Here is a 57,513-nt window from a genome sequence, read left to right on the forward strand (position 1 = left end):
GGCCACCCGGGAGGTCAGCACGGTCTCGACCGGCCCCCCGGTGACCACTACCCGATAGCCGCTCGCGGTAAGCCTGCGCACGATCTCCACCCACCGCTCCGGCGGGCAGGCCCGGGCCGGCACGGACGCTCCGGGGTGCACCACCACGTACGGGCCGTCGGGTGGCGCGGCGGGGGGCGCCTCGACGCGCAGCGTCGGCTCGTCGCCGACGGGCAGGCCGAAGCCGGCGGCGGCGGCGAGGGAGAGGGCCCGCTCCGGTTCCGGCACGCCGACCGGCACCTTGTGCCGTACGTCCAGCAGGGAGCCGGGGTAGTCGTCGCTGATCGCGCTGATCCGGCCCACCCCGGCCATCCGCAGCAGCAGCGCGAGGGGGAGGGCCGACTGGTGGAAGGAGGTGAAGACGACCGCCTCGTCGGCGCCGACGGCGGTGAGCCGGGCGGTCAGCGCGCGGATGTCGTCGGGGTCGACGGGGGCAGGGTCGCCGTCGATCCAGGGCAGCGGCCATTCGACGATCTCGTCCACGCCGGGGAGCAGGTCGGCGGCGGCCCGGCCCCGGGGACCGCAGAGCAGCACCACCCGCCGCGCCCCGGCGGCGACGGCCCGGATCGCCGGGCCGGTGACCAGCACGTCGCCGGCGGAGTCGCTGCGTACCACGAGGACGGTGCCGGCGCGGCGCGGCGCGGTGGGCCGGACGGCGGCCTGCCGGCGCAGGATCTCGTCGACGGCCGCGGGCAGGTCGTGGGCGACGTGCGGGGCGGCGGCGACCTCCTCGGGCCGGGTGACCGGGGTGGGCACCAGGACGCCGGTCGCGCCGGCGGCGAGCGCGGCGGCCATGTCCCGCCCGATGTCGCCGACCATGACGCAGCGCCCGGGGGAGGTGCCGAGCGCGGCGGCGGCCGCGTGGACCATCCCCGGCGCGGGCTTGCGGCAGCCGCAGCCGTCGCCGTCGTCGTGCGGGCAGATCTGCCAGTCGTCGAACGGGCCGAGGAGCTCCTCGATCCGGGCGTGCACCGCCCGCATCTGGTCGGTGGTGAAGAGCGCCTTCGCCAGGCCGGACTGGTTGGTGACCACGCCCAGACGCAGGCCGGCGGCGCGCAGCCGGTCCAGCGCCTCGCGCGCGCCGGGCAGCGGGCGCACCTTCTCCGGGTCGCCGTTGTACGGCACGTCCTCGATCAGCGTGCCGTCCCGGTCGAGGAGCACCGCGTCGAAGAGGCCGTGCGTGATCGCCGCGCCCCCGTTCATGGCAGACCAGTTGCCCGGGGCAGGAGAAGTAAACATCAACTCTGCGCTCCGGCGGGATCACCGTCCGCACCGGAGGGTCGGTGTCGCCACCAGCCGCGTACCCAGTGGGCGACGGCGACCGGCGGGATGAGCGCGCTGGTCAGCAGCATGGTGGACACCTCGTCGCGGGTGCGCGGCCCGGGCGCGATCCGCACCGCGGCGAACTCGGCGGTGCCCGCCGCCCAGCCCAGCGCGCCGGCGGCGGCGACCGCGCCGAGCATCCGGCGCGGCGCGCCGTCGCGGGGCAGCACGGCCCGCAGCGCGGCGGCGGTCACCGCCAGCGCCGCAGCGGCGGCGGTCGCGACGTGCCGGGGCCGCCGGCCGGGCGGCAACCCCAGCTCGGCGCGCCAGTCCGGGCCGTAGAGCCGGCGCAGCAGCGCGTCGTCGGCGTTGCCGCGCTGCACCCGCAGGCTCACCCAGCGGTCCTCGGGGCGGACCGGGTGGGTGACGACGCGTCGGCCCCGGACCAGCTCCCACCCGGCGCGCCGGACCCGGTGGGCCAGCTCGGCGTCCTCCCGGTAGGCGCGGGGGAAGCGTTCGTCGAAGCCGTCGACCGCCGCCAGCGCGGCCCGCCGGTACGCCATGTCCGCTGTGATCCACTCGCCCTCGGCCAGGCCGGCGGTGCTCCGCTCCCAGTCGGTGGGGCGCCGGTCGCCCGGCAGCGGCACCGCCACCACCCCCTGCACCCCGCCGACCCGGTCGCCGACCGCCAGGTCGGCGAGCAGCCGCCGGGCCCAGTCCGGTGCCGGCACCACGTCGTCGTCGAGGAAGACCACCCAGGGCCGGCGGGCCACCCGCCAGCCGACGTTGCGCGCCGCCGCCGGGCCCGCGCCGCGACCGGTCACCACCTTGGCGTACGCGGACAGCACCCCCGGCACCGCCAGCTCGCCCGCGGCGTCGCGCCGGTCGTCGACCAGCAGGATCTCCACGTCGGGCAGCTCGGCGAGCTGCGGGGCGAGGGCGTCGAGCAACGTGCCGAGGCTGGGCCGGCCGAGGGTCGGCACCACGATGCTGATCACCGGCTACCGCCGAGCGCGCCGCGGCGCACCGCGAACGGGCCGAGGGCCAGCAGCTCCACCGGGGCGGAGCCGAACAGCTCCATCGCCTCGCGCGGGGTGTCCACCATGGGCCGGCCGGCGGTGTTCAGCGACGTGCTCACCACCACCGGCAGCCCGGTGAGTCGTTCGAACTCGGCCAGCAGCTCGGCGACGAGGGGTTCGGTGTCGGTGTGCACGGTCTGCACCCGGGCGGTGCCGTCGACGTGGGTGACCGCCGGGATGCGATCGCGCCACTCCGGCTTCACCCGGTGCACGAAGAGCATGTACCGGCTGGGGAAGACCCCGTCGAAGATGTCGGCGAAGCGTTCGGCGCGGACCATCGGCGCGATCGGGCGGAACTGCTCCCGCCCCTTGACGTCGTTCATCCGGGCGGTGGTCGCCGGGTCGCCGGGGTGGGCCAGCAGCGAGCGGTGGCCGAGGGCGCGCGGGCCGTACTCGCTGCGCCCCTGGTACCAGGCGACGATGCCGTTGTCGGCGAGCACCCGGGCCGCCTCGGCGGCGATCGAGTCCGGCCGGAAGTAGGGCAGCGCCGCCCGGCGCAGCTCCGCCTCCAGTTCCTCGTCCGACCAGCCGCGGCCGAGGTCCGCCCCGCTCATCGGCGTCGCCCGGTCGCCGAGGGAGCCGGCGACGTGCAGGGCGGCGCCCAGCGCGGTGCCGGAGTCGCCGGCCGCCGGCTGCACCCAGACGTCCCGGTACGGCCCCTCGGCCGCCAGCCGGGCGTTCGCGACGCAGTTCAGCGCCACCCCGCCGGCCATCGCCAGGGTCGAGGCGCCGCCCGAGGCGTCGTACAGCCAGCGGGCCAGGTCGAGGATGACCTCCTCCAGCCGGGCCTGCACGCTGGCGGCCAGGTCGGCGTGGTCCTCGGTCAGCTCGCCGCCCGGCTCGGCGGCCTTGGCCAGGCTCGCCCAGTCGATCCGGTCGACGTGGAAGCCGCCGGCGTCGGTGACCCGGACCAGCTCGCGCAGCAGCCCGAGGTGCTTCGGCCGGCCGTACGAGGCCAGCGCCATCACCTTGTACTCGTCGCTGGAGTGCAGGAAGCCGAGGTGGCGGGTGAGGTCCTCGTAGAGCAGGCCGAGCGAGTGCGGCAGCTTCTGCGAGTACAGCGGGCTCAGGTCGCCGTCGCGGTAGACGCCGGCCAGGTGGCTGGCCACCTCGCCGCGGCCGTCGAGCACCAGGACGGCGGTGTCGTCGCCGGCCGGCGGGGCGGCCAGCCCGGCCGAGGCGGCGTGCGCCACGTGGTGCGGGACGAAGCGGACCTTCTCCGGGTCGAGGCCGGGCAGGGCGGCGGCGAGGAACTGCGGGGCCCGTCGGGCGTAGTCGACGCGCAGCCAGTCCCACGGGTCGGCCAGGCCGAGGTCGGCGGCGTCGCGGCACAGGCCGGGGTCGAAGGAGTAGGCCACCGCGTCGAGGCTGTCGACGTCGACGCCGGCGCTGGACAGGCACCAGGCGGCGGAGAGTTCGGGCAGTTCCCAGGCGGAGAACGGGACCGGTCGCTTGCCGTGCTTGCGCCGGCTGAACCGTTCCTCTTCGGCGGCGGCCACCACCTGTCCGTCGACCACCAGGGCGGCGGCCGGATCATGGAAGATCGCATTGATACCGAGGACGCGCATGCCAAGGTCCGTACCCTCGCCTTCTCCTCCTAACCTGTAGATCATCGACTTCTCCCGCCGGCCACGAATCTCCAGGTTGGAGATTCGTGGCCGCCGCGAGTCCCACCGGAAGGGTCAGACGCCGCCGCGCAGCATCCCCGGCCCGAACACCTCGTACGCGATCCGCTCCACCGGTACGCCCCGGCGCAGCAGCCCGGTCCGGACCTCGTTCATGAACGGCAGTGGCCCGCAGAGGTGCACGTGCGCGTCGGGGGAGAGCGGGATCAGCTCGGGGTCGATCCGGCCGCTGGCCACCTCGGCGGTCAGCGCCGCCCGGTCGTCGCCGTCGGTGGTCTCCTCGTACCAGAGCTTGAGCCGCAGGTTGGGCAGCCGGGCGTGCAGCCGGGGCAGTTCGTCGCGGTGGGCGTGCGCGGCCCCGTCCCGGTCGGCGTGCACCAGCACCACCGGCCGCTCGGGCGCGGTGGCCGCCAGGTGCTCCAGCGCGGACATCGCCGGGGTCAGCCCGATGCCGGCGCTGACCAGCAGCAGCGGCCCGTCGCCGGCCACCGCGCTGACCTCGCCGAAGGGCGGGCTGAGCCGGAGCGTGTCGCCGGGCGCGGTCCGCTCGTGCAGGACGGTGGAGACCAGGCCGTCCGGCGCCCCGCCGACGCCGCGTACCCGCTTGACCGTGATCCGCCAGTGGTCGGCGCCGGGACGGCCGGAGAGGCTGTACTGCCGGATCTGCTGGCCGAGCCCGCCGTCGAGGTCGACGGCGACCGAGACGTACTGCCCGGGGACGAAGCCGGGGACCGGGCCGCCGTCGGCCGGCACGAGGGTCAGCGAGATGACGTCGGTGGCCTCCGGCACCACCCCGGTGACCCGCCAGTCGCGCCAGACCGCGCCGCCCCCGGCCACGCCGGCCGTCGTGTAGAGGCGGGCCTCCCGGGCGATGAGTTCGCAGGCCATCAGCCAGTACACCTCGTCCCAGGCCGCGGCGACCTCCGGCGTGACGGCCGCGCCCAGCACCTCGCCGATGGCGGCCATCAGGTGCCGGCCGACGACCGTGTACTGGTCGGGGGTGATACCCAGCGAGGCGTGCTTGTGCGCGATCCGGTCCAGGATCGCGTCCCACGCCGGCCCACCGGTGCCGGTGAGGTGCTCGGCGTACGCGACGACGGAGGCGGCCAGCGCGGCCTTCTGCTGGCCCGTCGCCTGGTTGCCCCGGTTGAACAGGTTGAGCAGCTCCGGGTGGGCGGCGAACATCCGCGGATAGAACCGGCCGGTGATCTCCTCCCCGTGTGCCCGTACGACGGGCAGGGTCGCGATCACCACGGCCTTGGACGATTCCGAGAGCACGGTGCTCCTCCTTCTGCGTTGCCTACGCGAGCACTTAAACAGGAATCCGAGATACCTCTTCAGGGCCGAAAGTCCCGGGTCCGGTGTTGCCGGCGTCACGGTCTCCCGGCCCCTGTCCGGGCCGGGACGCGCTGGCTAGGGTCGGTCCGTGAAGCTCAACCGGTCCACCGACATGGCGCTGCGGATCGCCATGCTGACCGCGCCGGCGTCGACCCGGACCACCGTCGACGAACTGGCCGAGCGGCTGGACCTGCCCCGCAGCCACGTCGCCAAGGTGGTGCAGCGGCTGCAACGGCTCGGTGTGCTGGTCACCATCCGCGGGCGCTCCGGCGGCGTGGCCTTCGCCGAGGGCGCGGAGGAGCTGACCGTCGGCCAGGTCGTGCGGGCCTTCGAGGGCGAGGGCGAGGTCGTCGCCTGCGAGGAGTCCGGCTGCGCGCTGCGGGGCGACTGCCGGCTCCGCGTCCAACTGCGCCGCGCCCAGGCCGCCTTCCTCGCCGTCCTCGATGACGTCCGCCTCGGCGACCTCGCCGGCAGCCCCGCCGCTCCCGTCCTGCTCGCGCTCACCGCGCGCCCGCGTACTCCCTGAAGAGCTCCGTTGGTCACCGCCCCGCGCCGCCCCGCTGCCGGCCCGTAGTTGCCGGCTCGCCTGGGCTGCCCCGGCGGGGCGGGCGTGGGGCGGCGGTGCGGTGGCGGACGGGCGGTAGCCTGCCGGACGAGCGACCCACGTCGAGCGGAGCGCCGATGTCCAACTCCCGGGTGTCCCACCCGTTGTTCGCCCGGTTGTTCGCCCGGGCGAGCGTGGCCCTGGACCGGGCCGGCGCGGCCGAGCACCGGCGTCGACTGGTCGCCGGCCTGCGCGGGCGGGTGGTCGAGGTGGGCGCCGGCAACGGCCGGATGTTCGCGCACTACCCGCCCGAGGTGGACGCCGTGCTCGCGGTGGAGCCCGAGCCCTGGCTGCGCGCCGCCGCTCGCGGCGCCGCCGAGCACGCGCCGGTGCCGGTGACGGTCACCGACGGGCTGGCCGAGGCGCTGCCGGTCGCCGACGCCAGCGCCGACGCCGTGGTGATGTCGCTGGTGCTCTGCTCGGTCCCCGACCAGGCCGTCGCGCTGCGGGAGGCGTACCGGGTGCTGCGTCCCGGCGGGTGGTTGCGCTTCTACGAGCACGTCGCCGCGGGCACCCCCGGGCTGCGCCGGACGCAGCGGGTGGTCGACGCGACCTGCTGGCCGCTGCTCTGCGGCGGCTGCCACACCGGACGGGACACGGTGTCGGCGATCGTCGCGGCGGGCTTCAGCGTGGTCCGGCTGGACCGGTTCCGCTTCCCGCCCGGGCGGTTGCCGGCACCGGCGTCGCCGCACGTGCTCGGCGCCGCGATCCGGCCCTGAGGCGTCGTCGGGCGGCCCGTACCCGGGAACACCCCGGCGGGGACCGGCGTTGCTGCCGGGAGACCGACGACGCGCGCCCCGTTCGCGATGGCTCCAGCGGGGCTGCGCGGTTGTGTCGGGGCGTGCGGCTAGGCTCGCTGCGGCGCGCCGCGCGTGGAGATCGAGTCAGGGTGGATCAAGACGGTGAGCGGCACCACACCGCCGAGACCTGGGAGTACGACCAGTTGACCGCACAGCCTGAGACCCTCTACGGGGCCGACGACCTCACCCACCTCGAGGGCCTGGACGCCGTCCGCAAGCGTCCCGGCATGTACATCGGCTCCACCGACAGCCGTGGCGTGGGTCACCTCGTCAACGAGATCCTCGACAACTCGACCGACGAGGGTGTCGCGGGTCACGCCAGGAAGGTCGAGGTGACGCTGCACGCCGACGGTTCGGTGCAGGTCGACGACGACGGCCGCGGCATCCCCACCGACGTGCACGCCAAGTCCGGCATCTCCGGGGTCGAGCTGGTGCTCACCCGGCTGCACGCCGGTGGCAAGTTCGGCGGCTCCGGCTACAAGACCTCCGGCGGCCTGCACGGCGTCGGCGCCTCGGCGGTCAACGCGCTCTCCCGCCGCTTCGACGTCACCGTCCGGCGCGGCGGCAAGGTGCACGCCATGTCGTTCCGGCACGGCGTGCCGGGGATCTTCGACGGCGACGGCCCGGACGCCCCGTTCACCGCCGGTCCCGGCCTCCAGATCGTCGGGGCGATGAAGCGCGGCCAGCGCACCGGCACCTCGATCCGCTACTGGCACGACGCCCGCTACTTCGAGACCGGCGCGACGCTCGACGTCGACGCCGTCCGGATGAAGCTGCGCAACACCGCCTTCCTGGTGCCCGGGGTCGACTACCGGCTGCGCGACGAGACCGGTGAGCAGCCCGCCGAGGAGCGCTTCCACTTCCCCAACGGCCTCACCGACATGGTCGAGTTCCTGGCCCCGGCCGGCGACCGGCCGGTCTCCGGCACCCTGCTGGTCACCGGCGAGGGCACCTACCGGGAGAACGCCGCCGACGCCAACGGCGTGATGCAGTCCAACGTGCAGCGCCGCGCCGAGGTCGAGGTGGCCCTCCGCTGGGGCACCGGCTACGAGCGCACCGTGGAGTGCTTCACCAACACCATCCGCAACGCCCACGGCGGCACCCACCGCAAGGGCTTCGAGCGGGCGCTGGCGCGCACCCTCGCCGACGCCGTACGCAACACCCGGGGCCTGCTCAAGGCCAAGGAGGAGCCGCCCACCCTGGACGACGTCCTGGAGGGGATGACGGCCGTGGTGCACGTGCGCATCCCGGAGCCACAGTTCACCTCACAGACCAAGGACGAGCTCTCCACCGCCGGCATCACCAAGGTGATGCAGTCCCTGATCGAGCAGCACGTCAAGGCGTGGCTGGAGGACCGGCGCACCAAGGCCGAGGCGCGTACGGTGCTCCAGAAGATCGTCGACGCGGCGCGGGTCCGGCTCACCCAGAAGCAGCAGAAGGACGCGGCCCGGCGCAAGACCGCCCTGGAGGGCGCGTCGATGCCGGCCAAGCTGGTCGACTGCCGCGCGGCCGGCATCGACCGCAGCGAGCTGTTCATCGTCGAGGGGGACAGCGCCCTGGGCACCGGCCGGCTCGCCCGGTCGGCGGAGTATCAGGCGCTGCTGCCGATCCGCGGCAAGATCCTCAACGTCCAGAAGGCGAACCTCCAGCAGGTGCTGGACAACGCCGAGTGCGCCGCGATCGTGCAGGTGCTCGGCGCCGGCTCGGGGCGTACCTTCGACCTGTCGGCCCTGCGGTACGGCCGGGTCCTGATCATGGCGGACGCCGACGTGGACGGCGCGCACATCCGTACCCTGCTCATCACGCTCTTCGCCCGCTACATGCGGCCGCTGATCGAGGCCGGTCGGCTCTTCGCCGCGATGCCGCCCCTGCACAAGATCACCACCAAGGGGCGCAACCCGCAGACCGTCTACACCTACACCCAGGCCGAGATGGAGGCGACGGTCCGCAAGCTGGAGAAGGCCGGCAAGCAGATCGTCACCCCGATCCCGCGCTTCAAGGGCCTCGGCGAGATGGACGCCGACGAGCTGTGGGAGACCACGATGAACCCCGCCACCCGGGCGGTCCGCCGGATCACCCTCGACGACGTCGACGCCGCCGAGCGGATCCTCGAACTGCTGATGGGGGAGAAGGTCGAGCCGCGCCGCAACTGGCTGATCGACTCCTCCGACCGGGTCGACCGGGAAGCGATCGACGCATGAGCACCGGGTCCGTTCGAGGGGAGAGCTGACGATGGCACGCCGCAAGGAAGACCGCGCCAAGGTGGACCTGTCCGCCTTCGACCAGGCCGGCGCGCGGGTCTTCGACAACCCGCTGGTCACCGAGGTCTCCGACTCCTACCTGGAGTACGCCTTCTCGGTCATCCACTCCCGCGCCCTGCCCGACGCGCGCGACGGGCTCAAGCCGGTGCACCGGCGCATCCTCTGGTCCATGCACGAGGCCGGCCACCGGCCGGACCGGGGGCACGTCAAGTCCGCCCGGGTCGTCGGCGACGTGATGGGCAAGTACCACCCGCACGGCGACACCGCGATCTACGACGCGATGGTCCGGCTGGCCCAGGACTTCTCGCTGAACGCGCCGCTGATCGACGGGCACGGCAACTTCGGCTCCCCGGACGACGGCCCCGCCGCCGCGCGCTACACCGAGGCCCGGCTCTCCCGCGAGGCGATGCTGCTCGTCGGCGAGCTGGGCGAGGACACCGTCGACGTCGAGCCCAACTACGACGGCTCGCTGACCCAGCCCACCGTGCTGCCGGCCGCCTTCCCCAACCTGCTGGTCAACGGCGCGTCCGGGATCGCGGTCGGGATGGCGACCAACATGATCCCGCACAACCTCGGCGAGGTGGTCTCCGCCGCCCGCTGGCTGATCAACCACCCGGACGCCGACCTCGACAAGCTGATGGAGTTCGTTCCCGGCCCCGACCTGCCCACCGGCGGTCTGCTGCTCGGCCTGGACGAGGTGCGTCGGGCGTACGAGAGCGGACGCGGCGTGGTGCGGATGCGCGGCAAGGTGGAGATTGGCCCCCTCGAGGGCAGCCGGGGCCGGCAGGCGATCACCGTCGTCGAGCTGCCGTACGGCGTCGGCGCCGAGAAGGTCATCGCGGCGATCACCAACGAGGTCACCAAGACCAAGCGGCTGACCGGCATCGCCGACGTCAAGGACCTCACCGACCGGGAGAGCGGCACCCGCCTGGTCATCGAGTGCAAGGTCGGCGTCAACCCGCAGGCGCTGCTGGCCGACCTCTACCGGCTCACCCCGCTGGAGCAGTCGTTCGGCGTCAACAACCTGGTGCTGGTCGACGGCCAGCCGCGCACGCTCGGGCTGAAGGCGCTGCTGGAGGTCTTCCTGGCCCACCGCTACGAGGTCGTCACCCGGCGCAGCGCGTACCGCAGGCGCAAGCGCGAGGAGCGGCTGCACCTGGTCGACGGCCTGCTGATCGCCCTGCTCGACATCGACAAGGTGGTCAGGCTGATCCGGGCCAGCGACGATGCCCAGGCGGCCAAGGACGGCCTGATGCAGAAGTTCAAGCTCTCCGAGATCCAGGCCACCTACATTTTGGACACTCCGCTGCGCCGGTTGACCAAGTACGACCGGATCGAGCTGGAGGCCGAGCAGGAGAAGCTGCGCGGGGAGATCGCCGAGCTGTCCAAGATCCTCGACGACGACAAGGTGCTGAAGAAGGTCGTCTCCGACGAGCTGTCGGCGGTGGTGAAGCAGTTCGGCGCGCCGCGGCGTACCACCCTGGTCGACGGCGACCTCAAGGAGGTGCTGGCGGCGTCGGTGCCGGCCGGCCCGCTGGAGGTGGCCGACGACCCCTGCCAGGTGATCCTCTCCGCGACCGGGCTGGTGGCCCGCACCGCGGCCGAGTCGGAGGAGGCCGCCGAGGGGCGCCGGCGCAACGGCCGGGTCAAGCACGACACGGTACGCGCCGTCGTGCACACCACCGCCCGGGGCCGGGTGCTCCTGGTGACCAGCGCCGGCCGGGCGTTCAAGATCGACGTGCTGCCGCTGCCGGTGCTGCCGGAGCAGGCCGGCACGGTCTCGCTGCGCGGCGGCATGTCGGCCGCCGAGCTGGTGCCGCTGGAGGCCGGCGAGACGGTGGTCGGGCTGGCCCCGCTCGGGGCGGCTGCGCAGGGGTCGCCGGGCCTGGCGCTCGGCACCCGGCAGGGCGTGGTCAAGGTCTGCGCGCCGGAGTGGCCGGTCCGCTCGGACGAGTTCGAGGTGATCGGCCTGCGCGAGGGGGACGAGGTGGTCGGGGCGACCTGGCTCACCGACGGCCAGGAGGCGCTGACCTTCATCACCTCGGAGGCGTCGCTGCTGCGTTTCGCCGCCACGCTGGTCCGCCCGCAGGGGCTCAAGGGTGGCGGCATGGCCGGGGTCAACGTGCCCGACGGGGCGCGGGTGGTCTGGTTCGGGGCGGTCCGCACGGACGACCCCGGGCACGGGGAGCCGATGGTGGTGACCTCCACCGGCGCGACGGTCAAGGTGACGCCGTTCGGGGCGTACCCGGCGAAGGGGAGGGCGACCGGCGGCGTGCGCGCCCAGCGTTTCCTCAAGGGCGAGACGGACCTGGTGGTCGCCTGGGTCGGCGCCCGGCCGGTCGGCGCGACCGCCACCGGCGACCCGGTGGAGCTGCCCCCCGCCGACCCGCGCCGCGACGGCAGCGGCTTCGCCGTCATGCTCGGCCCGACGGTCCTCGGCCACCTGATCGAACGCTGACCCGCACGCGCAAGGGGCCCGGAGGCTGACGCCTCCGGGCCCCTTCCGCATCCCCCGCATCCCCCGCGCCGCCGTTGTCCCCGCGTCGATCATGAAGTTGTCGCCCTGCCCACCGGCGTGTCGCGACAACAACTTCATGATCACCGAGCCGAGAGGGGGGCGGTGGTGCCGGGACCGGGTGGGGTGGGGTGGGGTGGGGTGGGTCAGGCTACGCCGGTGGGGCGGAACTGGACGCTGACGCGGGGGCCGACCGGACGGGCGGTCTTGGGGATGGCGTGCTCCCAGGTGCGCTGGCAGGAGCCGCCCATCACCACCAGGTCGCCGTGCCCGAGCGGGAAGCGCAGGCTGGCGCCGCCGCCGCGCGGGCGCAGCAGCAGCGGCCGGGGCGAGCCGAACGAGACGATGGCGACCATGGTGTCGATGTGCGCCGACCGGCCCTGGGTGTCGCCGTGCCAGGCGACGCTGTCCCGGCCGTCGCGGTAGAGGCACATGCCGGCGGTGACGAAGGGCTCGCCCAGCTCGGCGGCGTAGTGCCGGGTCAGCGCCTCGCGGGCCTCGGTCAGCACCGGGTGCGGCAGCGGGCGGCCGCCCGCGTACCAGCAGAGCAGGCGGGGGACGTCGACCTCGGCGTCGTACATGGTGCGGCGCTCGGCGCGCCAGGGCACCTCGGTCAGCAGGGTGTCGAGCACCGCGTCGGAGCCGCGCACCCAGCCGGGGAGGTGGTCGACCCAGGCGCCCCGGGTGAGCACGTGCCGGCGCAGCGCGCCCGGCAGCGGCCCGAGCGACGGACCGGCGTCGGCGAGGTCGAGCATCGACGGCTGGTAGGCGGCCTGCGTCATGCCGCCACCATATCAGCGGTTTAGTACAGGCGTACGATCGCCGCGCTGGACCAGGTCGAGCAGCGCGTCGGCGACCCGGGCCCGGCCGCGCCCGTCGACGGTGGCCCAGGCCCGTGCGGCGAGCGCGGCCCGCCGCCGGGGGGAGCCGAGCAGGCCGGTCAGGGTCCGCGCGGCCGCCGCCCGGGCCGCCCGCCCGGCCACCCCGGCCCCGGCCAGCTCCGGCAGCTCGCCCAGGCCGGCGACCAGCCCGTGGTCCACCACCCGGCGGTACGACTCGCGCTGGTTGTCCACCACGCAGACCAGCGCCGACGGCGCCCCGAGGCAGCACAGTTCCCAGGTGGACGTGCCGGCGGCGCTGACCACCAGGTCCGCCGCCCCGATCAGGGCGGGCAGCTCGTCGGTGGGCGGGACCGGACGCAGCGACTGGCCCCGGCCGGGGGTCAGCGCCTCCAGTTCCGCCTCGACGTCGGGGCGGCCCACCACCACGGTCAGCTCCATCGGGTGCCCGGTGGCGAGCAGCACCCGGGTCAGCACCGGGGCGGCGCCGAGCGCGTCGGTTCCGCCGAAGAAGGCGAGCACCCGGGGCCGGTCCACCGGCGCGGCCTGGCTCGGGGCGGCCGGCCGGGCGCCGATCACCGAGTCGCGCAGCAGCGCGTACCGGGTGCCGGCCAGCAGCCGCCCGGCGGGCGCGTCGGTCCGGGCGCCGAAGTTCTGGTCCAGGTAGAGGTCGGCGTCCTGCCCCCGGGTGTCGCCGTCGACCACCGCCAGGGTGACCACGCCCGCCGCGCGCAGCGCCCCGGCGCCGGCCGGGTCCAGCTCGTACGAGTCGAGCACCATCGCGTCCAGCCGGTGCCGGTGGGCCGCCTCGACCAGCCCGGCCGGGGTGTCCGGGCCCCGGTGCGCCGGGATGCCCCGGGCCGCCAGCTGCGCCTGCGCCCAGCCGATCCGCTCGACGGTGCCGAACAGCTCCACCCGGGCCCCCCGGGCCAGGAACTCCTCGCCGAGGGCCAGGCAGCGGACCAGGTGCCCGACGCCGCGCCGGGGCCCGGCGTCGCAGCGCAGCCCGATCCGTGGCGGGTTCAGGACTCCTCCAGGCGCTTCTGGCGTACGTCGGCGTTGAGGGCGCGCAGGGCGGGCTGGCCGTCCAGCCAGTCGGCGAGCTTGGCCAGCGGCACGCTGACGTCGCCGAAGTGGTCGGTGACCGCGCGCACCAGCGCCCAGTCCTGCTCGGTGTCGAGGGTGAGCCGCAGCGCCGACCGGTCCGGGGTGAGGGTCACCCCGAGCACCCGGAACAGCTCCGGGTGGGTGTACGCGTACGAGGTGACGTGCACCCGGTGGTGGTCGGTGGCGAGCCGGTCCAGGGTGCGCAGCGCGTCCGCCCGGATGATCTCGACGTCCAGCCCGCGCGGCAGCGTACGGGCGATCGAGGTGCTGGCGTAGTCGAGCCCGGGCACCGCCCGGTACACCGACGCCACCAGCGCGATGATCTCCGGGTCGAGCAGCGGGCAGTCGGCGGTGAACCGCATGACCGCGTCACCGGGGTGGGCGGCCAGGGCGCCGACGAAGCGACCCAGCACGTCGTCGACCGGGCCCCGGTGGCACGGCACGCCCAGCCGGTCGCACTCGGCCGCCACCGCGTCGTCGACGGCGTCGGTGCTGGTCGCCACGACCAGGTCGGCGAGTACGCCGCTGTCCCGGGCGGCCCGGACCACCCGGCCGAGCACGCTGCGCCCGGCCAGCGGGCGCAGCACCTTGCCGGGCAGCCGGGACGAGCCCATCCGCGCCTGCACGATCCCCACGATCCGGGGCACCGACCCGACCTCCCCGCTCACTGCTGCTCCTCCCGCGGCCCGCGCTGGTTCAGCGCCTCCCGGGCGCGGCGCTTGGCCGCACGGGCGCCCCGCTTCGCCAGCCGGGCCGGCGTGATCGCCAGCCGACCCACCCGGTAGCTCAGCGAACCGCTGAGCAGGTTGATGGTGGCGTCGGCCCGGCGCAACGCCCGCTCCCGCGAGGTCAGCAGCTCCTCGGTCCACTTGAGCAGCGCGCCCAGCCGGGTCAGCTCCTCCCGCTGGCGCAGCCACGCCTCGCGCAGCTGCTGGTAGCTGCGCGGCCCGGCCGGCGGGTCGGTCGGCTCGACCGCGCGCAGCTCGGTGGCGAGGCGGACCCGCCCGTCGGCGTCGAGGCCGCGCAGCGCGGCGGAGACCGCCGCCTCCGCCTCGATCGCCGCGTCGACGGTGCGCCGGTCCAGCTCCCGGCCGGCGAGGCCGCCGAGCACCACGGTCAGGCCGGCCACGTCCAGGGTGGACGGCCAGGGGTGGGCGTACCCGCCGGTGAGCAGCGCGGCGGCGAACCGCCACAGGCTCCGGGCGAGCACCACGTCCACGTCCATCGGCGCGGCGGCCCGCCAGCTCGGGTCGAGCACCGCGTGCTCGTCGCCGGCCACCACCACGTTGTCCGTGCTGGCGAGGGCCACCGCGCCGCCCAGTCGACCGTGGGAGTCGGCCCCGGCGGCGAGCCAGGTCGTGTACCCGCGCAGCAGCCGGCGCAGGGTGTCCAGGTCGCGGCGCAGGCAGGCGTCGAGCAGCAGGGTGCGCAGCAGCCGCCCCTCGGGGACCGGCCCGTCCAGCGCGCCCGCGTCCCGGTAGGCCGCCTCGCGGGTGGCGAACGGCGCCGGCTCCGGCCGGCTGACCCGGCCGCCCACCCGCCACCGCCAGCCGTCCGGTCCGTCGACCACCTCGACCACGCCGATCCCCGGCGGCCCGGTCTGCACCAGCGCCACGGGCAGCGCGGCCGGCGACGGGTCGGCCGGGTCGGTGTTCGGGTCGGCGGGTCGGTGGGCGAGCAGCAGCCAGCCCGGCGCCAGCGCCGAGCCGAGGCCCGCGTGCAGCGCGTCGACGGCCAGCCGGGCCGGGTCCTGGAGCACGGTGGCCGCGCCGTCCGCGCAGGCACCGTGCAGCACCGCGTCGAACAGCCCCGACGTGGTCCGCCGGTCCAGCTCGTCGGCGGCCACCAGCGCGGTCGGCGCGGTCGGATCGGGGTACGCCGCGAAGCAGGCCGCCGGCCGCAGTCCCGCCCCGGCGAGCCGGTCGCGCAGCTGCTCCGGGTTGGCCGGCCGGTTGGTGTCGAGCACCCCGCCGATGGTCCAGGCGGAGTCGGCGCGGTCGGCGTACCAGGGGGCGGTGGCCACCAGCCGGTGCACGCCGAGCGGGTTGTCCAGCCGCAGCAGCAGCGTCCCGCCCGGGCGCAGCGCCCGCGCCAGCCGGTCCAGCACGCCGTCCCAGCCCAGCCGGGGGCCCTCCACCGACTCCACGGCGTCCAGCCCGGCGGCGGCCACCACCACGTCGAAGGTCTCGCCGGCGGGCAGGCCGGAGGGGCCGCCCACCACCACGCGGGCGCCCCGCTCGGCCAGCGCCACCCCGTCCGGGTGGCTGCGCAGCAGGCAGGTCACCTCCGCGTGCGCCAGCCGGGTCAGCAGCGCCGGGTCGTGCGGCCCGGCCAGCAGCACCCGCGCCCCCGCCGGTACGACGCGGGCCGTCAGCGCGGCCAGCGGCCCGCCGTCGGGCAGCCGCTCCTCCGGCAGGTCGGACCAGGCCAGCATCTCCCCGCCGGGCAGCGCGATCCGGGCCGCCGTCTCAGTCGTCACTCTTCTCCTCCTGGAGGTTCGCCCACCCGAGCAGCTCGCGCAGCTCGGCCGGCGTACAGCGGTGGTCGGTGCCCAGTTCGGCGCGGGCGATCTCGACGGCGGTCGGCAGGTCGACGGACTCGCCGTGCAGCTCCGGCCACTGCCGGCGGATCCGGGCGGTGCCGCCGAAGGTCGGGTCCTCGGCGGCGAGGATCATCGGGTCGCCGTAGACGGCGGGTTCGCAGCCGGCGGCGATGCCGTAGAAGATCGCGCTGGTCAGCCGGTTGGAGGCGACCCGCTTGTGCCGGCGCAGCTCGGTGAGCTGCTTGTCGAGGAAGAGCGGGTCGGTGTCCTTCCACCAGTGGCCGCGGTAGCCGTGGCAGATGACCCGGAAGCCGGCGTTCTCGTAGAGCCGGCGCACCCGGCGCATGCCGTACTCGTGCCAGTAGAGGCAGACCGTGACCGGGCCGGGTTCGGTGGCCCGGATCCGGGCGATCAACTCCTTGTGGTCGCCCTTGACGTGCTGGCCCTCCCAGCCGTGGAACGGGTACCAGATGGTGCCCGCCCGCTCCGCCTCCGGCGGGTCCTGCGGGCGCAGCGACAGCAGGTAGGTGAACGGCGCGCCGACGGTGACCACGTTGCGCCGCCCCACCGACCAGGCCCGCCGCCGGGTCTGCTCGGACCAGAGCAGGCTGGGGGTGAACTCGGCGTACGGGTGGCCGGGAGCCAGCCCGTCGCCGATGTTCCAGCCGTGCTGGACGTACCCGTTGATCCGGGGCGGGTGCCCGTCGCCCAGCCCGCAGTAGCGGGCCAGCACGTGCGCGTGGCCGTAGAAATGGTTCGCGTGGTGCATCGGTTCCCCCGTCAGGCGGCGGCGGGACGTGCCGTGACGCCCCGCAGCGCCGCGCCCAGCGCGTCGATCACGCGATCCTGGTCGGCGTCGGTCAGGCTCGGGAAGAGCGGCAACGACAGCTGCTGCTCATAGAACGACTCGGCCACCGGGCAGGATCCGCGCCGGTAGCCGAGGTCGGCGAAGGCCGGGTGCCAGTGCGCGGGCAGGTAGTTGACCTGGACGCCGATCCCGGCGGCCCGCATCCGGTCGTACACCTCACGACGGCGGCCGTCGAGCACCCGGATCGGGTAGAGGTGCCAGGCCGGGGCGGCCCACGAGCGGCGGCCGGGCCGCAGCACGCCGTCCAGGTCGGCCAGCGCCTCGTCGTACCGGGCGACCAGCCGGTCCCGGGCGGCGAGGAAGTCGCCGAGCCGGCGCAGCTGGCTGCGGCCGAGCGCGCAGAGCACGTCGGGCAGCCGGTAGTTCAGGCCGAACTCGTGCACCTCCTGGTGCCAGCCGCCCTCGTCCGGCCAGCGCAGCGCGTCCCGCTCGCGGACCAGCCCGATGTTGCGGAACCGGCGGGCCCGGGTCAGCAGCTCCGCGTCGAGCGCGGCGACCGCGCCGCCCTCGGCCGTGGTCAGGTTCTTGGTGGGGAAGAACGAGAAGGTGGTCAGGTCGGCCAGCGAGCCGACCGGCCGGCCCCGGTAGGTGGCGCCGATGGAGTGCGCCGCGTCGGCCAGCAGCAGCGCGTCGCTGCCGGCGAGGGCGCCGCGCAGGGCGTCGTAGTCGGCCGGGTGGCCGGCGTAGTCGACGGCGGAGACCACCCGGGTACGCGAGGTCGTCGCGGCGGCCGCCGCGGCCGGGTCGAGGGTGAAGGTCTCCTCCTCGACGTCGGCGAAGACCACCTTCGCGCCGAGCGCCACCGCGCTGCTGGCGGTGGCGACGAACGTCATCGGCGGCACCACCACCTCGTCGCCGGGGCCCACCCCGGCCGCCGCGTACCCGACGTGCAGGGCGGCGGTGCCGTTGGAGACCGCCGCGCAGCCGACCCCGCCGGTCCAGCTCGCCAGGTCGGTCTCGAAGGCGTCGACCTGCGGGCCGGTGGTGAGCCAGTCGCTGCGCAGCGCGGCCACCACGGCGGCGACGTCGTCGGCGGTGACCGACTGCCGCCCGTACGGCAGCATCGCCGTCACGCGCCGAGGCCGAGCATGTCGCGCAGCTGCTCGACGCTCAGCCACTCGTCGTTGGTGTCCGACTGGTACGCGAACCCGTCCGGCACCGGCTCGCAGCCGACCGGCGGCTGGTAGCCCCAGGTGGCGATGGTGGGCTGGACGATGAACCGGTCCTTGGCGCGCAGCGTCCGCCGGCTGTCGTCCGGGGCGATCATCTCCTCGTGCAGCTTCTCGCCCGGCCGGATGCCGATCTCGTGGGTGGTGGCGTCCGGGGCGACCGCCTCGACCAGGTCGAGGATGCGCATGCTGGGGATGCGCGGCACGAACAGCTCGCCGCCCTGCATCTGGTCGAAGCTGTCCATGACGAACTGGACGGCCTGGTCGAGGGTGATCCAGAACCGGGTCATCCGCTTGTCGGTGATGGGCAGGCTCTTGCCCTCGGCGGCCAGCCGGCGGAACAGCGGCACCACCGACCCGCGGCTGCCCACCACGTTGCCGTAGCGGACCACGGCGAAGCGGGTGGGGTGCTGGGCGGCGTAGTGGTTGGCGGAGACGAAGAGCTTGTCGCCGACCAGCTTGGTGGCGCCGTACAGGTTGATCGGGCTGGACGCCTTGTCGGTGGAGAGCGCGATGACCTTCTTGACGCCGGCCTCGATCGCGGCGTCCACCACGTGCTGGGAGCCGGTGATGTTGGTGGCGATGAACTCCGACGGGTTGTACTCGGCGGTGTCCACCTGCTTCAACGCCGCCGCGTGCACCACGTGCTCGACGCCGTGCATGGCCCGGGTGAGCCGGTGCCGGTCCCGGATGTCGCCGATAAACCAGCGCAGCCGCGGGTCGTCGCCGAGTTGCTGGCGCAGCTCGTACTGCTTCAGCTCGTCGCGGGAGAAGACCACCACCCGGGCCGGGTCGGCCTCGGCCAGGATGTGCCGGAGGAAGGTCCTACCGAAGGAACCGGTGCCGCCGGTGACCAGGATGGAGGATCCCGTCAGCTCGCTCAATGTGGTGCTCCCATGATCGCAGGTTGTGCGTCGGCGGCCGGGGGCCACGCGACCGGACGGACGCTAGCCACGGCGGGTTAACACCCCGACGCGCCCGGGTGAACCGCCCGCGCTGGTCCCGTGAATGCCGGACACCCGGCAGGCGAACACTTGCGTCGCCCCCGCCGAGCGGCTGACCGGCGGGAACTGTGCTGGCTACAGTGGCCCCGCGTACGCGACGGCCGGCCCCCGGCCCGGTCGCCCTCCGGCCCCGCGCCGCCCGCCACGACCCCTCCGCCCGACCCGCCCGCCGCGCCCCGCCGCGCGGCCGGCGCGCTCACCAGCGACCAGGAGACGAGATGACGTCCGACGTACGGGACCGGGTCGCCGACCCGGCCGACCCGGTCGAGGCGCCGGCGGCGCCGGCCCGGCGGCGCTGGCTGGTGCCGGCGCTGCTGGTCCTGGGCTGGCTCGCCGGGGTGGCCTGGCGGATGTGGCTGGCCCGGCACGTCGCCCTGCCGATCGCGCACACCGACGAGGACAGCTACCTCAACACCGCCCGGGCGCTGGCCGGCGGGCCGGGCGGCTTCAGCAGCGAGAACGGCCCGCTGCGCCGGGTCGGCTACCCGATGCTGATCTCCCCGGCGTTCCTCGGCGAGCGGGACTTCACCGACAGCTACCGCCTGGTGCAGCTGATCAACGCGGCGGTCAACGCCACCGTGCTGCCGCTGGCGTACCTGCTGGCGCGTCGGCTGCTCGCGCTGCGCCGGTCGTACGCGCTGGTCGCCGCCGCGGTGGCCGCCACCCTGCCGGCCACCGCCTTCTACGCCGAGGTGGCGATGATCGACGCGGTGCTGGCGCCGCTGGTGCTGGCCTGGTTGCTGGCCGTGCACCGGTGGGTCGCCCGGCCGGGAGTGCTGGCCGCCGCGACGGTGGGCACGCTGGTCGGCGCGTTCCACCTGCTGCACTCCCGGGGCCTGGTGATCGTGGCGGTGCACGCCGGTCTGGTCCTGCTGCTGCTGGTCCGCCGCCGGGTCACCCTCGGCCAGGCGCTGGCCGCGGTGCTGCCCGTGCTGGCCCTGGCCCTGGTGAACGCCGTCGGCATCCGGTTGCTCGGCGACCGGGTCTACCTGTTGGGCAACCCGCCCGGCGGCGGCACCGTCCGGGCCGTCGCCTCCGGGCAGGGGCTGCTGCGGCTGGGGGCGGCCGTCGCCACGCAGCTCTGGTACCTGGTGGTGATCACCTTCGGGATGGCCGGGATCGCCTGGGCCGCCGCGGTGCGCGAGCTGCGCCGGCGCGGGGGCGACCCGGCCGTCCGCTGGACGCTCGGCGTCGCCCTGGTGACGAGCGTCGGCGTGGCCGGCGGCGCGTCGGTGATCCTGGCCGGCATCACCACCAAGCCGCTGGACGCCATCTACGGGCGGTACGTGCAGATGCTGGCCCCGTTCTGGCTGCTGGTTGGGGTGGCGGTGCTGCTCACCGTGGCGTACCGGGTGCTGCTGGCCCGGGCGGCCGTCGCGGTCGCGTTGCTGGTGGGGGGTGCGGCGCTGATCGCCGCCCGGCTCGCCTACGTGGCGAGTCGGGGGCACGAGCTGCGCTACGGCGGCTTCGGTGCCCCCGACCTGATGGCGCTGACCGGCGGCTGGCGCGAGTTCCGCCCGTTCACCGGGGCGGCGGTGGGCGCGGTGGCCTGCCTGCTGCTGGTCGCCGCGGTCCGGGTGCCGAGGCTGCGGGTGCCGGTGCTCGCCGTGCTGGTCGTGGTGAACCTCGGCACCATGCAGGTGATCACCGACCGGCTGGTCCGGCCGATGGTGGCGGCCACCGCGCCGACCCCGCGCGTCGCCGACCTCGGGGTACGGCCCGGCGAGCGGGTCTACGCCTCCGTCGGGGTGCACTACATCCTGCGGTTCAACCTGAGCCACCAGGTGACCTGGAGCGACGTGCGGTGGTTCAGCGACCGGCCGCCGGCCGCCGCCGACGTGGTCTTCGCCCGCTGGGCGCCCGGCGCTGCGGACGACTGGGACGGCACCCGCTACGGCTTCGTCCGCCTCGGCGGCAATCCGGGCCAGCACTGGGCGGCCTGGCGGCGCGGCTGACGATTCTTTACCGACCTCGATGAACGGGAAGTGGCCGGCCGGTTAATGCGCGGCGGACAATTGTCGACATCAGTGCCGTCGACGGTTCTCCCGATGCAGCGAAACGGGGACGACGGTGATTTCCCGCCCGTCGTGCACCTGCTGTTCCGCGCTGCCCTCGACGAACCGGAAGCGGCGGTTCATCTGGCGGACCACCGTGTTGTCGGCCAGCACCTCCCCGTCGAGCCGGTCGAGCCGCAACTCGTCGAAGGCGTGGTCCACCGCCGCCCGCATCACCGCCAGCCAGGCCGGCAGCGTCTCGCCCCGCTCGGCCAGCCCCTCGGCGTCCAGGTAGAAGCCCCAGGAACCGGTACGCGGACCGGCCAGGCGCAGGTCGAAGAAGGTGACCACGCCGCAGGGCACGCCGTCGTGGACGTACACCAGCACCCGGCGGGTGGGGTCGGTGCGCACCCGCGACCACCACGCGGCGTGCTCCTCGGCGGTGATCTCGTGACTGTTCTTGCTGACCTGCCGGTTGGTTTCCTGATTACGCCAGGACAACATCAGGTTAACGTCGTCCTCGGTCGCCTCACGCAGCACGCCGACCTCTTTCCGTTCGATTCCTGCGGGCCTCGGGAACCCTACCCGGGAAATGGTGAGGTCAATTCCCGGGCTGTACACTCCGCCGCATGAACGAATTGAGTCGCGCGCAGATCCGCGACCTCATGGCGCAGGTGCTCGCCAACCAGGGCAAGGTGCTCCCGGACGACGACGACGCCGACCTGCGGGAGATCGGCTTCCGGTCGCTGGACTTCTCCGAGCTGGCCCTGCGGGTCGAGGACGAGACGGGGGAGGAGCTCAACTTCGACGCCCCCGGCCTGCGCCGGATCGCCACCGTCGGCGACGTCCTCGACTTCCTCGGCACGCTCCAGCGGCAGTGACCGTCACGACCTCCACCCCGGCCGGCCTGGACAACCGGGTCGTCGTCGGGGGCACCGCGCGCACCTGGCGGGCGCTGCCCGCGCCGGCGCTGCCGTCGCCCGCCGCCGTCCTCGCCGCCGGCTCCGCCGACGCGCTGGCCGCCGCCCGGCAGCACGCCGAGCACGGCACCGAGCTGCTGCTCAGCACCGCGCACCGGGTCGACCCGGCGATGCGGGACGAGCTGCGCGAGGCCGGCTTCGCGCTGGCCACCCTGGACGCCGCCGGCCCGGTGACCGTCCCGCCGACAACCGCCCGCCCGGCCGAGCCCGGCCGGCTCTGGCTGCTCACCTCCGGCTCCACCGGGCGGCCCAAGCGGGTCGGGCACACCCTGGACTCGCTGACCACCGTCCGGGGCGCCCAGCCGGAGCGGACCTGGCTCTGCCCGTACGCCCCCGGTACGTACGCCTGGTGGCAGGTGGTGACGCTGTCGCTCACCCAGCCCGGGCAGCACCTCGTGGTGGTCGACCCGGACGAGCTGGACGAGTGGCCGGCCGTCGCCGCCGCGCACGGCGTGGACGCCGCCTCCGGCACCCCGACCTTCTGGCGGCGCACCCTGCACCGCGACGGCGCGGCGCTGGCGCGGGTGCCGCTGCGCCAGCTCACCCTCGGCGGGGAGCCGGTCGACCAGGCCGTCCTGGACCAGCTCCGCGCGGTGTTCCCGACCGCCCGGATCTCCTGGATCTACGCCTCCTCCGAGGTCGGCGCGTCGATCGTGGTGCACGACGGCCGCGCCGGGTTCCCGGTCGACTGGCTGGACCGGGAGGTGCCCGGCCGGCCCCGGCTCTCGGTCGACGGCGAGGAACTGGTGGTCAGCTCGCCGTACCACGGGGTCGGGCTCGACGGGCCGGTGCGCACCGGCGACCGGGTGCAGGTGGTCGACGACCGGGTGCTGATCACCGGCCGGCTCGACTCCGACGAGATCAACGTCGGCGGCAGCAAGGTCTCCGCCGGGCTGGTCCGGAACGTGCTCACCGCCCACCCCCGGGTGGCCTGGGCCCGGGTCACCGGTCGGCGGGCGCCGGTGCTCGGCCGGATGGTCGTCGCCGAGGTGGTGCCGACGCCGTCCGGCGACCCGCTGGACGAGGCCATGCTGGTGCGCTGGTGCGCCGACCGGCTCCCCGACTACGCGGTGCCGCGCCGCATCCGCATGTTCACCGAGATCCCCGTCAAGGAGACGTTGAAGAGCGATGTCTGACTCCCCGCTCGTCCCGCCCAGCACCGTGGTCCTCGTCTCCGGCGGTTCCCGGGGGCTGGGCCTGGCCATCGTCACCGACCTGCTCGACGCCGGCGTACGGGTGGCGGCCTTCGCCCGTACCGTCACGCCGGAGCTGGAGAAGTTGGCCGCCGAGCATCCCGACCGGGTGCACGTCGGCGCGGTCGACGTCACCGACCCGGCCGCCACCCTGGCCTTCGTGCGGGAGGTGGAGGAGCGGCTCGGCCCGATCGACGGCGTCGTCAACAACGCCGCCGTCGGGCAGGACTCGCTGCACGTGCACACCTCCACCGGCGACATCGCCCGGATCATCGAGACCAACCTGACCGCGCCGTTGCAGCTCACCCGCCTGGTGATCCGGCGGATGCTGGGCAAGGGGCTGCGCGGACGGATCGTCAACATCACCTCGATCTGCGCGCAGCGCGGCTTCCCGGGACTGGTGGCGTACTCGGCCACCAAGGGCGGCATGGACGCCGCCACCCGCTCGCTGGCCCGCGAGTTGGGCGGCCGGATGCTGGTCAACTCGGTGGCGCCCGGCTTCTTCGCCTCGGAGATGTCCGCCGTGCTGGGCAGCACCCAGCTCGACCAGATCGTCCGGCGCACCCCCACCGGCCACCTCACCGAGCCGGAGGAGGTCGTGCCGGTGGTGCGGATGCTGCTGCGCGAGCAGACCAACATCAACGGCCAGGTGATCGTGGTGGACGGTGCGGCCTCCGTCTGACGCCGCCCTGTCCCGGCCGGGGCCCGCCGCCCGCGCGCCCCGGCCGGTGCCGGCCCTGCTCGGCGCCGCCGAACGGCACCTGCGGGTGGGCCGGCCGGCCGACCTGGGGTACGCCGTCACCCGCAGCCACCTCGACGACGGACGCTGCGTGGGCTGGTACGGCCCACCGACCCCGGGCTGGCGGGTCGCGGTGGACGCCGAACGGGCCGACGCGGACGTCCCGCCCGCCCTGGCGCACCGGTTCGGGCGGGCCGACTTCTGGGCCCGCTGGACCCGGGCGGAGAGCCTCTGCAAGCTGGCCGACGTGCCGGTGGCCGCCTGGTGGCGGCGGCACGGGCTGGCCGTACCCCCGGAGAGCCGGGCGGTGTGGCGGACCCTGCGCCTGGACGACGTGGTGGTGACGGTCGCCTTCGCGCCCTGACCAGCCGCCTCTCGCCCAGCCGTCCCGCGCTTCGCGGTGCGGGCCGCGCAGCGGGAGCCCGGGACGCGCGACGCCGCCTCCGAGACGACCGCGGCCCGGTCGGTTGAGTCGTTGACGACATCAGCTCGAAAGGCGACCGGACACCCTGCCGGCCGGCGGACGGCGACACCGGCCCCGGAAGCCCGGAGCCGGTGTCGGTCAGCGACGGCTCAGACGAGGTCCCAGCTCAGCGGGGTGCCGCGCGGGACGTCGACGGCGAAGGTGCGGCCCAGCACCTTCTCGATCTCCACCGGCGGCAACCCGCCCGCGGGCCGGATCGACCGCACGTTGTCGGCGGTCACCGGGTCGCCGGCGCGCACGTCCGCGACCACGTAGAGCGAACGGCGGAACCGCAGCCCCTCCCGCTCGGCGGGGGTGGGGCCGATCGCGGTGCCGCCCAGCGCCGCGTACGCCCGCCCCGACTCGACCACCAGCGCGGCCAGCTCGTCCGGGTTGAGGGAGAAGTCGGAGTCCACCCCGCCGTCGGCGCGGTCCAGCGTCACGTGCTTCTCGATGAAACACGCGCCCAGCGCCACGGAGGCGACCGGCACGCCGATGCCGGGGGTGTGGTCGGAGAGCCCCACCGGCACGCCGAACGCGTCGGCGAGCACCGGGATACGGCGCAGGTTGCTGTCCGCCGGCGGCGCCGGGTAGGAGGCGGTGCAGGCCAGCAGCACGATGCCGCCGGCCCCGCCCTCGCGGGCGGTCCGCACCGCGGCGTCGATCTCGGCCACCGTCGCCATCCCGGTCGAGATGACCAGCGGCTTGCCGGTGCCGGCGACCAGCCGGATCAGCGGCAGGTCGACCAGCTCCGACGAGGCGATCTTGTACGCCGGCGCGTCCAGCTCCTCCAGCAGCTCCACCGCCGTGGCGTCGAACGGCGAGGAGAAGACGGTCAGCCCCCGCTCGCGGGCCCGGGCGAAGATCGGCGCGTGCCACTCGTACGGCGTGTGCGCCCGCTCGTAGAGCCGGTACAGGTTCTGCCCGCCCCACAGCTCGTGCCCACCGGAGATCCGGAAGGCCGGGGTGTCGACGTCGATGGTGATCGTGTCCGGCCGGTACGTCTGGAGCTTCAGCGCGTGCGCCCCGCTGGCCGCGACGGCGTCCACGATGGCCAGCGCCCGGTCCAGGTCACCGTTGTGGTTGCCGGACATCTCGGCGACCACGAAGGGCCGCTCCCCGGCGCCGACCACGTGCGGCCCGATCTTCACTGTCGTCATGCCCGACCTCTGTCCGCTGTGCGTCCGCGCAGGCGCGCGGTCCCTGCCTCGTCGTCCGGGGACGACCTGGAAAACTCCGCCGCCGGGTGCCGCCCCAACCGGGTCCGGGCATCACGGCGGCACGACGTGTCGACCCTCGCCGTCACGGCGTGCCGTGACGGGCCAGCGCGTCGCTCGCCTCGGCCGGGTCGGCGGCGACCCGGTCCGCAGCCGCCGACGCGACGGCGGCGCCGGCCGGGGGAGCGGCGGGCCGGCGCAGCCGACCGGCCAGCCGGTGGGCCTGGCGCAGCGCCGCGTACGCGAGGTAGTTGTCCCGGCCCACCAGCCGGTGCTTGAGCCCGGCCACCCCGGCGGGGCGGGGGTAGCCGCCCGCCGGCAGGTGGCGACGATACTGGGCGGCCACCCGGTGGAAGAACTTTCGGCGCAGGTGCGGGTGCAGCCGGTCGTCGTTGCCGACCACCACCAGCATGTGGTTGACCATCAGCCCGAACAGCTCGGCCCGCAGCCGCTCGTCCGGGTACCGCCGCCCGACCCAGTCCAGCAGCCGGTCGTACTGGTCGAAGGCGTCGAAGTGCCGGCCGCTGCGGGTGGAGGTGATCGCGCCCTGCCGGCCCTGCCGGTAGAGGTAGCAGACCCGGTCCAGCACCGAGATCTTCTCCGCGCCGATCAGCAGCGGGTGGCTGAACGGGATGTCCTCGTACCAGCCGGGGTGGAAGCGCAGCTCCAGCTCGTCCATGAAGGCGCGGCGGACCACCTTGTTCCAGGCGGTGTGCTGCACCCGCAGCAGCTGCGGCCGGTCGGCCAGCCGGACCACGTCGGGCACCCCGCGCAGCAGGGGACTGCTGGCGTCCAGCTCGCGCCGCCCGCCCTCGTGCACCCGCACGTGGTCCAGCAGCAGCACGTCGGGGCGGTGCGCGCGCAGCCGGTCCAGCACCGCGGGGATGGTGCCCGGCGGCAGCCAGTCGTCACTGTCGACGAACCAGACGTAGTCGCCGGTCGCCACCGCCAGGCCGGCGTTGCGGGCCGGGCCCAGCCCGACGTTGCTGCTCAGGTGCACGGTGCGGACCTCGGACCGGCCGGCGGCGTACGAACGCAGCATGTCCCCGCACCGGTCCGGGGAGGCGTCGTCGACGGCGACCAGCTCGACCGTGCCCCGCTCGTCGGCCGGGACGTCCGCCCGGATCGACTCGAGGCACTGGTACAGGTACGCCTCCACCCCGTGGACCGGCACGACGATGCTCAGCAGAGGGGTGGCGCGCGTCGGCTCGTTGACCACGCCGCCACCCTGGTGCACCCGGGTGGACGGCCTCGGAACCTGACGTATCCGGTGGAGATGGAGTTACTGAACAGCCGCCGAGCGGCGGGTTAACGACTCAGGATCCGCCGTACCGGCGCGCCGACCGCGCGCCTGACCCGGGCCCGCAGCCGCTGCTCCTCCAGCGTGCGCACCTGGCCGTCCAGCGCGGTGTTGCGGTCCCGCAGCCACTGGATCCGCTCCAGCAGGGCCTCCGGGGAGGTCGCGGCGGCCGGCCGGACGGCCGGCGGGAAGCTGGTGGCGCGGACCCGCTCGTCGAAGCGGGCGGTGGCGTCCCCGTCGTCGAACGCGTTGCCGAGCCGGTGCGCGGCCAGGAACGCCGCCATCCGCTCGTAGCGGTTCCGGTGGCCGGCGTGCATGGCGGTGTAGTCCGCCTCGGCGTAGAGCTGCGCGGCGTCGATGTCGGCGGGCACCTCCTTCATCGTCCGGTGCGGGATGTCGAAGTACCGGGCCAGCTCCAGCGTGCGCGAGTCGTGCGCGAAGAGGTAGCCGGGGGTCCCGGCGACCAGCGCGGTGATGGTGCCGTGGATGCGGGTGCCGAAGGCGAAGTCGAACCCGGAGAGGTAGTCCATCCAGGTCCACGGGTCCAGGAACATCCGCACCTTGTCCTCGACGAACAGCGGGTGGGAGGTGTGCACCGGGATCTGGCTGGTCTTTCCCCGGTCCTCCGGAGCGTCGCCGTAGAGCAGCGTGCCGAGGGTGGTGAGGTCCTGCGGCAGGTAGCGCAGGTTCGGGTAGCGCCGGTGGTGCGCGGCGATGATCTTCGCCATCGACCTGACGTACGGGGAGACGGTCAGCGCCACCCGGGCGTCCGGCTCCAGCGTCGGCCTGGTCTTCTCCACCGTCAGCCGGTCGCCGTGCAGGAACATCGACGGGCAGCCGATCACGTCGACCGCCGAGAAGCCCAGGGTGCGCAGGTAGCTCTCGGTGATCTCGCCGCGTACGCCGATGCTGGGCGAGCGGTTGAGCACGGCCCGGACGAACCGGCTGACCACGGCGTCGATCGGGCGCAGGTACTCCCGGTCGCCGGTGACGTCGGTCTGCACCCCGACCCCGAGCACGACCACCGGGATCTTCAGCCGCTCGACCAACCGGGTCATCAGCTCGATGCGGTGCGCGTAGCTGCGCCGGAAGGCGTTGGCCAGCGGGATGACGTAGACGTCGTACTTCTCGTTGATCTCGTCGGCCTCGCGTGGGTTGACCTTGAACTCGGTCGGCGTGATCGCGGCGGTCGTCGTGCTGAGCAGCTTGTGGGCGGCGTGGCTGAAGACGAGGTTGCCGTTGTTGGCCCCGATCCAGTCGCCCTCGAAGGCCTCCTCGGCGGAGCGGACGTCGAACGGGCCCTTCTTCGCCCGCATCAGGATCCGCTCGTGCATCGCCGCTCCATCTCGTGGTCCACACGTGCCGGGGCGGCCCGGTGGGAGGACGCCGGCCGGCCCGCCGCCGGGCACGACGTCGGCGGGGGTCCGGGGAATATTAGGGCAATCTGCAGCCCGCGTACATCTCCCGGTGGGTCGGCGTCCCCCGGCCCGGTCGTGGCGGCCCCACCAGCCGGTAGGGTGCCCGGACGGCGGCACGACCGGTGCCGCCGTCCGGTGCCGGGCCGCGGTCGCGGCGGCGAGCGGCCGGGGGAGGAGAGGTACGTGCGGGTGAGCGTGGCGACGGCGGAGTGCCCGGCATGACGAGCGCGGTGGGCGCACCGACGGCCACGGCGAGCCGGCTGCCCTCGCTGACCGGGCTGCGCTGGGTGGCCGCGATGCTGGTCTTCGGCTACCACGCGGGCACCATGCGGATCGTCGGTGAACCGGACTACCAGGCGGTCGTCGGCGGGGTGTTCACCCTGGGCCTGTCCGGGGTGCAGTTCTTCTTCATCCTCAGCGGGTTCGTGCTGGTCTGGTCGGCCCGCGACGGGGAGCGGCGGCGCGACTTCTGGCGGCGGCGGCTCGCCAAGATCTACCCGAACCACGTGCTGACCTGGGTGGCGGCCCTGCTGGTGATGTGGTGGTTCGCGGACACCATCGTGCCCCGCGCCGCGCTGGAGAGCCTCCTGCTCGTGCAGGCCTGGGACCCGACGCCCGGCTACTTCTACAGCATCAACACGGTGAGCTGGTCGCTCTCCTGCGAGCTGTTCTTCTACCTCTGCCTGCCGCTGGTGCTGCCGGCGCTGCGCCGGGCCCGGGCCGGCCTGCTCTGGGCGGTGGTGGCGGCGGTGCCGCTGCTGATCGTGGCCCTCTGGCCCGGGCAGGCGCTGGTGCCGGAGGAGAGCACCTGGTGGTTCACCCAGATCTTCCCGGTGGTCCGCTCGCTGGAGTTCTGGCTGGGCGTGGCGGCCGCCGAGCTGCTGCGGCGGGGCCGCTGGCGGGGGCCCGGCCTGCCGCTGGCCAGCCTCATCTTCGTGGTCACCTGGGTGGTGGCGGGGCAGTGGATCCGCGCCGAGCTCTGGGCGGCGATCCTGTCCGTGGCGTACATCCTGGTCATCACCGCCGCGGCGGACGCCGACGTGCGCGGTCGGCCCTCGCCCTGGCGGCACCGCCGGCTGGTCTGGCTCGGTGAGGTCTCCTTCGCCTTCTACCTGGTGCACGTGCTGGTGATGGTCACCGTGCTGCGGGCCACCGGCCACCTCGGCGTCGGGCTGCCCGGCTGGTGGGGACCGCTGGCGGTGCTCGGCTTCCTGGCCGTGAACCTGGTGCTGGCCGCCCTGCTGCACCGCTGGGTCGAGACGCCGATGATGCGCCGCCTGGCACCCCGTCGCCGGCCCCGTCCCGCCCCGTCCACCCTGGACGCGGCGGCGGCGCCGACGCCGCGCCCCACGCCGGCGCCGCGGGCGGCCGCCGACGGCGCGCCGGCTGGCCGACCCATCGAGTACGCGGGCCCGCGCGACCCCCACTGACCCCCCGTCCACCCCGGCCGGTACCCGGTCCGGTCCGCTGCCCGTGCGCCTCGCGCGGTTTGCGGCGTGTCGCGGTGACGTTCGCCGGGGAGGGCGCGACACGCCGCAAACGGGCGGGCGACTGTCGCGACGCACGTTGGTGAGCGCCGCGCCGACACGCCCGGCGACGCTGCGATCACCCGGCATCGGCGGTAGCGTGGTGCCGTGCTCCCGGTCGCGCTCACCAGTCCTCTGTGGTGGGTGGCGCGCTGGAGTTCCCGGCTGCTGACCGGCCTCGCCCTGGCGGTCGCGCTCTCCCTCGGCGGTCCGGCCGTGCCGGACGCCGGCGCGCTCACCGCCGCTCCCAGCCCGGCGGGCGCACCGATCCTCGTCGATCTGGCGGTGCCCGACGGGTTCGCGGTCCGCGCGGCCGCCGTCCCCGCCGTGGCGCTCGCCGCCGGCGACGCCCAGAGCGAGGGCCGCGCATTCGTCGCCCCGCCCGCCGCCCCGCTCGCTCCGGTCACCTCGATCGACCCGGTCGGCCGGCCGGCCCATCCGGTCACCTCGCCGCCGCTGCCCCTGACCGGGCTGGCCGCCGCCGCGACCGGTCCCCGCGCCCCGCCGCTCGGCTGACCGCCACGCGGGGCCACCCGCGACCGCGCCCTCGAGAACCTCACCACCGCACCCGCCCCCGGCACGCGGCGCCGCCCCGGCCTCGCCCCGTCGCCCCCCGGGCCGGTGTGGGACTCCTCTTTCCGCATCCCGCTTCCGGGAGGTGCCCACCGTGAACACCGTCCTCTACCAGTTCCTCGTCGAGGTCCCGACCGCCGCCGCCATCTGGTCGGCCCTGCTCGTGCTCGCCCTGACCGTGCTCACCGTGCTGGTCGCCCGCCCCGAGCGGGACCCGGCCCCCGACGAGCCGGTCGTCGACCCGGCCGCCGACCCCGCGACCGAGCTGGCGGACCTGCGCCGGTACGCCGAGGAGGTCGCCGTCGCGGCGGCCGGCGCCGCCCAGACCGCGCGCCGGTGGCGGGATGCCTGGCTGGCCGCCCAGGAGGAGGTGGACCGGGCCTGGACGGCGTACGACGAGGCGGAGACCGCCGCCCGCCGGTTCACCGGCGCCGCCGCGCTGCCCGCCCCGCGTACCCCGCGCACGCCGGCCGAGTACGCGGGCCGGGAGCGCTGGCTGCACCAGGCGGCGGTGGCGGCCCACTGGCGCGGTGAGCTGCCGGTGGAGCGGCTGCGGGACGTCTTCGCGCACCGGGACGGTTGGGACCCCCGGCGGCACCCCGTCGAGCAGGAGGTGCTGCTGGCCCGGGCGGTACGCGACGGCCGGCGGGACGCGTACCGGGCGGCGGCCGGGCGGGAGCGGTCGGCGTGGCGGGACGCCGAACTGGCCGCCGAGGCGGCCCGCGCGCTCGCCGTCGAGGCGTACGCGGCGGCGGAGCGGCTGCGTCCCGCGCGGCTGCCCGCCCAGCGGACGGCGACGGCGACGGCCCGGACCGCGCTCGCGGCGCGGTGGCGGCCGGCCCGGGTGGGCTGAGGACGCGACCAAATTGTTACCCGTATTTCCGTGAGTCGCGTCACGGCGATCGGGAAACCGGTCATCCGGTCACAGGCGGTGACATCGATCGCGACGATCGGCAGTGTTTGCCGCCGCGCTGTCCGGTTGTCGCCCGACGGTCCCGGAACAACCGCCTGTCCCATTGAGTGACGTCAGTGTCGAACTGTACGGCAAATTTGTCGCCCTGATCATGTTTAAGCAGCTGGCGGCGCTTGGCCGACACGTGACCGACCAGTAATGTCGCCCGGGTCCGGTGCGGTTTCCGATCGCAAGAGGCGACGCCGCGCCGACCCGCTCAATCGTGATTCCACGAACCGGGGACCCATGCACGTCCGGGGTGAATCCGCGGGCCACGGCCCGTGGTAGGGCGCTCTTCCCGCCCGAATCCGTCAGCTAACCCGGTAGGCGGTGTCGGAAGGAGTTCCAACTTTTGCTGCTCCCTCGCATTCCTCGGCTTGCTCTCCACCTCGGTACCGGGGTGTTCGTGCCGGTCCGCCGCGCCCTCGCGCGCTGATCCCGGCCCCACCTCGCCGCCCGGTCACCGACCGGGCGCACCCCCGCCGAGCGGCCTCGCACACCGGTTCTGACGCCGCGCGTGACGTCCCGTCACGCGCCGGTCCGGCACGCCGCTCCCGCCCTCGTACCGTGGAGGAAAACACGTGAAGCACCCCCTGAAGCGGCAGCTGCGACGCCTGGCCACCAAGCGGTCCTACCAGCTGGTCGCCGGCTCGGCCGCCGCGCTCGTGCTCGTCTCCGGCGCCAGCACGCTGCTCGCCGACGAGGCGCCCGCCCGCCAGCAGACCTCGGCCGCCGTCGCCGAGGTGGCGCCCCGGCTGGACGACGTCGCGACCCGCAGCCAGGCCCGCGTCGCCGCCCCGTCCCACAAGCCGTCGCCCTCGGCCAGCCCCTCGCCGTCGGCGAGCGCCACCAAGGCCAAGGCGGACCCGGACCTGACCCGCAAGGCGGCCCCCAAGCCGCCGTCGACCAAGGTCCTCCGTTACGACTACCAGGCGCAGACCACCTTCTACAACTGCGGTCCGGCCGCGGTGCGCAACGCGCTCAGCGCGGCGGGCATCGAGCGGACCCAGGACGAGCTGGCCGGCCCGCTCGGCACCACCGAGATGGGCACCAACTCGGCGCTGGACACGACCCGGGTCCTGAACCAGATCGTCAAGGGCGACCCGTACCGGACTCGGATGTTCCGGGGCACCCCCAGCTCCGCGCAGATCGACCGGCTCCAGGCCGACGTGATCGCGGCGATCACCGACGGCCGGGGCGTCGTGGTGAACGTGGCGGGGAGCGCCACCGACACCGACGGCGGCTGGCACTCCTTCCCGGGCGGCCACTACATCGCGGTGGTCGGCTACAAGAACGACGGCCGGACGGTCCGGATCGCCGACTCGGCGGACCCGAACCTGCCGTCGTACTGGGTCAGCACCATCGACCTGGCGAACTGGATCGCCACCCGCGGCTACTCCGCCTGATCCAATACCGTCGCTCGTCCGGGCACCGGCTCCCCTGGGGGCCGGTGCCCGTCGCCGTTGGCGCGGGTCTCGCGCGCCGCGACCGGGCGGTGGCACACTGCGGCCCATGACCGACGACTCGGGTACCCGCCGGCTGCTGTTGCTGCTGCACGGGATGGGCACCACCGGCGACGTGTGGCTGCCCTGGGCGCCGCTGCTGGAACACCGCTGGCCGGGCCGCTGGCTGGCGCCGGACCTGGCCGGCCACGGCTTCTCGCCGCCGCTGCCGGGGTACTCCTTCGCGGGGTTCGCGGAGCAGGTCGCGGCGGGGCTCGGCCCGGTGCCCGAGGGGGCCCGCCCGAGTGACCGCCTGGTCGTCCTCGGCCACTCCCTCGGCGGGGTGGTCGCGCTGGCGCTGGCCGCCCGCGACGCCGGGCTCCCGGTGGACGCGGTGGTCGGGCTGGGCATCAAGGCGGTCTGGTCGCCGGCCGAGCTGGCCCGGGCGCGCGAGCTGGCGGAGCGCCCGGTGACCTGGTTCGCCACCCGGGACGAGGCGGCCCGCCGCTACCTGAAGGTGGCCGGCCTCGGCGGGCTCTTCGCGCCGGACCATCCGGTGGTCGACGCGGGGCTGCGTGCCGAGGACGGCCGCTGGCGGCTGGCCATGGACCCGGCCGCCTTCGCGGTGGGCGCGCCGGAGCTGCCGGCCCTGCTGGCCGCCACCGACGTCCCGGTGCTGCTGGCCCGGGGCGAGCACGACCCGATGGTCAGCGACGCGCAGCTCGCCGAGCTGGGCGTGCCGGTGGCGACCCTGCCCGGCCTCGGCCACAACGCGCACGTGGAGGACCCGGCGGCGGTGCTGGCCCTGCTCGACCCGTACCTGTGACCGGTTGCGGACGCGGGCGTCGCCGTCGTGGGTCGCATGCGGCTCGGGACCACCTGCCGGACGTTCGAGCTCTCCGTCCATGCCGGACCTCGCCACGGCGCCGCTCAGCTCGGCTGCCACGCCGCCTGCTGTCGTGACGGGTCGGCCGCAGGCGGCACGTTCGATGCTTCTTCGCTGCTTCCGCGCGGGCGGTCGCTCAGTCGGAGATGCCGGTGTGCCCGACGACCTTCTCCACGGTCAGGCGCACCAGCAGCTCGCCCGGCACGGCGTTGCGCGCCCCGTATGCCTCGGCCAGGTCCGGCCCCATGTAGCGCTCGGCGATCCGGATCGCCCACCGCCGCATCTCGGGCAGGTCCTCGGTGATCGTCGCGCGCCCACGCAGCGTCACGAACGCGTACGGCGGTTTCTCGTCGTCGACGCACAGCACGGCCCTGCCGTCGCGGGCGAGGTTGCGGCCCTTCACCGAGGTCTTGCCGGTGTTGAACAGCACGTCGTCGCCGTCGAGTACGAACCACACTGGGACGACGTGCGGCGAGCCGTCGGCCCGGGTCGTCGCGAGCTTGCCGGTGCGGGTGCCGTACGAGACGAACTGCTGCCACTCCCCGTCGATCATCGACTTCGCCATGCGGCCATTATGGTGCCGTCCGGCGTCTCAACCATCGCAGACTGCTGCTGCCTGACGCCTCGCCTACAAGGCGCTTTCGTCAAGAGTCGTAGCGTCCGCTGGCGTCCACCAGGTTCGGGTCGGAGCCGACGCCCGTTCGCACTCATCTGGCTTCGGCCGCCATCGTTGATGTCAACGAGTGATGTCAGCCGCTGTTGTCGGCTCCCTGCCGCTGGTAGAACCGCTGGATGGATCAACTGACCGACCCGGTTGCCGGGCTCGACGAGGTCCCGTGGGAGTCGCTGCACCACGCGTATGGGCCGGCCGTCGACGTACCGGAACAGTTGCGGGCGTTGCGCTCGGCGGAGGTGCCGGTCCGGCGCCGTGCCTTGTCCGAGCTGTTCGGCAACGTCTACCACCAGGGCACGCGGTGGGGGGCAAGTTGTCACGTGGTGCCGTTCCTGGTGGCGCTCGCTGACGACCCGGACACCCCGGACCGGGCAGCGGTGGCCGACCTGCTCCGTTCGGTGGTGCTCGGCGACCGGCGCGACGACGAGCTGCCGTTCGACCCGCGGCGGACCTTCGCCGCCGCCGAGGGGATCACCGACGACCAGGCGGCCCTGGTGGAGCGGCATCTGGAGGCCGAGGACCTGTTCGAGCACGAGGAGGTTGCGGAGCTGGCTGACAACGTGGCGGTCCGCTGGGAGGCCGACGCCTTCCATGCTGGAGCCCGGCACACCGACCGGTACGTCCGCTGGCTCACCGATCCGGACCCGCAGTTGGCCGCGTACGCCGCCGAACTACTCGTCTGGTTCGCACCTGACGAGGCCGCGTTGGCCGGGCTCATCTCGGTCCCTGGTGACGAGGCCCGCGCCGCCACCCGGGCGAGCGCCAACCTGACCCTCGCCCACTGTCCGGTCGGCTCGGAGCGGATCGACGCCCGCCTTCCGCGAGCTGCTGTCCGCGAATACAGCGGTCGTCCGGGTCACGGCGGCGGTGGGACTGGCGTACCGGCTCGGCGACCAGCTACCCGACTTGGCCCTCGACGTCCTCACCGACGCCCGCAGCTCCGACGTCGATGCCGAAGTACCCGGCTGGGACCGGTCGGTGCGCGGGTTCGTGGCCCTCGCGTTGCACCGGCTCGGTCTCGGCTGACTTGTCGCTGCGACACACGGTTCAGGAACGGGTTTGCACTTCCTGCTGGACGCGGCCCCAGCTGCGGAAACGTAATTAGCCCCGCAGGAGCTTGCTTGACCAGTCCCCGCATAGTCGGGATCTTCAACCGTTGTGGTCCGGTCCCCACCCACGTAGGTCGTCGGGCAGGTGTGCGCGCGAACGCGGTGTGCAACGATGATCGGCATGTCGACTCCACGAAAGGGCAATGCCGCGTAGGCGCCCCACACAACTGCGTGCCGACTCCATTTACCGGCGACGGCTTGACGGGTCAACCTCTGTCATCCCCGGGCTCTCGGTCCGGGGCTTGAGAGCCATCGCCTACCTCGAACGCACCCGCCTCTGGAACCAGGCCGTGTCTGATGCACTGCGGACCTGGTCATGGTTCGTGCGCCACCCTTCGCATCGCTTGTGGGACCCCACTGCCGTCTGTGGGGTGATGGAGTGCTGTCCGAACCCGCCCGAGCTGCGCTGGATCCTGGACGTCGCCGTTGCCGTCCTGCCGCCGAAGGACGCCCGAACCGTCCGCAAGCAGATCGCAGCCCTCGATGAGCTGTGGTGACACGCCGCAACGGCATCTCGTCGGCTCGGGCGCCTCCGACCCGTCGTTCATGACCCCGTCGGATGTCAACGCCTGCGCGCCGCAGTATGGCTGCATCTGCCTACCCCTACCTGTCCGCGTCTCCTCGACGTAGGCGAGGGCTGCCTGACCGGCTCGCCGCTACCGCTCGTCGGCCTAGGCAGGGGCGGTCGTGCAGGAACCAGGCGTCGCTGCGTTGGTCTCTGTTGCAGCTAGGGTTCGGCTGTACCGTGCTCCGGACCACCAAGCCGCGCTGACCAGACGGCAAGACCATGGCCCCGGCGCTGGGCGCCGGGGCCATCGAGCCCATTCATCCTGGCGGAGGCTGGTCATCAGCTCCCGGAGTCCGGGAACAGGTACAGGTCGAACCACGTCTCCTGGTTGTCAAGCAGCAACTGCTGGCTGCCGTAGAGGCTGGGGGGGCCAGCATGGGTGCCGGTGAGGGTGTAGAGGCCCGGATCGACGGCGAATTGGAAGCCACCGTCGGGGCCAGTGACAACCTCGATCCCAGCCGGCTCCAGCCGGATCGTCGCCCCCTCCACCGGCAGCCAGGTGGTCGCGTCGAGCGCTTGGCCCTTGAGGTTCGAGATGGCGGACACCGTGAAGGTTCCCTGCGTCATGGGGCTGAGCCGGCCGTGGCGGTCGACCGCCACCGCGTACATCGGATGCTCACCGCCCACGCTGCCGACGTCGATCGTCACATTGGCCGTACCATCCGGCGCCGCTGGGACCTCGCTGTCCAGCTTGGTGTCGTCGACGCTGTACCGGAACCTGGTCACCGTGGTGTCCCCGTTCGCGTCGAACCGAATGGCGATCTGGCCACCTCCGGCGACGCTGTCCCCGTTCGGGAAGCTGATCGCCGGTTGGAGGGGCACCTTCGTCCCGCCTGCCCGCCCGACGGCCGCCGACGCTGGCGACGCCACCAGCGTCGTACCGGCGGCCAGCAGCATCAGCGACGCGGCGGTTGCAGCGAGCGCGCGGCGAGTAGCACCGGTCCGCGCCCCCGAGGTTAGTCCGACAAACATTCCAGCCCCCGCATCATCAGAACGTCACGGCGCGATCAACCTAGCCAGCAAGATGATCTCCGTCAACGTCTTTCGACGCGGTGCGAATGGACCTGTGGGAAGCACTCAAGCGCCTCGGCGATTCCCTCGGCACTTGACCATTGCTGTACTTAGCTGCTGTACGGCAGCAGAAAGGCCAGCTCCCAATACTGGGCAGTGGCCTTTGACCTGCCTGCGCGATACTGGGATCGAACCAGTGACCTCTACCGGCCACCGCTGTCATATCGATGCCTGTTCGCTGTTTCTTCCGCCGAGCCGCCCGAGCCTGTGGAGCACTCGGGCGGCTGCTGACAGTGGCCGCCCTCGGCGGACGCTTGGGCAGGTTCAACTAGCCAGGAAGTACCACTCCATCCCGACACTGATCACCGAAGGTGAGGCGTACCCTCCGCTTCCGTTGCCGTGGTAGCGGTAGAGATCGCCGTTCGAGTGCAGGGCGACCAGGTCGCCCTTGCCGTCGCGGTTGAAGTCTCCGAGTCCGGCGATGTCAATGAAGTTGCCCCAGCCGCAGCCGACCTGCACGCCGCTGCTGAAACCTCCGCTGCCGTTACCGTTGAAGCGATACAGACAGTTGTTGCCGTTATTGATACCGACGAGGTCGGCGTTGCCGTCACCGTTCAGGTCGCCCGCGCCCGTCAGCGCGCCTGCGTACAGGCTCCAGCCGCTGCAGCCTAGTTGCACGCCCGTGCCGAACCCGCCGTTGCCGTTGCCGTACCAGCGGTACAGGCAGTCGTTGTTCCCGTTGACGGCAACGAGGTCGCCGTTGCCGTCGTTGTTCAGGTCGCCGGCACCGGCAAGGCTGTAGGGGCCCCAACCGCATCCGAGTTGCGTCCCTCCGCTGACCGTGCCGTCGCCGTCTCCGTACCAGCGGTACAGGCAGCCGTTGTCGTAGTGGATGGAGACAAGATCACCGACACCGTCCCGGTTCAGGTCGCCCGGAGCGGACAGGTCGTACCTGTAGGGAAACCATCCGAAGCCGACATCGGCCCAACGGTCGACACCGCCGCTACCGTCACCCACCTGGACCATCATGCCGCCGCTGGACAAGATGAACGGAATGTCGCTGACACCGTCGCGGCTGAAGTCGTTTCGCTTGTCATAAATCGTGGCCTGTGCAGGACTTCCCACCAGGGCGACCGCCGCAGCCATGGCGGCTACAACGACGAACCCAATCCATCTACGCAAGGACGTGCTCCTCCCCCGAGAAGGCGTTCCCCCACATCCATGTGGGTGAATCACCAGGCCGGACGCTATCACCGCCGACATCTCCTCGGGGGGCAGCGGATCTCGCCCTCAAGCGTTACATCGCCCGTGAAGCCTTCACCCACCTCGCTCGCCCGGCCCGAGCTGTGGACCTACCGCTACGGCGGATGCCAAGATCCCTCGGTGCTTGCTGCCTTCTCGCTGCCTTCGGGCAACGAGTGACCCTCAGATAAGAGCCAAGGACCCTCGTTTGAGGGGCCTTGAGCTCACCTATTCATGGTGAGGCGATACTGGGACGAACCAGTGACCACTTCGGTGTGAACTTCGGCAAGGCGGTCGGTTCGGGCTTGATGCGAGGTCAGATGGCCTGCTGACGCGTCCGGCTCGGCTGACACGGTTGCTTTACTTCGCTGCTGTACGGCTGGCATCACACGATGCGCTGGACACGGACCTTCGGGCGCTCGTTCTTCAGGTGGCCTTGCTTGTGCTGGCGGACCTGCTCGTCCCAGACCGCCTGGTCGTAGTCCGGGTCGGGTGGGATCCACCTGTGCGAGCCGTCGCTGTAGTGGAACTTCTCGTCCCCGGGCCGCAGGAGGCTCATCGGATCCAGCCGAGAAAGCGTCGGTGTAGCACGCCTGCCGGCACCCAGGACAGATCCGGCGCGGCACGCACCAGTTGGGCACCCATGTAGAGGGCCAGGGACACCGGCGCGCCGTCGAATTCTGCGCGCAGCTCTCGCTGCCGCGTGCGACAGGGCCAGGGCGCGTCGCAGCCGCCGCAGCTCCAGATCGGCAAAACAGGCCCGTGTGCGGTCACCGGCGGCCCCCGAGCACTGTCGCGGTCAGATGCCGCGCCCGCCGGCTGGTCGCCCACTCAACCTGCCAGCATGGGTACGGCGTGAGCCGAGCCCACCACGCCCGGCACCCGGTGCACATGCCGTCCATCCCTGGCAGATGCGTGGTCAGAATCCGCCGCTCCTGGTCGTTGCTCACTGCTCCTCCTGGGTGGGCCAGTGACCACGGTTGATCGGGATGCGGTGTCGGTTGCGGCACGGAAGATCGGCTCCGCATCGGCAGACCCACTTCCACCTCCGCCAGGACCACACCGGGCGGTGCCGCCGGGCCAGGCTCATCGCGACTGCGCTCAGGTACTGGTCGTAGGAGACTCGCCGCGGCGGTGTCCTGTCCCGCATTGCTTTCTCCCTCCGCCGGGCAACGCGACATGGCCGACCCCGAACCACGGGACCGGGTCTGGAACGTTCGGTAACTGCGACGCTACGATCACGGCGACGGCCGTTGGACTCACCAGCAGTACGAGTGAGCAGGCCACATGTCCCGGCCACGAGGGGTTCTGGCGGGGAACGTCAACCACCAGTCGACGTAGGGACATCGGATGGCGGGTCGCGGACGATCAACGCCACAGCGCGGCGAGGTTACCGGCTATCTGCTGAAGCTGATCCGGGAGTCGATCCCGCTCACGCAGGAACAGCTCGCCGTGGAGTTGGGCGTCGACCGTGCGACGGTGCAGAGCTGGGAGTCCGGACGGCGGCCCTTCACGGCCGTGCCGTTCGGTCAGGCGATCGCGACCCGCCAGCGGCTCGGACGGCTCGGAGCAAACACGACGCTGCTCGCCGCCCTCGACGACGCCGCTGAAGCGGACTTCATCCTCACGGCGATCCTGGACAACCAGGTGGAACGCACCGACGTGGCCGAGCAGCCGCTCGGCTGGTCCGTCCTCACCCACCGCCTGACCGACATGATCCTCTGGGCGGTTCTGGGGCAGCCCCCCACCTTCGTCAGATGCCTTTCCAGACCGCAACGCCGGCGAGGCCCGGTGACCGCCGGGCCGATCTTGCCCATCGGCCAGCGACGCGCCTTCTTCGCGCACCTGCACGTGCTCGCCGAGCGTTCCACCGTCGGGCGCCACCCGAACGTCCTGCTACACCGCCAATCCTGCTTCCTCGCCGGCATGGACCCCACCGGGGCGTCCGCGGCCTGGCTCTCCCAGAGCAACGCCCGCTCAGCCCGCCGGACAACCACCTTCCATACCTGGTCACCGCTGTGGCCCGATGCGCGCTCGGTCGTCACTTCGCTGGCGAACCAGGGCGACCCGGAACCACTACGAGACTTCATCGCCCGCGCGCACCCGGACGACGCCTGCGAGCGGGCCGCCCTCAACTACTCGGCCTACTGGGTCGGCGAGATCCCCTGTCGCCAACGAGACGACTCATTTATGGCTGCTGTTCATCCCGACTGGCGAGGCTCCCTGCTTTTCCGTCATCTGGTCGAGCGCCTCGAAGCAGGGCACCCGTTCGTGGACCTCAACATCCACAACGTCTGGTCCCTGCTCACCGCACGTCGCGGCCTCGCCCTTGACGACCCCGGCACCGGGCAGGCGCTCGTCGACCGCAGTACTGCACTCCTGGACTGCGACCGAGTCTCCGCGCAGTCCCGGCAGGAACTAACGTCTATCGTCTACAGCCTCCGAGCAGACGGACTCACCGGCACAGGGACGGGCAGATGAGCGACGACCACGGCGCCGCCGGAGCCATGAGCTTCGTCTTCGAAGCCGGCGTACTCAAACGCGCCGCCCGCACCGGCTGGTGGTTCGCTGGCGTCAAGCACCCCGAGTCCATCGCTGAGCACTCGTTCCGTACGGGGCTCATCGGGATGATGCTCGCCGCCATGGAGGGCGCCGACCCGGCGCGGGTGTCGATGCTGTGCCTCCTGCACGACACTCAGGAAACCCGGATCACCGACATCCCTCACATCGCCAAGCGCTACCTCACCGCCGCACCCAACACCGCCGTCACGGCCGACCAGGTTGCGGCCTGCCCGCCAGCCGTGGCCGACATCATCACCGCGGCCGTCGCCGAGTACGAAGCCGGCGAATCCCTGGAGGCCGTCGTCGCCCGCGACGCCGACAAGCTCGAATGCCTCGTCCAAGCCGTCGAGTACCGCCACCAAGGCGTCGACAACGTCCAGCGCTGGATCGACAGCTCCCGCGCGGCGCTCACGACCACATCCGCTCACCGCCTCGCCGACGCGGCACTCAGCGGACAACCCCTCGCCTGGCTCAATCCACCCCGACAGCCGGAGTAGGCAGGAACCCACTTGTCCTGGAGGCCGGTGCACGCAGACGTTCAGGCGGTGGGGGAGAGGGATGACCCCTCCTGCGCCACCGCGTCGGCGGCGCGGGGCGACGGGGGCTCCCAACCCGGCTCCAGCTCGCGCCGGGCCGCCTCGAGGAACCCCTCGGCGTACGAGTCGGCCGGGAAGTCGCCGAGGTAGCGGCGGCGGGTCTCCCACCGGGCCGGGGCCAGCGGATCGGTGTCCAGCAGCCGGGTCAGCACGTCGTCCACGTTGGACATGTCCCGCCGCAACACGTAACCGGAGCCGGCGAGGGGGAACCGTGCCACGAAGTCGTCGCCGTCCACCCCCATGTCGGTCACCGCGTACGGCTTGCCGGAGTAGAGGAAGTCGGAGATCACCCCGGAGACGTCGGAGACCAGGGCGTCCGCCCGGTTGACGCACTCGACCAGGGACAGCTCCCGGCTCGCCGCGGCCCCCCAGAGGTGTTGCCGGCCGGTGCGGGCGCGGTCGGCAGCCAGCAGCTCGGTCAGCCGGGCCAGTTGCCGGGCCGAGGCCGGGTTCTGCGAGGTGTACGGGTGGGCCCGCAGGATCACCGTCGCCCCCCGGTCCAGCAGCCGTTGCAGCAGCGTCTCGGCCACCGGCAGGGAGCAGTAGTTGGCGTCGGCGTGGTGCCCCGTCCAGGTCGGGGTGTAGAGCACGGTCGGGTGCGCCAGGCCGGTGACCGCCTCGGTGCGTACCTCGATCGCCTCGACCTGCGGGCGGCCGACCACGACGAACTTCTCCGCCGGGATCTCCACCCCGGCGCGGGCGTACCGTTCGACGGCGGCCGGACCGGCCACGAAGATCCGGTCGAAGATCGCCGACACCGGGTTGGCGCTCGGCGCCTTGTCGCTGTCGCCGTGGTGCAGCTGCACGTGGGTGAGCTGGGAGAAGCGGATGCAGTGGCTGTTCTTCGCGCCGTGGTTGACGTAGAACGCCACCCGCAGGCTCGGCACCAGCGCCTCGTCCATCGCCTTGAGCGTCGGGCAGTAGACGACGGGGGCGCTCGTCGCGGCGGCGACGGTCGGCAGGAACTCCGGCTCCCGCAGTAGCACCATGAACGGCCGGCCGAGCCGCTCCAGGTACGGCAGCCACATGGTGACCTGGTACTCGGAGCCGGGGGGAGCGGAGAAGTAGAGCAGGAACTCCGGCTGGTGCGCCCGCAGCGCCCGGGCGACCGGCCCGCCGCCCGCCGCCGGCCGGAACCGCCGGCGGGCCAGGTCGAGCCCGACCGCCGCGCACGCGCCGGCCACCAGCAGGCTGGCGGCCAGCGCGACGACGGCGGGAAGGGCGAGCGCGGCGCACACCGCCACCACCCCCAGCAGGGCCAGCAGCGCGCCGCCGAGTCGCGCGGCGACCAGCGGGGTCCAGGTGCGCACCGGCAGGTTCGCCGCCCGGATCTCCAGGTTGCCGGCGTCGCGCAGCGGCCCGACCAGCAGCACCAGGCCGAGCAGCGCCAGCGCGGTGAGCACCAGCGCCGGGTCGAAGCCGCCGTCGAGCCGGCGGGCGTACCCGACCAGGATCCCGGCGGCGAGCAGCACCGACTCGGCGCTGATGTCGGCGCCCGGCCGGACCCGGCGCTCCGCCGCGGCCGCGACGAGCGCGGCCACCGCCAGCGCCAGACCCCAGCCGGTGGCGCCGGTCAGCGCCACCAGCAGGAACGCGACCACGGCCAGACCGGTGGTTAGGCCCCGCGCGATCAGTTTGCTGACCAGGTCACCACGCATGTCGCCCACTCGCCTCCGGGTCGCGGGTCAGCCGGCGTCGACGCCGCTGGCCAGCCGGTCCTGGTCGGCGGCGGTGGGCTGCGCCGGCACCGGGGCCGGCTCGCCCGGCGCCCGGCGTACGTCGATCACCTGGCCGGTCAGGTCGGAGATCAGCACGTCCAGCGAAGACTGGGCCACCGTCTCGGCGGCGAGCAGGGTGTGCTCGGGCTCCTCGCCGAAGGCCTTGGTGCGCATCGGGGTGGCGGTGCGCTCCGGGTTGATGCAGTTGACCCGTACGCCGAACTCGGCCCACTCGTCGGCCAGCGCCTGGGTCAGGTTGACCAGGGCCGCCTTGGTGGCGGAGTAGAGGGCGTACTGGGCCCGGCCCCGGGTGTAGGAGCTGGACGTGTAGAGCAGCAGCTGACCCTTGGTCTGCTGCAGGTACGGCAGCGACTGCCGGGCGGCGATGACCGGGCCGACGAAGTTGACCTGGAGCACCCGGTCCATCGTCTCCTGGTCCATGTCGGTCAGCGAGCCCTTCTCCAGGATGCCGGCGGTGACCACCACGTGGTCGATCCGGCCGGTCGCCTCGAAGGCGGTCTTCAGCGCGGCCTCGACGTCCTCGGCGCGCTCGACGTGGGTGCCGGTGGAGGAGCGGCTGAACGGGAAGACCTGAGCGCCGTAGCGGCGGGCCAGCTCGGCCAGGTCGTGGCCGATGCCGTAGCTGCCGCCGAAGATGACGATCGTCCGGCCGGTCAGCTCCTCGGTGTAGCTGCGGTGGTCGGTCAGCCGGGGCGCCTGGGCGGCGGCGAGCTGGAAGAGCTTGTCCGCCAGGTGCACGTCGACCGGGTGGGTGACCTTGATGTTCTCGTCCGAGCCGTCGATCACCTTGATCGGCGTGCCGGGCAGGTAGCGCAGCACCACGCCGCAGTCGTCGGTGGCGGCGAAGTCCGGGTCACCCTCGGCCCGCCGGTACGCCTCCCGGATGGTGCCGGAGCGGAACGCCTGCGGGGTCTGGCCACGGCGCAGCGTGGCGCGGACCGGGATGTCGGTGATGCACTCGTTCTCGTCGACCTGGATGATCGTGTCGGCCGAGGGGATCGCCACGTCGACCGCGGAGTAGGTCCAGAGCGCGTTCACGCACTCCCGCACGATGCGGGCGCTCACCAGCGGCCGGACCGCGTCGTGGAAGAGGATGTTGACGTCGCCCTCACCGACCGCGTCCAGGGCGATCCGGGTGGTGTCGTTGCGGGTGTCGCCGCCCTCGATCACCTTGCTGACCTTGCGGAAGCCGGCCTTGTCGACGATCTGCTGGGCGTCGGCGACGTGGCCGGTGGCCATCAGCACGATGATCTCGTCGATCTCCGCCGCGGCCTCGAAGACGGCCAGGGTGTGCTCGATGATCGGCTTACCGGCGATCTTCAGCAGCTGCTTCGGGATGCCCAGGCCGAGCCGGGTCCCGGTGCCACCGGCCAGCACCACCGCCACCGTCCGCGAGGGCCGCCACGGCGCCGGGGTCTCCGGTGTGGCGTCCGGGCCAGTGGTGTGGTCCTGCGTCATTGCCGATCCTCACTTCCAGGAATGCCTGAACGAAAGATTGCGTCCGAGTGGCGACGGGTTGAACCTTAACGCGCGGACCGCGCCGCCCCAACGGGGCGACGCGGTCCGGGATGTTACTTACCGTTCGAGAACGCCTCGTATGCCCGGATGACCTCGTCGGTCGGTCCGTCCATCCGCAGCACGCCCGATTCCAGCCAGATCGTCCGTTCGCAGGTGTCCCGGATCGAGGAGAGCTGGTGGCTCACCAGGAACACCGTGCCGGCCCCCTCCCGCAGCTCGCGGACCCGCTGCTCGCTGCGCTTGCGGAAGCCCTTGTCGCCGGTGGCGAGCGCCTCGTCGATCAGCAGCACGTCGTGCTTCTTGGCGGCCGCGATGGAGAAGCGCAGCCGGGCCGCCATGCCGGAGGAGTACGTCCGCATCGGCAGGCTGGCGAAGTCGCCCCGCTGGTTGATCCCGGAGAACTCGATGATCTCCGGGGTCATCCGGGCCACGTCGTCCGGGTGCATGCCCATGGCCAGGCAGCCGAGCGTGACGTTCCGCTCACCCGACAGGTCGTTGAGCAGGGCGGCGTTCACGCCGAGCAGCGAGGGCTGGCCTTGGGTGTAGACCGCGCCCCGGTTCACCGGCAGCAGGCCGGCGATGGTGCGCAGCAGGGTGGACTTGCCGGAGCCGTTGCTGCCGATCAGCCCGATCGCCTCGCCCCGGTACGCGGTGAAGGAGACCCCCTTGACCGCGTGCACCTCCTGGATGTTCGGCGCGGAGGACCGCTTCACCAGCCGCCGCAGCGCAGCCACCGGCGTGCTGCCCCCACCGGCGCCCTTGTGCACCCGGTAGATCACGTGCGCATCGTCCACCACCACGGTGGGGATCCGCTCCGTAATCCGGGGCAGCGTGACGGTGGCGTCGTTGGACGCCTCGTAGTGGTCAACCACGGCCGTACTCCTGTTCGCCGCGCCAGAAGTAGATGAAGCCCCCGACACCCGCCAGCACCGCCCACGCCGCGCCGACCAGCCAGAGCTGGGCCAGCGACTCGTTGAGCAGTGGCGCCTGCTCGAGCAGGGAGTAGCGAGCCAGCTCGATGTAGACCAGCATCGGGTTGAACTGGACCACCGTCGTCGCCCAGCCGGGCAGCCGCTCGAAGAGGCTGACGCTGTAGAGGACGCCGGAGCCGTACATCCAGGTGCGCAGGATGAAGGGCATGACCTGCTTCAGGTCGCTGGCCTTCGAGCCCATCCGGGCGACCAGCATCACGATGCCGGCGTTGAAGATCGCCTGGAGCAGCAGCGCCGGGACCACCATCAACCACTTGAGGGTGATCGGCTCGCCGGTCGCCAGCACGATCCCGACCAGCACGACCATCGAGGCCAGCAGCTGCTGGAACTGGGTGACCGTGGCGGCCAGCGGCAGGCTGGCCCGGGGGAAGTGCAGCGCCCGGATCAGCCCGAGGTTGCCGCTGATCGACTGGGTGCCGGCCAGCACCGCGCTCTGGGTGAAGTTGAAGATGAACAGCCCGGTGGTCAGGTACGCGATGAAGTTCGGGATCTCGTTCTGGGCGAGCACGATCCCGAAGATCAGGTAGTAGACCAGGGCGTTGGTGAGCGGGGTCAGCACCTGCCAGACCTGACCCAGCTTGGCGTTGCTGTACGAGGCGACGAGCTTGGCGTTGGCGTACGCGGCGATGAAGTGCCGGTAGGACCACAGCCGGCGGCTGTATTCGGCCAGGGAGGGGCGCTCACCGGCGACCCGTAGTCCGTGCCGGGCGGCCAGCTGCGCCTGGGTCAGGCCCGTTTCGGGGTCGACCAGCGCGGTGTCGGCCATGGAAGGGCACTCCGATCTTTCGTGCCAACGGGATGCTCGCGACGATGGAATCTTACGAGGGACTGTTCGCGGAGGCCGCCTCGTCGCTGCGTGGACGGTAGTCCAAAACACGTCGGGACGCAACCGTACCGTCGTTGCGGTACATTGGCCCACGTGACAGCTGCGGAAGGTCCCCGATGACCAGCGAGAAGAGGCGTACGCCGGCCGGCGCCGCGGTGCTCCGGGGCGACATCACGAAGGCCATCCGGCGCGCGCTGATGCAGGAGCTCGCCGCGGTCGGCTACGGCCGGCTCTCCATCGAGGCGGTGGCCCGCCGGGCCGGGGTCAGCAAGACGGCCATCTACCGGCGGTGGAGTTCCAAGCTCGAACTGGTCCTGGAAAACGTGGTCGCCGCCGCCGGCAGCAAGCTGCCCACGCTGGACACCGGCACCCTCCGCGGCGACCTGGCGCTGCTGTTCCAGGTGATGGCGCACGCGCTGAGCCACCCGCTGGCCTCGCAGATCATCCCCGACCTGCTCGCCGAGGCGGCCCGCAACCCGACCATCGACCAGACCCTGCAGCAGGTGCTCCGGGGCAAGCAGCAGGAGATCGGCGGCCAGCTCATCGGCCGGGCGATCGAGCGCGGCGAGCTGCCGGCCGGCACCGACCCGGACGCCGCGGTCGACCTGATCGTGGGGCCGCTCTACTGGCGGCTCGCCATCGCCCGCACCCCGCTCACCGACACCTACCTCGACACTCTCGCCGAGGCGGTCGCGGCCGGCCTCGGCGCCGAACCGGCACTGCCCCGCCAGCGCGAGGCGCCGGTGTCCGGCTGACCCGGGACAACCCCGTGGACCCCGACGCGTCACCGCCACGCCACCTGTTGGACATCACGAAAAGGTGGTTCCGGCTACTCTGCAACCCGGACCGGAGCCGGGCCGCCCCCGTGGCGCCGCCCGCCGCATGCCTGTCGCGCACATCGCCCACACAACGACAAGGACGACCCGTGTCGAACGCCGACCACGTTGCCGTCGAGGAGCGTCCCGCTCCCGCGGACGCGTCCCCGCAGAGCCCGCACGCGACCGGTCGGCGCCGGCTGTCCGCGCTGATCGCGGCGGCGCCCGCCGCCGTCACCGACGCGGGCGTGGTCGGCTTCGCCCTGTGGACCGTGCTCTACCACGCCGCGTTCCTGTTCAGCCTCCGTCCGTCGGTGACCTTCCTGATCTGGGTGGCGTCCGGCGTCCTGCTGGCCGGCTGGGCGGGGGTGCGCGCCTGGCGGCGCAGCGGCGCGGCCACCGCGTCGACGCCGGTGGCGCCGAGCCCGGCCCCCGCCGCTCACCCGCGCCGCTGGGTGCTGCCGGTGGTGGCGGCCGCCGCCGTGGCGGCGATCACCGCCGGCCTGGCCGGCACGCCGGCCGGGGACGGCATCTCCTGGTGGGTGCCGGCCGCCGCCGGGATGGTCGCGGCCGTCGGCGTGATGCTGCTGACCCGGCGGGCCTGGCTGGCCGGGCCCGCGCCGGAGCCGGCGGCGCCCGCGCCGACCGCGCTCCAGTCGGCGTACGCGCTGCTGATCTCGGTCGGGGTGGCGATCTCCTCGCTGTTCATCGCGCGCAACACCCCCGACGACGTCTACTACGTCGGCAAGTCGGTCTGGGTGGCCGAGCGCGACATCGTCCCGCTCAACGACTTCCTCTTCACCGAGAACGTCGCCCCGGCGATGGGCTCGCAGCCGCCGACCCCCTCCATCGAGGTGTTCGCCGGCGCGCTCGGCCGGGTGCTCGGCATCCACGGCGCCTCCGCGACCTGGTACGTGCTGCTGCCGGCGCTGGCCGTGCTGGCCATCCTGGCGCTCTGGCGGCTGGTCCACCGGTGGGCGCCCCGCCGCCCGGTGCTCGCCTTCAGCGTCGCCGTCGCCTACCTCTACCTGGTGGCCGGGGCGGACGCCGCGCTGGGCACCTTCCACCTGCCCCGGCTCTACGAGGGCAAGGGCATGTTCGTCTCGGCGGTCATCCCGCTGATGTGGCTCTACCTGACCGAGTGGTTCGACACCCGCTCGCGCCGGTCGCTGCTGCTGGTCTTCGCGCTGTCGGTGACCGCCGCCGGCCTGACCACCACCTCGGCGATCATCCTGCCGATGCTGGTCGGCGCGGCGGGGCTGGCCATGCTGCTGGTCGGCCGCTGGAAGGACGCCCTGATCGGCGGGGTGGCCGCCGTCGCGTACCCGATCGGGGCGATCGTGGTGTCCCGGCTGGTGCTCGGCGGGATGAACGCGACCGGCGCGGACGACGCCTTCTTCGACGCCGAGTACACCTACCGGCGGACGCTGCTGGTGGGGATCGTCGGCGTGATCAGCGGCCTGGCGCTCTGGTGCGGCCCGCTGCTGGCCCGGCGCCGCACCCCGGCGCTGCTGGCCGCCGGCGCCACCCTGACGATGAGCGTGCTGCTGATCCCCGGCGTGCTGGAGGTGCTGGGCGATCTCAGCGGCATCTCCGTGGTGCTCTGGCGGGTGCCCTGGCTGCTGGCCCTGCCGGCGCTGATCGGCCTGCTCTGCACGGTGGACGTCCCGTCACCCGCGCCGCTGCTGCGCGGCGCGGTCGGGGCCGTGCTCGCGGCGGCGATGGTCGCCTGCTTCGCGATCTGGGCCACTCCGATGTGGTCGCCGGAGAGCTGGGTGGAGACCCACGACCGGCCCACCTGGAAGCTGCCCCAGCAGCGGCAGAAGATCGCGTTCTGGATCTCCGACCAGGACCGGCCGGACGGCCTCCTGCTCGCCCCGTCGGTGATCATGCGGACCTCGCTGATCGTCACCAGCGAGGTCCGGGTGGTCCTGCCGCGCGACTTCTACCTGGTCGAGTACGACCTCAACTCGGACTTCGCCAAGGACCGGCTGCTGCTCGCCAGGTTCGCCGACGGCCGGATCCAGCCCCCGAAGGACCAGGTGGCCACGGCGGTGCGGCGGGTCGGCGTGGGCACCATCTGCGTCTACAACGGCAACCGGTACGCCCGCGACACCGTGGTCGACCTCGGCTTTGAGGAGTTCGCCGCGCGCAAGGGGCCGGGGGCGATGACCTGCTACCGACCGGCCGGCTGAGCGGTCCGACACCCACGCCCCGGCGGCGCGCCGGCCCGGGTCGCGGCGACGATGATCGTTCCCGACACCCGAGCGACGCCGGGGCATCCACTCGCGTTAAGGTCGCAGTCACCCGCAGCCGGGTCGAACCGGACACGGCGCGGGAAATACCACCCACGTCGCGGCGTGACGTCGACGACACGGGCAACGCCCGTCATCGATCTCATAGGAGCGTAACCGTTGTTCGGCACGTTAATGGAACGCATCGGCGTCGCCGCCCGTGGCGCGCTGCTGGTGCTGTCCTATCTGGTCATGCTCGTCGCGGGCGCCCTCGGCTGGGTGCCCGTCTTCGCCGTGGCCGGGCTGGCCGCCGTCGTCGGTGAGTTCGCCCTCTCCCGGTGGTCGCCGCCGTCGGACCTCCTGCTGGAGAAGGTCGGCCTCAACCGGGGCTACCGGCAGCTCAGCCGCGACCTGGCCACGGTGCTGCTGGTCGCCGCGACCGTCCGGCTGACCGCGATCGAGGTGACCTGGCTGCTGATCCTGCCGGCCGTGGTGTGGGTGATCGCCGTCTTCTCCGGCGCGCTCAACACGATGATCGACCGTCGCAACCCGATCTCCGCGCTGGTCCGCAACATCGAGCTGGGCCCGATCCGGTCCGCGCCGCGCCCGCCGCAGTGGGCGTCCGACCTCGCCGGCGTCCCGCTGGCGGTGGCGAACGTGCTGCTGATCCCGGCCGCCGTGGTGGCCGCGGTCCAGGACGACGTCACCCCGGTCCTGGTCGTCGGCGCGGTGGCCGTCATCGCCGCCGCGGCGGTCGGCGCGATCATCGCCCTCACCTGGCTGCGCGGCCGGGGCACCGGCAAGAGCCCGGTGCTGCCGGTGCTCCAGCGCTGGCTGGACAGCTACCGGCCCGAGGTGGCGCTCTACTTCGCCGGCCCCGCCAAGGACGTCTACCAGGCCAACATGTGGCTGGCCCCGACCGAGGCGCTGAACCAGCGCGGCATCGTGCTGATGCGCAGCAAGGAGGCGTTCCTCGAGCTGGCCGACACCCGGCTGCCGGTGGTCTGCGTACCGGCCGGGGTCGACTTCATGAACCTCGAACTGGGCACCGTCCGCGCCGCGCTCTACGCCGCGAACGTCGGCGCGAACATCCACATGCTCCGCGAGCCGGGCATGAAGCACGTCTTCGTCGGGCACGGCGACAGCGACAAGCAGGCCAGCGTCAACCCCTACAGCAAGGTGTACGACGAGGTGTGGGTCGCCGGCCTCGCCGGCCGGGAGCGCTACGCCCGGGCCGACGTCGGCGTGCGTGACGAGGACATCGTCGAGATCGGACGGCCGCAGCTCGCCGGTGTGCACACCTTCGGCGCGCCCGCGCAGGACCGGCCGTTCACCGTCCTCTACGCCCCCACCTGGGAGGGCTGGCTCGACGACGACCCGTACCACACCTCCGTGGTGCTGATGGGCGAGCGGATCGTCAAGGGACTGCTCGCCACCTCGCCCGCGGTCCGGCTGATCTACAAGCCGCACCCGCTGACCGGCTCCCGTTCCAAGGAGGCCAAGGCCGCGCACGAGCGGATCGTGTCGCTGGTCCGGGCGGCCGGCGGCGACGTCGACGCCACCTCGCTGGACGGCCCCGGCCACCGCGTGGTCACCGGCCGCGTCCCGGCGCTGTTCGACTGCTTCAACCAGACCGACCTGCTGATCAGCGACGTGTCCAGCGTGGTCTCCGACTTCGTGCAGAGCCAGCGGCCGTACGTGGTCGCCAACCCGAGCGGGCTGCCCGAGGACGAGTTCCGCCGGGAGTTCCCGACCTCGCGGGCGGCGTACCTGCTCTCGGTCGACTGCGGCGAGCTGGAGAAGATCCTCGCGCTCACCCGCACCGGCGACGACCCGATGACCGAGGCGCGGCGCGAGCTGAAGACCTACCTGCTCGGCCCGGCCGAGGCGAACCCGATGGACCGGTTCCAGGAGGAGATCGGGCGGCTCTGCCGCTGACCCGGCGCACCAGGAGGCCCGGGACGACGACTCGTCCCGGGCCTCCTCGGCTGCCGGCTCAGCGCAGCAGGTCGGCCACCGCCTCGGCGGCGGGCACGTCCGCCGGCAGCTCCGCGACGCCGGTGACCGCCTCCAGCGGCAGCGCGCCGTAGAGGTGCGGGAACCAGGCGCCGCCGCGGGACTGCTCCCAGCGCAGGTCGTCGCCGAGCAGGTCCTCCTCGACCGTGAGCAGGGCCAGCCCGGTGGCGCCGGCGTAGTGCCGCCGGGCGGTCTCCACGATCTGGTCCGCCGCCGACAGGTGCAGGAACCCGTCCTGGCGGTCCAGGGCCGAGGCGGGGACATACCCGTCCACCCCGGCCCGCGCCCACTCGTCGAGGGTCACCAGTTTGTAGATCATGACGGCAGCGTACGGCCCCGGGCCTCCCGCCCGTCGCGCTCTTCTGCCACCATTCGCACGTCATCCGTACGACGAATGGGGGTCACCCGTGCGCATCCTGCTGGTCGAGGACGACCGTCGGGTGGCCGCCGCCCTCTCCTCGGCGCTGACCCGGCGCGGGTACGAGGTCGAGCACGCCGCCACCGTCGCCGCGGCCCTCTCCGCCGCCCCGTGCGACCTGGTGCTGCTGGACCTGACCCTGCCCGACGGGGACGGCACCGAGGTCTGCCGGGAGCTGCGCCGGCGCAGCAGCCAGCTCGGCATCATCGCGGTGACCGCCCGGGGCGAGGAACGCGACCGGGTGCTCGGCCTGCGGCTGGGCGCCGACGACTACGTGGTGAAGCCCTTCTCGATGGTGGAACTCCAGGCCCGGATAGAGGCGGTGCTGCGCCGCGCGTCGCACACCGTGCCGGAGCGGGATCTGATCGAGGCCGGCGCCGTGCGCATCGACGTCGCCGGCCGTACGGTCACCGTCGCCGGGCGGCCGGTGGCGCTGACCCGCAAGGAGTTCGACATCCTGCTCTCGCTGGCCCGCCAGCCCGGCGTGGCGGTGCCCCGGGACCGGATCCTGCTCGACGTCTGGGGCACCACCTGGGCCGACCGGCACACCGTCGAGGTGCACGTGGGCTCGCTGCGCGGCAAGCTCGGCGAGCCCCGGCTGGTGGAGACCGTGCGCGGGGTCGGCTACCGGCTCCGCGGCGAGTGAGGGGCGGCCGGTGCGTCGCCGACTGGTGATCAGCTACCTGCTGCTGATGGTGCTGGTGCTGCTGGCGTTGGAGACCCCGCTGGCGGCCACCCTCGCCTCCCGGGAGACCGACCGGGTCCGCGCCGACCGGCTCGCCGACGCGACCCGGTTCGCCTCGCTGGCCGGGCCGGCGCTGCGCGGCGGCGTGCCCGGACCGCTCAGCGGCGAACTGGCCGCCTACGAGGAGCTGTACGGCATCGGCGCGGCGGTGGTCGACCGGGACGGCCGTACCGTGGTGGTGTCGCCCGACTGGCGCGCCGGCCGGGACGCCGAGACGGCGCGCGACACGGCCCTGGCGGGCCAGCAGTTCAGCGGGCCGGAGGCGGTCTGGCCGTGGGTGGACGGCCCACTGGTGGTGGCGGTGCCGATCAACGACGGCGGCGAGGTGCTCGGCGCGGTGGTGACCGCCACCCCGGCCGGCAAGGTCCGGCGCACGGTGACGGTCTGGTGGCTGCTGCTGGCCGGGATCGGCCTGCTCGCCGTGCTGGCCTGCGTCTCCACCGCGTTCGGGCTGGCCGGCTGGGTGCTGCGACCGGTGACCGAGCTGGACGCGGTGACCCACGAGATCGCCGAGGGCGACGGGGGTGCGCGGGTGCAGCACCGGCTGGGCCCGCCCGAGCTGCGCCGCCTCGCGGCCAGCTTCAACAACATGGCCGACGCGGTCTCCGACGTGATGGACCGGCAGCGCGCGTTCGTCGCCCACGCCAGCCACCAGCTCCGCAACCCGCTGACCGCGCTGCGACTGCGGGTGGAGGAGCTGGGGCCGAGCCTGACCGACCCGGACGGCCGGGCCGAGCACCGGCTGGCGCTGGAGGAGACCGACCGGCTGGCGCTGGTGCTCGACGCCCTGCTCACCCTGGCCCGGGCGGAGCGGGAGGAGAACCAGCGGGTGACCGTGGACGCCGCGGAGGTCGCCGCCTCGCGGGTCGCCGCGTGGGAGCCGCTGGCCCGGCACCGCTCGGTGGCCCTCCGGCTGCGCGCCCGTGGCCCGGCGTACGCCCGGACCGTGCCCACCGCCGTCGACCAGGCGCTGGACGCGCTGATCGACAACGCGGTGAAGTTCAGCGGGGCCGGGGGAGAGGTCACGGTGACCGTCCGCTACGCCGACGGCGGCACCGCCCTGGAGGTACGCGACACCGGGCCGGGCATGACGCCGGGCCAGCTGGACCAGGCCACCGAGCGGTTCTGGCGGGCGCCGGACGCGCAGAACATCGACGGCGCGGGACTCGGGCTGACCATCGTCGCGGTGCTGGTGGACGCCTCCGACGGGCGGCTGACCATGCGGGCGGGGGAGCCGCGCGGCCTCGTCGCGGAGCTGTGGTTCCCGGCCCCCTGGGACGGCTCGACCAGCGGCGCCGAGGGATCGCCCGCCGCCCCCGACGGCCCCGGACCCGACGATCCATCGCCGGGCCCGGTCGACCCGCCACCGGCGTTGGCCGCCATCGGGCCCACCCCGGCGGACGCCCCGGTGCCGAAGCAGGCGGGCCCGGGGCACTCCGCCGCAGACGTGGGCGTCGACGGGGCGCCGGCCGGGACCTGAGCGGTCAGGGTTTGACGGAGCGGTACCAGCCCGCCGCGCCCGGGTGCAGCGGCAGCGGCGCGGTGGCGATCGCCGAGCGGGGGCTCATCCTGCCGGCCGCCGGATGGGCCGCGGCCAGCTCGGCCCGGCGCTCCATCAGCAGCCGGGTCACCTCCCGCACCAGCGGCTCCGGCAGGTCCGCCCGGACGATCAGGTAGTTCGGGTTGGCCACCGTGGTGACCGGGTCGAGGTGGTACACCGAGCGCGGGATGTCCCGCGACACGTACACCTCGCGGTAGCTGCGGCGCAGCGGCTCGGTCCACTCGCCCAGGTCGACGACCCGGGTGGCCGAGTCGGCCGTCAGCTCGCGCACCGCGCGCACCGGCAGCCCGCCGGAGAAGAAGAACGCGTCGATCTCACCGGCCCGCAGCGCGGCCACCGAGTCGTCCAGGTTGAGGTGCTTCTGCTGGACCCGGTCGCCGCCGAGTCGGGCCACCTCCAGCAGCCGGGTCGCGGTGACCTCGGTGCCGGAGCCCGCCGCGCCCACCGACACCCGCCGCCCGCGCAGGTCGGCGACCGTCCGGACCGGGCCGCCGGCGGTGGTCACCAGGTGCAGCAGGTCGTCGTAGACCCGGGCCACCGCGAGCACCGACGGGTGCGAGGCGGGGCCGGTGGGCAGCACGTCGGCCTGGGTGAACCCGAGTTCGGCCGCACCCGCGCCGACCAGCCGCATGTTCTCGGCGGAGGCGGCGGTGACCACCACGCTGGCCCGCACCCCGGGCAGCTCCCGGTTGAGGATGGCGGCCAGCGACTGCCCGAAGGCGTGGTACACGGCCGTCGCGCTGCCGGTGGCGATCCGGATCGGCACCGGCTCGGTCGGGGAATCGCGGCAGGCGCCCAGCCCGCCCGCCGACACGAGCAGCAGCATCAGCAGCGCCGCCGGGGCGGCGGCACGCCGCCGGCCGGGGACAGACCAGCAACGACTCACGCGCAGCACTCTGCGCCGCGCACCGCCCCGGGCGCAAGCCCGCCCGGTCGGCGTACCGGGTCAGCGGGCCGGGGCGAGCGCCGCGCGGTCCATGATCCTGAGCCGGTCCGGGCCGTCGGCGACGCTGACCACGAAGCAGCCGGCGCCCGGCCGGAGCAGGGCCGGCACGTCCAGCAGGGCGGCGCTACGGACCAGCACGGCGGCCAGCTCCCGGTCGGTCAGCCGGATCCCCAGGATGTGCCGGCGCACGTGCCGGCCGCCGGCCAGCAGCGCCGACCGCCAGGCCGCCGCGGCCAGCCGGGACCGCCAGGCGGCCCGGGCCGTCGACGCGCCGGGGACCGGCCCGCTCAGCAGCTCACGGCGACCCCGTCGCCAGCCCGACTCACGCAGCTCCGTGTACGCCGCCCGGTGTTCCCGGGGCACGTGCAGCCGGTGCAGCTCGTAGCGGCGGCGCAGGCCACCGCTGACCACCTCGTGCTCCACCGGCACGGCCAGGCGGTTGAGCAGTTGCCGCATCCGCAGCGCGGCGTCCTCCCGGTTGAACTCCACCGGCCGGTACGGCTCGACCGGGCCGCGCTCGGCGGCCGGTGGGGGTGTGCAGCGGACCAGGCAGGCCACCTCGAACGCGTCGCCCAGGGTGAGCCAGTCCATCGGCGGCGGGGGCGGCGGAACGCGGGGCCGGTCGAGCAAAGTGGGTTGCGGGGCCATCGGACCGCTCCTTGTCGGCGTCGGGGGTCCCCATACCGTCACCCGCGCGCCGGCCGGGTTCCACCGATCCGGCCCAGCCTTGAGGAAATCTTGCGGCTCGTCAGAGCTCGGTGACCACCACGTCGAGCTGCCGGGGGCGCCCGGGCGGCGTCGGCTGCTCCTCGACCGTGTACTTGAGGTCACGCAGCGCGGTGACCAGCCCGGCGGCGGAGCGCGGCCGGGCCCCGGCCACCAGCAGGTCGCGGACCAGCCGGCCCTTGGTGGCCTTGTTGAAGTGGCTGACCACGCTGCGGGTCGGCCCGGCCGGCGTGTCTCGCTCGTGCACCACCCGCACCGTCACCGTGCGCCCGGCCTGCTCGCCGCGCGGCGCCCAGGTCGCGGCGTACGCGCCGGAGCGCAGGTCCAGCACCGGCCCGTCGCCGGCCGCCGCCGCCATCGCCGGGGCCAACGCCCGACGCCAGTACGCCGACAGCGCCCCCACCCCCGGCAGCTTCGCCCCGATCGGGCAGCGGTACGGCGGGATCCGGTCGGTGAGGCGTACGGCGCCCCAGAGGCCGGAGCTGATCAGCACGGTCCGGCGCGCCGCCCGCTGTGCCGGGGCCGGCAGCGAGGCCAGGTCGAGCGCCTCGTAGAGCACCCCGGTGTAGACCTGCCCCGCCGGTGCGGTCGCCGCCCGGTCCAGCCGCGCGTTGCGGGCCAGCTCGCCCCGCTGTCCGGCGCTGAGTCCGAGGGCGCCCAGCGCTGCCGCCTCGTCGTCGCCGCTGAGCGCGATCAGCGCGGTCAGCACCTCCTGGCGGGCGGGGGTCAGCTCGGGCAGGGAGAGCCGGGTCAGGTCGAGCCGCCGGCCCGTGCCGGCGTCGGCCTTCCCCTCGGAGGGCGGCAGCAGGATGAGCACGCCGCCAGCGTACGGGCCGGGCTCAGCGCCACGGCCGCACGGCGGTCGGCGGGTGGTACACGCGATAGCCGGCCACCTCGACCAGGGTGGCGGCGTCGGCCTGCTCGCCGAGCAGGCGGCGTAGCCGGCGGTCCGCCGCGGAGCCGACCTCCACCACGTACCCGGGCCGCTCCGCCCGGCCGACCTGCTCCCAGTACGGCCGGTAGCGGTTCTGCCCGGGGGTGAGCGCGCCGTCGAGCACCGCGCAGACCACCCGCTCGCCGGTGGCGAAGGTGAGCCGGTTGCAGGTCCAGTAGTCGCCGTACACCTCGCGCAGCCCGGTCCGGCGCATCGCGTCGGCCAGCTCCCGCGCCTGCCGCTCCTCGTCCTGGGCCGCCTCCGTCCCGGTCAGGAAGAGCCCGGTGGCCACCACGGCGGTGGCGGTCAGCCCGGCGAGCACGGCGGTCGCGGTCGCCCCGGCCAGCCGGCCCGCCGCACCGACCGTGCCCCGCCAGCAGGCCACCGCCGCCGCCCAGAGCGGCCAGAGCACCGCGGGCAGGGAGAGCTGGAGCACCGACAGGTAACGGGCGTTGCCCAGCGGGTCCGTCACGGTGAGCGGACTGCGGACGTACGCGAGCAGGGTCAGCGCCGCGCCGACGACCAGGGTGAGCTGCGTGACCGGCC

The 57,513-nt window shown here is 73.6% G+C and carries 50 protein-coding genes, 1 pseudogene and 1 riboswitch (2 of these 52 cut by a window edge); of the genes and pseudogenes, 23 read left to right on the forward strand and 28 right to left on the reverse strand.

Annotated features, from left to right (window positions below; genetic code table 11):
• The 4 genes from ACTMTB_RS20650 to ACTMTB_RS20665 all read right to left on the reverse strand — a co-directional run.
• Positions 1-1,278, reverse strand: the 5' portion of a protein-coding gene (locus ACTMTB_RS20650) for an HAD-IIIA family hydrolase (RefSeq protein ID WP_441147925.1). The gene continues 339 nt to the left of window position 1, outside the view; 1,278 of the gene's 1,617 nt are visible here — the first part of the coding sequence; the start codon lies at positions 1,276-1,278; its stop codon lies beyond the left edge, outside the window.
• Complete coding sequence (locus tag ACTMTB_RS20655; RefSeq protein WP_441147927.1) at positions 1,278-2,300, reverse strand: glycosyltransferase family 2 protein; 1,023 nt, start codon at positions 2,298-2,300, stop codon at positions 1,278-1,280. Before ACTMTB_RS20655 ends, ACTMTB_RS20650 begins: the two co-directional genes overlap by 1 nt.
• A complete protein-coding gene (locus ACTMTB_RS20660) occupies positions 2,297-3,949 on the reverse strand; it encodes a carbamoyltransferase family protein (protein WP_441147929.1) in 1,653 nt (550 codons plus the stop codon). Before ACTMTB_RS20660 ends, ACTMTB_RS20655 begins: the two co-directional genes overlap by 4 nt.
• A 114-nt stretch (positions 3,950-4,063) precedes the next feature.
• Complete coding sequence (locus ACTMTB_RS20665; RefSeq protein WP_441147931.1) at positions 4,064-5,284, reverse strand: globin domain-containing protein; 1,221 nt, start codon at positions 5,282-5,284, stop codon at positions 4,064-4,066.
• A gap of 148 nt (positions 5,285-5,432) precedes the next feature.
• Here ACTMTB_RS20665 and ACTMTB_RS20670 point away from each other — a divergent pair, with 148 nt between their 5' ends.
• From ACTMTB_RS20670 to ACTMTB_RS20685, 4 genes are all read left to right on the forward strand, one after another.
• Positions 5,433-5,870 (forward strand): RrF2 family transcriptional regulator, encoded by a 438-nt coding sequence (locus ACTMTB_RS20670; protein WP_441147933.1) that lies wholly within the window; start codon positions 5,433-5,435, stop codon positions 5,868-5,870.
• A 155-nt stretch (positions 5,871-6,025) separates the two neighbouring features.
• Positions 6,026-6,667, forward strand: a complete 642-nt coding sequence (locus ACTMTB_RS20675) for a class I SAM-dependent methyltransferase (RefSeq protein WP_441147934.1) — start codon at positions 6,026-6,028, stop codon at positions 6,665-6,667.
• A gap of 170 nt (positions 6,668-6,837) precedes the next feature.
• Positions 6,838-8,949 (forward strand): DNA gyrase/topoisomerase IV subunit B, encoded by a 2,112-nt coding sequence (locus ACTMTB_RS20680; protein ID WP_441147935.1) that lies wholly within the window; start codon positions 6,838-6,840, stop codon positions 8,947-8,949.
• Positions 8,950-8,980: 31 nt separating this feature from the next.
• Positions 8,981-11,467, forward strand: a complete 2,487-nt coding sequence (locus ACTMTB_RS20685) for a DNA gyrase/topoisomerase IV subunit A (protein WP_441147936.1) — start codon at positions 8,981-8,983, stop codon at positions 11,465-11,467.
• Between the two features lie 203 nt (positions 11,468-11,670).
• Here the strand turns inward: ACTMTB_RS20685 and ACTMTB_RS20690 are convergent, their stop codons facing one another.
• The 7 genes from ACTMTB_RS20690 to pseB are packed head-to-tail and all read right to left on the reverse strand — an operon-like array spanning position 11,671 to position 18,933.
• Positions 11,671-12,306 (reverse strand): alpha-ketoglutarate-dependent dioxygenase AlkB, encoded by a 636-nt coding sequence (locus ACTMTB_RS20690; RefSeq protein WP_441147937.1) that lies wholly within the window; start codon positions 12,304-12,306, stop codon positions 11,671-11,673.
• A 12-nt stretch (positions 12,307-12,318) separates the two neighbouring features.
• Complete coding sequence (locus tag ACTMTB_RS20695; RefSeq protein WP_441148126.1) at positions 12,319-13,389, reverse strand: PseG/SpsG family protein; 1,071 nt, start codon at positions 13,387-13,389, stop codon at positions 12,319-12,321.
• Positions 13,386-14,117, reverse strand: coding sequence for a cytidylyltransferase domain-containing protein (locus ACTMTB_RS20700; protein WP_441148127.1), 732 nt, complete (start codon positions 14,115-14,117; stop codon positions 13,386-13,388). Before ACTMTB_RS20700 ends, ACTMTB_RS20695 begins: the two co-directional genes overlap by 4 nt.
• 17 nt (positions 14,118-14,134) lie before the next feature.
• Positions 14,135-15,949 carry a class I SAM-dependent methyltransferase gene (locus ACTMTB_RS20705; RefSeq protein WP_441147938.1) on the reverse strand — a complete coding sequence of 605 codons (1,815 nt, stop codon included), beginning with the start codon at positions 15,947-15,949 and terminating at the stop codon, positions 14,135-14,137.
• Positions 15,939-16,781 (reverse strand): hypothetical protein, encoded by an 843-nt coding sequence (locus ACTMTB_RS20710; RefSeq protein ID WP_441147939.1) that lies wholly within the window; start codon positions 16,779-16,781, stop codon positions 15,939-15,941. Before ACTMTB_RS20710 ends, ACTMTB_RS20705 begins: the two co-directional genes overlap by 11 nt.
• An 11-nt stretch (positions 16,782-16,792) precedes the next feature.
• Positions 16,793-17,953: a DegT/DnrJ/EryC1/StrS family aminotransferase gene (locus ACTMTB_RS20715; protein WP_441147940.1), complete on the reverse strand. Its 1,161-nt coding sequence runs from the start codon at positions 17,951-17,953 to the stop codon at positions 16,793-16,795.
• Positions 17,950-18,933 carry a UDP-N-acetylglucosamine 4,6-dehydratase (inverting) gene (pseB, locus tag ACTMTB_RS20720; RefSeq protein ID WP_441147941.1) on the reverse strand — a complete coding sequence of 328 codons (984 nt, stop codon included), beginning with the start codon at positions 18,931-18,933 and terminating at the stop codon, positions 17,950-17,952. The genes ACTMTB_RS20715 and pseB overlap by 4 nt, the downstream gene beginning before the upstream one ends.
• 338 nt (positions 18,934-19,271) lie before the next feature.
• Between pseB and ACTMTB_RS20725 the strand changes: the two genes are divergently transcribed.
• On the forward strand, positions 19,272-21,008 hold the full coding sequence (locus ACTMTB_RS20725; protein WP_441147942.1) for a hypothetical protein: 1,737 nt from the start codon (positions 19,272-19,274) through the stop codon (positions 21,006-21,008).
• A 69-nt stretch (positions 21,009-21,077) separates the two neighbouring features.
• Here the strand turns inward: ACTMTB_RS20725 and ACTMTB_RS20730 are convergent, their stop codons facing one another.
• Entirely contained in the window at positions 21,078-21,587 is a 510-nt protein-coding gene (locus tag ACTMTB_RS20730; RefSeq protein WP_441147943.1) for a GNAT family N-acetyltransferase, read from the reverse strand.
• Positions 21,588-21,676: 89 nt separating this feature from the next.
• Here ACTMTB_RS20730 and ACTMTB_RS20735 point away from each other — a divergent pair, with 89 nt between their 5' ends.
• From ACTMTB_RS20735 to ACTMTB_RS20750, 4 genes are read left to right on the forward strand one after another with little or no spacing between them, the layout of a single operon-like run.
• A complete protein-coding gene (locus tag ACTMTB_RS20735; RefSeq protein ID WP_436682724.1) occupies positions 21,677-21,928 on the forward strand; it encodes a phosphopantetheine-binding protein in 252 nt (83 codons plus the stop codon).
• Positions 21,925-23,163, forward strand: a complete 1,239-nt coding sequence (locus ACTMTB_RS20740; RefSeq protein WP_441147944.1) for an AMP-binding protein — start codon at positions 21,925-21,927, stop codon at positions 23,161-23,163. The genes ACTMTB_RS20735 and ACTMTB_RS20740 overlap by 4 nt, the downstream gene beginning before the upstream one ends.
• A complete protein-coding gene (locus tag ACTMTB_RS20745; protein ID WP_441147945.1) occupies positions 23,156-23,902 on the forward strand; it encodes an SDR family NAD(P)-dependent oxidoreductase in 747 nt (248 codons plus the stop codon). Before ACTMTB_RS20740 ends, ACTMTB_RS20745 begins: the two co-directional genes overlap by 8 nt.
• Positions 23,886-24,323 carry a hypothetical protein gene (locus ACTMTB_RS20750; RefSeq protein ID WP_441147946.1) on the forward strand — a complete coding sequence of 146 codons (438 nt, stop codon included), beginning with the start codon at positions 23,886-23,888 and terminating at the stop codon, positions 24,321-24,323. The genes ACTMTB_RS20745 and ACTMTB_RS20750 overlap by 17 nt, the downstream gene beginning before the upstream one ends.
• 209 nt (positions 24,324-24,532) lie before the next feature.
• On the opposite strand, the gene pseI is transcribed toward ACTMTB_RS20750, so the two are convergent.
• The 3 genes from pseI to ACTMTB_RS20765 form a co-directional block, all read right to left on the reverse strand.
• Positions 24,533-25,582, reverse strand: coding sequence for a pseudaminic acid synthase (gene pseI, locus ACTMTB_RS20755; RefSeq protein ID WP_441147947.1), 1,050 nt, complete (start codon positions 25,580-25,582; stop codon positions 24,533-24,535).
• Between the two features lie 142 nt (positions 25,583-25,724).
• Positions 25,725-26,858, reverse strand: a complete 1,134-nt coding sequence (locus ACTMTB_RS20760) for a glycosyltransferase family 2 protein (protein WP_441147948.1) — start codon at positions 26,856-26,858, stop codon at positions 25,725-25,727.
• Between the two features lie 89 nt (positions 26,859-26,947).
• Positions 26,948-28,273 (reverse strand): polysaccharide pyruvyl transferase family protein, encoded by a 1,326-nt coding sequence (locus ACTMTB_RS20765; protein ID WP_441147949.1) that lies wholly within the window; start codon positions 28,271-28,273, stop codon positions 26,948-26,950.
• 302 nt (positions 28,274-28,575) lie between these two features.
• On the opposite strand from ACTMTB_RS20765, the gene ACTMTB_RS20770 reads away from it, so the two are divergent.
• The 5 genes from ACTMTB_RS20770 to ACTMTB_RS20790 all read left to right on the forward strand — a co-directional run bounded on the left by ACTMTB_RS20770 (position 28,576) and on the right by ACTMTB_RS20790 (position 33,676).
• The gene (locus ACTMTB_RS20770) at positions 28,576-29,787 is read left to right on the forward strand and encodes an acyltransferase family protein (protein ID WP_441147950.1); all 1,212 of its coding nucleotides are present in this window, start codon (positions 28,576-28,578) and stop codon (positions 29,785-29,787) included.
• Positions 29,788-29,991: 204 nt separating this feature from the next.
• Positions 29,992-30,399: a hypothetical protein gene (locus tag ACTMTB_RS20775; RefSeq protein ID WP_441147951.1), complete on the forward strand. Its 408-nt coding sequence runs from the start codon at positions 29,992-29,994 to the stop codon at positions 30,397-30,399.
• 151 nt (positions 30,400-30,550) lie between these two features.
• Positions 30,551-31,309, forward strand: a complete 759-nt coding sequence (locus ACTMTB_RS20780; protein ID WP_441147952.1) for a hypothetical protein — start codon at positions 30,551-30,553, stop codon at positions 31,307-31,309.
• Positions 31,310-31,612: 303 nt separating this feature from the next.
• Positions 31,613-31,753, forward strand: a riboswitch (cyclic di-AMP (ydaO/yuaA leader).
• Positions 31,754-31,989: 236 nt separating this feature from the next.
• The gene (locus tag ACTMTB_RS20785; RefSeq protein WP_441147953.1) at positions 31,990-32,814 is read left to right on the forward strand and encodes a C39 family peptidase; all 825 of its coding nucleotides are present in this window, start codon (positions 31,990-31,992) and stop codon (positions 32,812-32,814) included.
• A 106-nt stretch (positions 32,815-32,920) separates the two neighbouring features.
• Complete coding sequence (locus ACTMTB_RS20790) at positions 32,921-33,676, forward strand: alpha/beta fold hydrolase (protein WP_441147954.1); 756 nt, start codon at positions 32,921-32,923, stop codon at positions 33,674-33,676.
• Positions 33,677-33,872: 196 nt separating this feature from the next.
• Here the strand turns inward: ACTMTB_RS20790 and ACTMTB_RS20795 are convergent, their stop codons facing one another.
• Entirely contained in the window at positions 33,873-34,301 is a 429-nt protein-coding gene (locus ACTMTB_RS20795; protein WP_441147955.1) for a PPOX class F420-dependent oxidoreductase, read from the reverse strand.
• A gap of 975 nt (positions 34,302-35,276) precedes the next feature.
• Between ACTMTB_RS20795 and ACTMTB_RS20800 the strand changes: the two genes are divergently transcribed.
• Together ACTMTB_RS20800 and ACTMTB_RS20805 are read left to right on the forward strand one after the other, a co-directional pair.
• The gene (locus tag ACTMTB_RS20800; protein ID WP_441147956.1) at positions 35,277-35,435 is read left to right on the forward strand and encodes a hypothetical protein; all 159 of its coding nucleotides are present in this window, start codon (positions 35,277-35,279) and stop codon (positions 35,433-35,435) included.
• A gap of 325 nt (positions 35,436-35,760) precedes the next feature.
• A complete protein-coding gene (locus tag ACTMTB_RS20805) occupies positions 35,761-36,015 on the forward strand; it encodes a hypothetical protein (RefSeq protein ID WP_441147957.1) in 255 nt (84 codons plus the stop codon).
• 350 nt (positions 36,016-36,365) lie between these two features.
• Here the strand turns inward: ACTMTB_RS20805 and ACTMTB_RS20810 are convergent, their stop codons facing one another.
• The 3 genes from ACTMTB_RS20810 to ACTMTB_RS20820 form a co-directional block, all read right to left on the reverse strand.
• A complete protein-coding gene (locus tag ACTMTB_RS20810) occupies positions 36,366-36,983 on the reverse strand; it encodes a hypothetical protein (RefSeq protein WP_441147958.1) in 618 nt (205 codons plus the stop codon).
• A 438-nt stretch (positions 36,984-37,421) separates the two neighbouring features.
• Positions 37,422-38,243, reverse strand: coding sequence for an FG-GAP repeat domain-containing protein (locus ACTMTB_RS20815; protein ID WP_441147959.1), 822 nt, complete (start codon positions 38,241-38,243; stop codon positions 37,422-37,424).
• A 481-nt stretch (positions 38,244-38,724) separates the two neighbouring features.
• Positions 38,725-38,898 carry a hypothetical protein gene (locus ACTMTB_RS20820; RefSeq protein WP_441147960.1) on the reverse strand — a complete coding sequence of 58 codons (174 nt, stop codon included), beginning with the start codon at positions 38,896-38,898 and terminating at the stop codon, positions 38,725-38,727.
• Between the two features lie 791 nt (positions 38,899-39,689).
• Here ACTMTB_RS20820 and ACTMTB_RS20825 point away from each other — a divergent pair.
• Together ACTMTB_RS20825 and ACTMTB_RS20830 are read left to right on the forward strand one after the other, a co-directional pair.
• A complete protein-coding gene (locus tag ACTMTB_RS20825) occupies positions 39,690-40,820 on the forward strand; it encodes a helix-turn-helix domain-containing protein (protein WP_441147961.1) in 1,131 nt (376 codons plus the stop codon).
• A complete protein-coding gene (locus tag ACTMTB_RS20830) occupies positions 40,817-41,398 on the forward strand; it encodes an HD domain-containing protein (protein ID WP_441147962.1) in 582 nt (193 codons plus the stop codon). Before ACTMTB_RS20825 ends, ACTMTB_RS20830 begins: the two co-directional genes overlap by 4 nt.
• Positions 41,399-41,439: 41 nt before the next feature.
• Here the strand turns inward: ACTMTB_RS20830 and ACTMTB_RS20835 are convergent, their stop codons facing one another.
• The 4 genes from ACTMTB_RS20835 to ACTMTB_RS20850 all read right to left on the reverse strand — a co-directional run bounded on the left by ACTMTB_RS20835 (position 41,440) and on the right by ACTMTB_RS20850 (position 46,512).
• Positions 41,440-43,155, reverse strand: a complete 1,716-nt coding sequence (locus ACTMTB_RS20835) for a CDP-glycerol glycerophosphotransferase family protein (RefSeq protein WP_441147963.1) — start codon at positions 43,153-43,155, stop codon at positions 41,440-41,442.
• 27 nt (positions 43,156-43,182) lie between these two features.
• On the reverse strand, positions 43,183-44,694 hold the full coding sequence (locus ACTMTB_RS20840; protein WP_441147964.1) for a D-ribitol-5-phosphate cytidylyltransferase: 1,512 nt from the start codon (positions 44,692-44,694) through the stop codon (positions 43,183-43,185).
• 113 nt (positions 44,695-44,807) lie between these two features.
• Entirely contained in the window at positions 44,808-45,626 is an 819-nt protein-coding gene (locus ACTMTB_RS20845; RefSeq protein ID WP_441147965.1) for an ABC transporter ATP-binding protein, read from the reverse strand.
• Positions 45,619-46,512 carry an ABC transporter permease gene (locus ACTMTB_RS20850; protein WP_441147966.1) on the reverse strand — a complete coding sequence of 298 codons (894 nt, stop codon included), beginning with the start codon at positions 46,510-46,512 and terminating at the stop codon, positions 45,619-45,621. Before ACTMTB_RS20850 ends, ACTMTB_RS20845 begins: the two co-directional genes overlap by 8 nt.
• A 215-nt stretch (positions 46,513-46,727) precedes the next feature.
• On the opposite strand from ACTMTB_RS20850, the gene ACTMTB_RS20855 reads away from it, so the two are divergent.
• The 3 genes from ACTMTB_RS20855 to ACTMTB_RS20865 all read left to right on the forward strand — a co-directional run bounded on the left by ACTMTB_RS20855 (position 46,728) and on the right by ACTMTB_RS20865 (position 51,559).
• Positions 46,728-47,327, forward strand: a complete 600-nt coding sequence (locus ACTMTB_RS20855) for a TetR/AcrR family transcriptional regulator (RefSeq protein ID WP_441148128.1) — start codon at positions 46,728-46,730, stop codon at positions 47,325-47,327.
• Between the two features lie 170 nt (positions 47,328-47,497).
• Positions 47,498-49,582, forward strand: coding sequence for a DUF6077 domain-containing protein (locus tag ACTMTB_RS20860; RefSeq protein ID WP_441147967.1), 2,085 nt, complete (start codon positions 47,498-47,500; stop codon positions 49,580-49,582).
• 219 nt (positions 49,583-49,801) lie between these two features.
• A complete protein-coding gene (locus ACTMTB_RS20865) occupies positions 49,802-51,559 on the forward strand; it encodes a CDP-glycerol glycerophosphotransferase family protein (protein WP_441147968.1) in 1,758 nt (585 codons plus the stop codon).
• Positions 51,560-51,617: 58 nt separating this feature from the next.
• Here the strand turns inward: ACTMTB_RS20865 and ACTMTB_RS20870 are convergent, their stop codons facing one another.
• Entirely contained in the window at positions 51,618-51,956 is a 339-nt protein-coding gene (locus ACTMTB_RS20870) for a DUF952 domain-containing protein (protein ID WP_441147969.1), read from the reverse strand.
• Positions 51,957-52,044: 88 nt separating this feature from the next.
• Here ACTMTB_RS20870 and ACTMTB_RS20875 point away from each other — a divergent pair, with 88 nt between their 5' ends.
• Positions 52,045-52,701 carry a response regulator transcription factor gene (locus tag ACTMTB_RS20875; RefSeq protein ID WP_088962950.1) on the forward strand — a complete coding sequence of 219 codons (657 nt, stop codon included), beginning with the start codon at positions 52,045-52,047 and terminating at the stop codon, positions 52,699-52,701.
• Between the two features lie 10 nt (positions 52,702-52,711).
• Positions 52,712-54,070: pseudogene (locus ACTMTB_RS20880) on the forward strand (ATP-binding protein); the annotation flags it as partial.
• Positions 54,071-54,284: 214 nt separating this feature from the next.
• Here ACTMTB_RS20880 and ACTMTB_RS20885 read toward each other — a convergent pair.
• The 4 genes from ACTMTB_RS20885 to ACTMTB_RS20900 all read right to left on the reverse strand — a co-directional run.
• Positions 54,285-55,247, reverse strand: a complete 963-nt coding sequence (locus ACTMTB_RS20885; protein WP_441147970.1) for a TAXI family TRAP transporter solute-binding subunit — start codon at positions 55,245-55,247, stop codon at positions 54,285-54,287.
• Positions 55,248-55,307: 60 nt separating this feature from the next.
• On the reverse strand, positions 55,308-55,955 hold the full coding sequence (locus tag ACTMTB_RS20890; protein ID WP_441147971.1) for a hypothetical protein: 648 nt from the start codon (positions 55,953-55,955) through the stop codon (positions 55,308-55,310).
• A gap of 100 nt (positions 55,956-56,055) precedes the next feature.
• Entirely contained in the window at positions 56,056-56,850 is a 795-nt protein-coding gene (yaaA, locus tag ACTMTB_RS20895; protein WP_441147972.1) for a peroxide stress protein YaaA, read from the reverse strand.
• 22 nt (positions 56,851-56,872) lie between these two features.
• Positions 56,873-57,513: the 3' portion of a hypothetical protein gene (locus tag ACTMTB_RS20900; protein WP_441147973.1), read on the reverse strand. Its footprint extends 982 nt past the window's final position; only the last 641 of its 1,623 coding nucleotides appear in the window; its start codon lies beyond the right edge, outside the window; the stop codon is at positions 56,873-56,875.

It is taken from the genome of Micromonospora sp. L32, from assembly GCF_052068055.1.
Taxonomy (GTDB): domain Bacteria; phylum Actinomycetota; class Actinomycetes; order Mycobacteriales; family Micromonosporaceae; genus Micromonospora; species Micromonospora purpureochromogenes.

Coding starts and splice junctions, on each gene's coding strand:
- ACTMTB_RS20660 (WP_441147929.1), bottom strand. CDS start 3,949: ATGCGCGTCCTCGGTATCAATGCGATCTTCCATGATCCGGCCGCCGCC.
- ACTMTB_RS20675 (WP_441147934.1), top strand. CDS start 6,026: ATGTCCAACTCCCGGGTGTCCCACCCGTTGTTCGCCCGGTTGTTCGCC.
- ACTMTB_RS20685 (WP_441147936.1), top strand. CDS start 8,981: ATGGCACGCCGCAAGGAAGACCGCGCCAAGGTGGACCTGTCCGCCTTC.
- ACTMTB_RS20690 (WP_441147937.1), bottom strand. CDS start 12,306: ATGACGCAGGCCGCCTACCAGCCGTCGATGCTCGACCTCGCCGACGCC.
- ACTMTB_RS20710 (WP_441147939.1), bottom strand. CDS start 16,781: ATGCACCACGCGAACCATTTCTACGGCCACGCGCACGTGCTGGCCCGC.
- ACTMTB_RS20725 (WP_441147942.1), top strand. CDS start 19,272: ATGACGTCCGACGTACGGGACCGGGTCGCCGACCCGGCCGACCCGGTC.
- ACTMTB_RS20735 (WP_436682724.1), top strand. CDS start 21,677: ATGAACGAATTGAGTCGCGCGCAGATCCGCGACCTCATGGCGCAGGTG.
- ACTMTB_RS20745 (WP_441147945.1), top strand. CDS start 23,156: ATGTCTGACTCCCCGCTCGTCCCGCCCAGCACCGTGGTCCTCGTCTCC.
- pseI (WP_441147947.1), bottom strand. CDS start 25,582: ATGACGACAGTGAAGATCGGGCCGCACGTGGTCGGCGCCGGGGAGCGG.
- ACTMTB_RS20765 (WP_441147949.1), bottom strand. CDS start 28,273: ATGCACGAGCGGATCCTGATGCGGGCGAAGAAGGGCCCGTTCGACGTC.
- ACTMTB_RS20770 (WP_441147950.1), top strand. CDS start 28,576: ATGACGAGCGCGGTGGGCGCACCGACGGCCACGGCGAGCCGGCTGCCC.
- ACTMTB_RS20790 (WP_441147954.1), top strand. CDS start 32,921: ATGACCGACGACTCGGGTACCCGCCGGCTGCTGTTGCTGCTGCACGGG.
- ACTMTB_RS20795 (WP_441147955.1), bottom strand. CDS start 34,301: ATGGCGAAGTCGATGATCGACGGGGAGTGGCAGCAGTTCGTCTCGTAC.
- ACTMTB_RS20810 (WP_441147958.1), bottom strand. CDS start 36,983: ATGCTGCTGGCCGCCGGTACGACGCTGGTGGCGTCGCCAGCGTCGGCG.
- ACTMTB_RS20815 (WP_441147959.1), bottom strand. CDS start 38,243: ATGGCTGCGGCGGTCGCCCTGGTGGGAAGTCCTGCACAGGCCACGATT.
- ACTMTB_RS20820 (WP_441147960.1), bottom strand. CDS start 38,898: ATGAGCCTCCTGCGGCCCGGGGACGAGAAGTTCCACTACAGCGACGGC.
- ACTMTB_RS20825 (WP_441147961.1), top strand. CDS start 39,690: ATGGCGGGTCGCGGACGATCAACGCCACAGCGCGGCGAGGTTACCGGC.
- ACTMTB_RS20830 (WP_441147962.1), top strand. CDS start 40,817: ATGAGCGACGACCACGGCGCCGCCGGAGCCATGAGCTTCGTCTTCGAA.
- ACTMTB_RS20835 (WP_441147963.1), bottom strand. CDS start 43,155: ATGCGTGGTGACCTGGTCAGCAAACTGATCGCGCGGGGCCTAACCACC.
- ACTMTB_RS20840 (WP_441147964.1), bottom strand. CDS start 44,694: ATGACGCAGGACCACACCACTGGCCCGGACGCCACACCGGAGACCCCG.
- ACTMTB_RS20850 (WP_441147966.1), bottom strand. CDS start 46,512: ATGGCCGACACCGCGCTGGTCGACCCCGAAACGGGCCTGACCCAGGCG.
- ACTMTB_RS20870 (WP_441147969.1), bottom strand. CDS start 51,956: ATGATCTACAAACTGGTGACCCTCGACGAGTGGGCGCGGGCCGGGGTG.
- ACTMTB_RS20890 (WP_441147971.1), bottom strand. CDS start 55,955: ATGGCCCCGCAACCCACTTTGCTCGACCGGCCCCGCGTTCCGCCGCCC.